Annotated in this window: 54 protein-coding genes and 2 rRNA genes (2 of these 56 cut by a window edge); 4 read left to right on the top strand and 52 right to left on the bottom strand. The window is 36.5% G+C overall.

Going from position 1 to position 57,671, the window contains the following annotated elements; all coding sequences use genetic code 11:
- From MKY04_RS00730 to MKY04_RS00705, 6 genes are all read right to left on the bottom strand, one after another.
- Positions 1-190 carry the 5' end (the start) of an aminotransferase class IV gene (locus MKY04_RS00730; protein WP_126296333.1) on the bottom strand. The gene continues 659 nt to the left of window position 1, outside the view, so only the first 190 of its 849 coding nucleotides appear in the window; its start codon is at positions 188-190; the stop codon falls past the left edge of the window.
- 239 nt (positions 191-429) lie between these two features.
- Positions 430-1,788, bottom strand: a complete 1,359-nt coding sequence (locus tag MKY04_RS00725; protein WP_346235861.1) for an IS1182 family transposase — start codon at positions 1,786-1,788, stop codon at positions 430-432.
- A gap of 288 nt (positions 1,789-2,076) precedes the next feature.
- Positions 2,077-3,006 (bottom strand): cysteine synthase A, encoded by a 930-nt coding sequence (gene cysK / locus MKY04_RS00720; protein ID WP_126295350.1) that lies wholly within the window; start codon positions 3,004-3,006, stop codon positions 2,077-2,079.
- A gap of 125 nt (positions 3,007-3,131) precedes the next feature.
- Positions 3,132-4,091 (bottom strand): peptidyl-prolyl cis-trans isomerase, encoded by a 960-nt coding sequence (locus MKY04_RS00715; protein ID WP_126295351.1) that lies wholly within the window; start codon positions 4,089-4,091, stop codon positions 3,132-3,134.
- Complete coding sequence (hslO, locus tag MKY04_RS00710; RefSeq protein WP_126295352.1) at positions 4,072-4,956, bottom strand: Hsp33 family molecular chaperone HslO; 885 nt, start codon at positions 4,954-4,956, stop codon at positions 4,072-4,074. The genes MKY04_RS00715 and hslO overlap by 20 nt, the downstream gene beginning before the upstream one ends.
- Before the next feature lie 17 nt (positions 4,957-4,973).
- On the bottom strand, positions 4,974-5,741 hold the full coding sequence (locus MKY04_RS00705) for a type III pantothenate kinase (RefSeq protein ID WP_126295353.1): 768 nt from the start codon (positions 5,739-5,741) through the stop codon (positions 4,974-4,976).
- 229 nt (positions 5,742-5,970) lie between these two features.
- Between MKY04_RS00705 and MKY04_RS00700 the strand changes: the two genes are divergently transcribed.
- The 3 genes from MKY04_RS00700 (at position 5,971) to MKY04_RS00690 (ending at position 9,364) form a co-directional block, all read left to right on the top strand.
- Positions 5,971-6,618 carry a cache domain-containing protein gene (locus tag MKY04_RS00700; protein WP_346235174.1) on the top strand — a complete coding sequence of 216 codons (648 nt, stop codon included), beginning with the start codon at positions 5,971-5,973 and terminating at the stop codon, positions 6,616-6,618.
- A gap of 123 nt (positions 6,619-6,741) precedes the next feature.
- A complete protein-coding gene (locus MKY04_RS00695) occupies positions 6,742-7,857 on the top strand; it encodes an IS4 family transposase (RefSeq protein ID WP_126296411.1) in 1,116 nt (371 codons plus the stop codon).
- A gap of 421 nt (positions 7,858-8,278) precedes the next feature.
- On the top strand, positions 8,279-9,364 hold the full coding sequence (locus tag MKY04_RS00690) for a HAMP domain-containing methyl-accepting chemotaxis protein (protein ID WP_346235173.1): 1,086 nt from the start codon (positions 8,279-8,281) through the stop codon (positions 9,362-9,364).
- A 261-nt stretch (positions 9,365-9,625) separates the two neighbouring features.
- On the opposite strand, the gene ftsH is transcribed toward MKY04_RS00690, so the two are convergent.
- From ftsH to metG, 33 genes are all read right to left on the bottom strand, one after another.
- The gene (ftsH, locus tag MKY04_RS00685; RefSeq protein ID WP_126295355.1) at positions 9,626-11,692 is read right to left on the bottom strand and encodes an ATP-dependent zinc metalloprotease FtsH; all 2,067 of its coding nucleotides are present in this window, start codon (positions 11,690-11,692) and stop codon (positions 9,626-9,628) included.
- A 131-nt stretch (positions 11,693-11,823) separates the two neighbouring features.
- The gene (gene hpt / locus MKY04_RS00680) at positions 11,824-12,366 is read right to left on the bottom strand and encodes a hypoxanthine phosphoribosyltransferase (protein WP_126295356.1); all 543 of its coding nucleotides are present in this window, start codon (positions 12,364-12,366) and stop codon (positions 11,824-11,826) included.
- Between the two features lie 178 nt (positions 12,367-12,544).
- The gene (gene tilS / locus MKY04_RS00675; protein ID WP_126295357.1) at positions 12,545-13,954 is read right to left on the bottom strand and encodes a tRNA lysidine(34) synthetase TilS; all 1,410 of its coding nucleotides are present in this window, start codon (positions 13,952-13,954) and stop codon (positions 12,545-12,547) included.
- A 34-nt stretch (positions 13,955-13,988) separates the two neighbouring features.
- The gene (locus MKY04_RS00670) at positions 13,989-16,385 is read right to left on the bottom strand and encodes a SpoIIE family protein phosphatase (protein ID WP_126295358.1); all 2,397 of its coding nucleotides are present in this window, start codon (positions 16,383-16,385) and stop codon (positions 13,989-13,991) included.
- A gap of 490 nt (positions 16,386-16,875) precedes the next feature.
- Complete coding sequence (locus MKY04_RS00665) at positions 16,876-17,181, bottom strand: hypothetical protein (RefSeq protein ID WP_126295359.1); 306 nt, start codon at positions 17,179-17,181, stop codon at positions 16,876-16,878.
- Positions 17,182-17,354: 173 nt separating this feature from the next.
- Positions 17,355-17,891 carry a hypothetical protein gene (locus tag MKY04_RS00660; protein WP_126295360.1) on the bottom strand — a complete coding sequence of 179 codons (537 nt, stop codon included), beginning with the start codon at positions 17,889-17,891 and terminating at the stop codon, positions 17,355-17,357.
- 3 nt (positions 17,892-17,894) lie between these two features.
- Positions 17,895-18,023, bottom strand: coding sequence for a hypothetical protein (locus MKY04_RS00655; RefSeq protein WP_281274627.1), 129 nt, complete (start codon positions 18,021-18,023; stop codon positions 17,895-17,897).
- 525 nt (positions 18,024-18,548) lie between these two features.
- Complete coding sequence (locus tag MKY04_RS00650; protein WP_126295361.1) at positions 18,549-18,971, bottom strand: S1 domain-containing RNA-binding protein; 423 nt, start codon at positions 18,969-18,971, stop codon at positions 18,549-18,551.
- Between the two features lie 202 nt (positions 18,972-19,173).
- Complete coding sequence (locus MKY04_RS00645) at positions 19,174-19,584, bottom strand: FtsB family cell division protein (protein WP_126295362.1); 411 nt, start codon at positions 19,582-19,584, stop codon at positions 19,174-19,176.
- Positions 19,585-19,629: 45 nt separating this feature from the next.
- Entirely contained in the window at positions 19,630-20,127 is a 498-nt protein-coding gene (yabQ, locus tag MKY04_RS00640) for a spore cortex biosynthesis protein YabQ (RefSeq protein WP_126295363.1), read from the bottom strand.
- Entirely contained in the window at positions 20,124-20,423 is a 300-nt protein-coding gene (yabP, locus tag MKY04_RS00635) for a sporulation protein YabP (protein ID WP_126295364.1), read from the bottom strand. Before yabP ends, yabQ begins: the two co-directional genes overlap by 4 nt.
- 144 nt (positions 20,424-20,567) lie before the next feature.
- Positions 20,568-20,858 carry an RNA-binding S4 domain-containing protein gene (locus tag MKY04_RS00630; protein ID WP_126295365.1) on the bottom strand — a complete coding sequence of 97 codons (291 nt, stop codon included), beginning with the start codon at positions 20,856-20,858 and terminating at the stop codon, positions 20,568-20,570.
- A 3-nt stretch (positions 20,859-20,861) separates the two neighbouring features.
- Positions 20,862-22,328, bottom strand: a complete 1,467-nt coding sequence (gene mazG / locus MKY04_RS00625; RefSeq protein WP_346235860.1) for a nucleoside triphosphate pyrophosphohydrolase — start codon at positions 22,326-22,328, stop codon at positions 20,862-20,864.
- Positions 22,329-22,337: 9 nt separating this feature from the next.
- A complete protein-coding gene (locus MKY04_RS00620; RefSeq protein WP_126295367.1) occupies positions 22,338-23,942 on the bottom strand; it encodes a putative polysaccharide biosynthesis protein in 1,605 nt (534 codons plus the stop codon).
- Positions 23,943-24,328: 386 nt separating this feature from the next.
- Positions 24,329-24,865 carry a stage V sporulation protein T gene (spoVT, locus tag MKY04_RS00615; RefSeq protein WP_126295368.1) on the bottom strand — a complete coding sequence of 179 codons (537 nt, stop codon included), beginning with the start codon at positions 24,863-24,865 and terminating at the stop codon, positions 24,329-24,331.
- Positions 24,866-25,075: 210 nt separating this feature from the next.
- Positions 25,076-28,588: a transcription-repair coupling factor gene (mfd, locus tag MKY04_RS00610; protein ID WP_126295369.1), complete on the bottom strand. Its 3,513-nt coding sequence runs from the start codon at positions 28,586-28,588 to the stop codon at positions 25,076-25,078.
- A gap of 158 nt (positions 28,589-28,746) precedes the next feature.
- On the bottom strand, positions 28,747-28,974 hold the full coding sequence (locus tag MKY04_RS00605) for an anti-sigma-F factor Fin (protein ID WP_126295370.1): 228 nt from the start codon (positions 28,972-28,974) through the stop codon (positions 28,747-28,749).
- A gap of 174 nt (positions 28,975-29,148) precedes the next feature.
- A complete protein-coding gene (gene pth, locus MKY04_RS00600; protein WP_346235172.1) occupies positions 29,149-29,715 on the bottom strand; it encodes an aminoacyl-tRNA hydrolase in 567 nt (188 codons plus the stop codon).
- A 297-nt stretch (positions 29,716-30,012) separates the two neighbouring features.
- Positions 30,013-30,642 (bottom strand): 50S ribosomal protein L25/general stress protein Ctc, encoded by a 630-nt coding sequence (locus tag MKY04_RS00595; RefSeq protein ID WP_346235171.1) that lies wholly within the window; start codon positions 30,640-30,642, stop codon positions 30,013-30,015.
- 136 nt (positions 30,643-30,778) lie between these two features.
- Positions 30,779-31,735 (bottom strand): ribose-phosphate diphosphokinase, encoded by a 957-nt coding sequence (locus tag MKY04_RS00590; protein WP_126295474.1) that lies wholly within the window; start codon positions 31,733-31,735, stop codon positions 30,779-30,781.
- 26 nt (positions 31,736-31,761) lie between these two features.
- Positions 31,762-33,132 carry a bifunctional UDP-N-acetylglucosamine diphosphorylase/glucosamine-1-phosphate N-acetyltransferase GlmU gene (glmU, locus tag MKY04_RS00585; protein WP_346235170.1) on the bottom strand — a complete coding sequence of 457 codons (1,371 nt, stop codon included), beginning with the start codon at positions 33,130-33,132 and terminating at the stop codon, positions 31,762-31,764.
- Between the two features lie 414 nt (positions 33,133-33,546).
- Positions 33,547-33,837 carry a septation regulator SpoVG gene (gene spoVG, locus MKY04_RS00580; RefSeq protein ID WP_126295476.1) on the bottom strand — a complete coding sequence of 97 codons (291 nt, stop codon included), beginning with the start codon at positions 33,835-33,837 and terminating at the stop codon, positions 33,547-33,549.
- 168 nt (positions 33,838-34,005) lie between these two features.
- Positions 34,006-34,380: a RidA family protein gene (locus tag MKY04_RS00575; protein WP_126295477.1), complete on the bottom strand. Its 375-nt coding sequence runs from the start codon at positions 34,378-34,380 to the stop codon at positions 34,006-34,008.
- Between the two features lie 383 nt (positions 34,381-34,763).
- Positions 34,764-36,041, bottom strand: a complete 1,278-nt coding sequence (locus tag MKY04_RS00570; protein ID WP_126296408.1) for an IS110 family transposase — start codon at positions 36,039-36,041, stop codon at positions 34,764-34,766.
- Positions 36,042-36,137: 96 nt separating this feature from the next.
- Positions 36,138-36,968, bottom strand: coding sequence for a pur operon repressor (gene purR, locus MKY04_RS00565; protein ID WP_346235169.1), 831 nt, complete (start codon positions 36,966-36,968; stop codon positions 36,138-36,140).
- A 354-nt stretch (positions 36,969-37,322) separates the two neighbouring features.
- The gene (gene ispE / locus MKY04_RS00560) at positions 37,323-38,189 is read right to left on the bottom strand and encodes a 4-(cytidine 5'-diphospho)-2-C-methyl-D-erythritol kinase (RefSeq protein WP_126295479.1); all 867 of its coding nucleotides are present in this window, start codon (positions 38,187-38,189) and stop codon (positions 37,323-37,325) included.
- 282 nt (positions 38,190-38,471) lie between these two features.
- Complete coding sequence (locus MKY04_RS00555; RefSeq protein WP_126295480.1) at positions 38,472-38,669, bottom strand: small, acid-soluble spore protein, alpha/beta type; 198 nt, start codon at positions 38,667-38,669, stop codon at positions 38,472-38,474.
- Positions 38,670-38,782: 113 nt separating this feature from the next.
- Positions 38,783-39,043, bottom strand: a complete 261-nt coding sequence (gene veg, locus MKY04_RS00550) for a biofilm formation stimulator Veg (protein ID WP_126295481.1) — start codon at positions 39,041-39,043, stop codon at positions 38,783-38,785.
- A 150-nt stretch (positions 39,044-39,193) separates the two neighbouring features.
- Positions 39,194-40,081, bottom strand: a complete 888-nt coding sequence (gene rsmA, locus MKY04_RS00545; RefSeq protein ID WP_346235168.1) for a 16S rRNA (adenine(1518)-N(6)/adenine(1519)-N(6))-dimethyltransferase RsmA — start codon at positions 40,079-40,081, stop codon at positions 39,194-39,196.
- Positions 40,074-40,640, bottom strand: coding sequence for a ribonuclease M5 (gene rnmV / locus MKY04_RS00540; RefSeq protein ID WP_346235167.1), 567 nt, complete (start codon positions 40,638-40,640; stop codon positions 40,074-40,076). The genes rsmA and rnmV overlap by 8 nt, the downstream gene beginning before the upstream one ends.
- A gap of 309 nt (positions 40,641-40,949) precedes the next feature.
- The gene (locus tag MKY04_RS00535; protein ID WP_126295484.1) at positions 40,950-42,152 is read right to left on the bottom strand and encodes a G5 and 3D domain-containing protein; all 1,203 of its coding nucleotides are present in this window, start codon (positions 42,150-42,152) and stop codon (positions 40,950-40,952) included.
- A 133-nt stretch (positions 42,153-42,285) separates the two neighbouring features.
- The gene (locus MKY04_RS00530) at positions 42,286-43,056 is read right to left on the bottom strand and encodes a TatD family hydrolase (protein ID WP_126295485.1); all 771 of its coding nucleotides are present in this window, start codon (positions 43,054-43,056) and stop codon (positions 42,286-42,288) included.
- 249 nt (positions 43,057-43,305) lie between these two features.
- Positions 43,306-45,267, bottom strand: a complete 1,962-nt coding sequence (metG, locus tag MKY04_RS00525; RefSeq protein WP_126295486.1) for a methionine--tRNA ligase — start codon at positions 45,265-45,267, stop codon at positions 43,306-43,308.
- A 344-nt stretch (positions 45,268-45,611) separates the two neighbouring features.
- Between metG and MKY04_RS00520 the strand changes: the two genes are divergently transcribed.
- A complete protein-coding gene (locus tag MKY04_RS00520; protein ID WP_126295487.1) occupies positions 45,612-45,890 on the top strand; it encodes an AbrB/MazE/SpoVT family DNA-binding domain-containing protein in 279 nt (92 codons plus the stop codon).
- 71 nt (positions 45,891-45,961) lie between these two features.
- On the opposite strand, the gene rsmI is transcribed toward MKY04_RS00520, so the two are convergent.
- The 13 genes from rsmI to MKY04_RS00455 form a co-directional block, all read right to left on the bottom strand.
- Complete coding sequence (rsmI, locus tag MKY04_RS00515) at positions 45,962-46,834, bottom strand: 16S rRNA (cytidine(1402)-2'-O)-methyltransferase (RefSeq protein ID WP_126295488.1); 873 nt, start codon at positions 46,832-46,834, stop codon at positions 45,962-45,964.
- A complete protein-coding gene (locus MKY04_RS00510) occupies positions 46,834-47,094 on the bottom strand; it encodes a GIY-YIG nuclease family protein (RefSeq protein WP_126295489.1) in 261 nt (86 codons plus the stop codon). The genes rsmI and MKY04_RS00510 overlap by 1 nt, the downstream gene beginning before the upstream one ends.
- On the bottom strand, positions 47,078-47,827 hold the full coding sequence (locus MKY04_RS00505) for a tRNA1(Val) (adenine(37)-N6)-methyltransferase (protein ID WP_346235166.1): 750 nt from the start codon (positions 47,825-47,827) through the stop codon (positions 47,078-47,080). The genes MKY04_RS00510 and MKY04_RS00505 overlap by 17 nt, the downstream gene beginning before the upstream one ends.
- A 217-nt stretch (positions 47,828-48,044) precedes the next feature.
- Positions 48,045-48,407, bottom strand: a complete 363-nt coding sequence (yabA, locus tag MKY04_RS00500; RefSeq protein WP_126295491.1) for a DNA replication initiation control protein YabA — start codon at positions 48,405-48,407, stop codon at positions 48,045-48,047.
- Positions 48,408-48,430: 23 nt separating this feature from the next.
- The gene (locus tag MKY04_RS00495; RefSeq protein ID WP_126295492.1) at positions 48,431-49,246 is read right to left on the bottom strand and encodes a PSP1 domain-containing protein; all 816 of its coding nucleotides are present in this window, start codon (positions 49,244-49,246) and stop codon (positions 48,431-48,433) included.
- On the bottom strand, positions 49,239-50,243 hold the full coding sequence (holB, locus tag MKY04_RS00490) for a DNA polymerase III subunit delta' (RefSeq protein WP_126295493.1): 1,005 nt from the start codon (positions 50,241-50,243) through the stop codon (positions 49,239-49,241). Before holB ends, MKY04_RS00495 begins: the two co-directional genes overlap by 8 nt.
- Before the next feature lie 83 nt (positions 50,244-50,326).
- Positions 50,327-50,767, bottom strand: a complete 441-nt coding sequence (locus tag MKY04_RS00485) for a YaaR family protein (RefSeq protein ID WP_126295494.1) — start codon at positions 50,765-50,767, stop codon at positions 50,327-50,329.
- Between the two features lie 176 nt (positions 50,768-50,943).
- Positions 50,944-51,273 (bottom strand): cyclic-di-AMP receptor, encoded by a 330-nt coding sequence (locus tag MKY04_RS00480; RefSeq protein ID WP_126295495.1) that lies wholly within the window; start codon positions 51,271-51,273, stop codon positions 50,944-50,946.
- A 188-nt stretch (positions 51,274-51,461) separates the two neighbouring features.
- Complete coding sequence (gene tmk, locus MKY04_RS00475; protein WP_126295496.1) at positions 51,462-52,097, bottom strand: dTMP kinase; 636 nt, start codon at positions 52,095-52,097, stop codon at positions 51,462-51,464.
- A gap of 19 nt (positions 52,098-52,116) precedes the next feature.
- Entirely contained in the window at positions 52,117-53,538 is a 1,422-nt protein-coding gene (locus MKY04_RS00470) for an aminotransferase class I/II-fold pyridoxal phosphate-dependent enzyme (RefSeq protein ID WP_126295497.1), read from the bottom strand.
- A gap of 153 nt (positions 53,539-53,691) precedes the next feature.
- Positions 53,692-54,501, bottom strand: a complete 810-nt coding sequence (locus MKY04_RS00465) for an undecaprenyl-diphosphate phosphatase (RefSeq protein ID WP_126295498.1) — start codon at positions 54,499-54,501, stop codon at positions 53,692-53,694.
- Between the two features lie 249 nt (positions 54,502-54,750).
- Positions 54,751-54,866 (bottom strand): 5S ribosomal RNA (gene rrf, locus MKY04_RS00460).
- Positions 54,867-54,965: 99 nt separating this feature from the next.
- A 23S ribosomal RNA gene (locus MKY04_RS00455) occupies positions 54,966-57,671 on the bottom strand (it continues 215 nt past the right edge of the window).

The raw sequence follows: 57,671 nt of genomic DNA, 5'->3' as shown, positions 1-57,671 counted from the left end.
AAGGAATATTGATTCTGTAAAGATTAAGTGCTGAACATAAACGATTAAAATGCTCTTCAAGCAGTACTACTTTACCGCTGTACGTTCGAAATGTTTCATAAAACCCTAGACCGTATAAAAAACCGTGGTCAAATGGTGATATCATAATTTCCGTATCATCAACATATTGTCCATTTATCCAACAAAGCATTTACAGAGCCCCCTCGTAACGAAATTCAATTTTAATTGAAAGATAGCATAAATTTCCTAATACGAATAGGAGGCCTTTATAATAAAAAATCGACATTACCTAAAAAGGAAATGTCGATCCAGGTTGTTGACAAAAGACCTTCAGAATGGGCTTATTCTGAAGGTCTTTTGTAATTTTAATAGATTATTGGGTATTTAACCGACTTATTTGGGGTAAAAACACTCTTCGAGTATTATATTTTAGGCCATTTCTGAAGCTTGCCACGTCCAATTAGCAAGCTTTTTTAAATTCATGGCAGCAAAAGTAAGCATCGCCTGCATAGACAATTTTTTAATTCCACGTAGGGTTGTCCATCGCATACCATGCTTTTCTTTTGCATCTGCAAAGACACGTTCAATCGTTTCTTTACGTCTAGCATATATTTGTTTGATATCACTTTGATGACGAAGATGATCCGCTTCCTCTACATGATGTGCCCAAATATGACGTTCAATGATTTTTCTGTGATCCTTACTACTTGTACATTGAGTAAGTAAAGGACAGTTTACACACTGAGTAGGGTTTGATTTATATTGGCGTTTCCCATCTTTAGTCGTTGTCGCATATTTAAGGACTTGCCCTTCCGGGCAAAGATAGCAATCATAATACTCATCATAGACATATTCATGTTTGCGTAAAAATCCATCCTTTGTTTTTGGTCGTGTATAAGGAAGTGCTGGTTGAATATCATGTTCAAATAAGAATTTAGTAATCGCAGGTGTTTTATAAGCAGCATCGGCAGCAACAGCAAGTGGCTTTTTCACTTTTTCCATTACCTTTTCAACAAGTGGTTGAAGCATATGACTATCATGAACATTACCAGGTGTCACAATTGATCCGAGTATAAATCCATAGCGGTCAGCTGCCGCATGAAATGAGTAAGCAAACTGCTTAGTTCGTTCATCTTTTACATAGTAGCCACTTTCAGGGTCTGTCGTACTTTCTTTAATTTCCTTTATCTCTTCTTTTTCAAATTTATCTGGTGGGAATGGTTTCTTCCCATGGTCAATCCGATCTTGATTCAATTCTTCTTGAAGTTTAGCTTCATATGCCCGAGTCTCTTTACGTACCATCTTCTTCTCGAATTTACGTTTATTCGCACTCGCTTTAACATGCGTTGAATCGATGAAAACATGGTCAGCACTTAGTAATCCTTTATCAGCAATTTCTTTAAGTATTCGATAGAAAATCTGTTCAAAGATATCTGTGTCTTGAAAACGACGTTCATAGTTTTTACCGAAGGTTGAAAAGTGTGGTACTTCTGAATGGAAGCCAAATCCTAAAAACCATCGATACGCCATATTCGTTTCGATTTCTTTTATTGTTTGACGCATTGAACGGATTCCAAATACATATTGAACAAATGTCATTTTGATTAATACGACTGGGTCAACACTCGGGCGACCTAATTTAGAATACAGCGGTTCTACTAGTGGATAGATGAAAGAAAAATCAATGGCTGATTCAAGCTTTCTAACAAGATGGTCTTTTGGTACAAGTTCTTCAATCGTAATCATCTCAATTTGATCGCGTTCATTTATTTGATTTTTCGACATCATTTCCATTCACCTCAACGTATATTTAGAAGTAGTTGATTGTAGTGTAGGCGGCGACTCCTGCGGGAAAAGCGTGACGGCCGATACCCCGCAGGAGCGTAGCGACGAGGAGGATTGGCCCACGCCCGCGGAAAGCGTCCGCCGAAACGGAAATCAACTAACTTATTCAAAAAGGGTTATTAATTTTATTTTAAAAGAAAAAAGACTGTAGGCAAACTCGAATTTTCGAGTTTGTCTACAGTCTGAATCGACATTACCTAAAAAGGAAATGTCGATCTTGTTATTTTTAAATTAGTCTTCAAAATCGTATAAAGGTGTTGATAAGTAGCGTTCACCGTTTGATGGAACAATAGCTAATACGTTTGAACCTTTGCCAAGACGTTTTGCAGTTTCAATTGCTGCATGGATTGCTGCACCTGAAGAAATACCACATAAGATTCCTTCTTCACGTCCTACTTTACGAGCAACTTCAAAAGCTGTTTCATTTTCTACTGGGAAGATTGAAGTATAAACTTCAGTATTTAAAACGCTTGGTACGAAGCCTGCACCAATCCCTTGAATTTTATGTGATCCCGGGTTGCCTCCAGATAATACTGGAGAATCCTTAGGCTCGACAGCGATAATTTCAATTTCTGGATATTTCCCTTTTAATACTTCACCTGCACCAGTAATCGTACCACCAGTACCTACACCTGCAACAAATGCATCTAATTTTAAGCCGTCAAATGCTTCAACAATTTCAGGACCTGTTGTTAAACGGTGAACTTCAGCATTTGCTGGGTTGTCGAATTGTTGAGGTAAGAAGTAGCCGTTTTCTTTAGCAAGACTTTCTGCTTTTGCAATTGCACCTTTCATACCCTCTGGCCCAGGAGTTAACACTAATTCTGCACCATAAGCACGTAGTAATTTGCGGCGTTCAATACTCATTGTCTCAGGCATTACTAAGATAGCACGATATCCTTTTGCAGCTGCAACCATTGCTAAACCAATACCTGTGTTACCTGAAGTTGGTTCAATAATTGTACCACCTGGTTTTAAAGTGCCATTTTTTTCTGCTGCTTCTATCATAGCAAGTGCAATACGATCTTTTACTGAACTTCCTGGATTAAAGTATTCTAATTTTACCCAAACTGTACCTTCGTTTTCACTTGTTGCATGGTTTAATTTTACGATTGGTGTACGACCTACTAAATCCGCTACAGAATTTGCCAACTTACTCATAATTGTCATCCCTCTCCTCAATACCTACTAATTTTATAGGTTTTACCTACTTAGTATATTACCAATTTATATTCTAACATGTCAACGGTTACAGATTAAAATATTGAGAATATTTAACATATTTATTAATTGGAAGATTCACCATAGAACCACGTAGCATTAAATTCTTTCCAAAACGCTTCCGGTGTGATGGTTGCTGGCAGCTGCTCCATTGCCAATACACGTTTAATATGTTCTTTTACATCTTCATATGTAAAGGATTTACCTTCATTTATTTCACTAACATGTACAATTCCATAGCGCCCATCGCTCATAACAAATGGTTCACTCGTTTCATTTGCTTTTAATTGTTCAACAGCATCTTGAATACTTCCATCAATATTAGACTGAGTAGTAGTAATAAAACCAATATCTCCTCCTAAGCTTGCCGAAGTAGTATCAAGTGAACGTTCCCGTGCAAGCACTGAGAAATCGGAACCATTTTTTATTTCTTCTTTAACACTGTTTGCGTCTTCTTGTGATTCAACAATAATGATGCTTGTTCGATATGTAGTCGGGATATTATAAAGAGATTGATTTTCTTCATAGTATTTTGCAATCTCTTCTGCATCAGTAATAATATCTTTCGTCAACACTTTTTCTAAGATAAGTTGTGCCCGTACTTTTTTACGGAGCTGTTCATCAGTTAATTGCTGGATGGCTGTATCAGTTGTGTCTTGTGCAGACCGCATAAGTGCAATTTCTAAGTCAATTTCTTCATCAGAAACTTTAATATCATATTCTTTTGCTGCTCTTTCCATAACAGCTTCATTTACTAATGTTTGTAATGTTTCCTTCCCGTACCGAGTTTCCATCGCAGCCATCCATTGTTGGCGAGTGATTTCTTCGCCATCAACGGTAGCGACAGTTTCGTCGCCACCTGCTTGTTGGCCGCCATTTGGCCATAACCAAAGAATGAACCAAAAAATATTTCCTAAAAATAATATTGCTAGCAATGTTAAAACAGGCTTCGTTTTTAAACGTCGTTGTGAAAGAGGCGTTTTGTTTGTCGTTTGGCTAGTAAAATTATTGCGTTTTGATTTCATCGATGAAACCTTCAAGCTCTTGTTTATCGAAATAATACTTTTCTAGGCAGAAATGACATTGAGCTTCTGCTCCACCCTCTTCATCAATCATTTCTTGAATTTCTTGGATGCCTAAACTCATAATTGCTGATCCAAAACGCTCTTTAGAACATTGACATTTAAATTCAACAGGAAGCGAGTCTAATATTTTCACATTGCCTTCTCCTAATACTGCGTCTAATATTTCCTCTGGGGAATACCCTTTTTCAATCATTTTAGAAACAGGTTCGATTGTTGTTAAACGTTGCTCGATTTGTGAAACGACTTCTTCATCACAGCCAGGCATTAACTGTATAATAAATCCACCTGATGCTAGTACTGTATTATCTGGATTTACTAAAACTCCTAAGCCTACCGATGAAGGTACTTGCTCTGATACCGCAAAGTAATATGTGAAGTCTTCAGCTATTTCCCCGGAAACAATTGGTGTTTGTCCAGAGAACATATCACGCAATCCCAGATCCTTAACAACTGTAATCGTACCCTCTTCTCCAACTGCACGACGAACATCCAATTTTCCAATAGAGTTTAGTTCAAAATGTACTTGAGGATTTGTAACATATCCTCGAACTTCCCCTTTAGCATTTGAATCGATAATCATCGGCCCAATTGGACCCTTTCCTTCTATTTTTATTGTTAACTTGTCTTCACCTTTTAACATGGCACCCATTATAACTCCTGCAGTCATTGAACGACCAAGTGCAGCAGTTGTTGTCGGCCATGTATTATGACGGCGTTGTGCTTCGCCTACTGTATCTGTTGTTCGCGCAGCAAATGCACGTACATTTCCATTAAATCCTAATGCTCTTACTAAGTAATCACTCATGTTGTTGTCCTCTTTTCTTATTGATTTCTTTTATAAATGACATATAACCCTTTTAAAGTTAAAAACGGGTCTACAACGTCGATTATAGTTGTTTCACTTGAGATTAATTTAGCTAGACTTCCTGTTGCAATAACGAGTGGTTCTTCTTTAGCCTGCTCCTTCATGCGACCTACAATTCCTTCTACTTGACCAACGAAACCGTAAATCACACCCGATTGCATCGCAGAAATTGTATTCTTTCCAATAATATTTGAAGGGCGAGATATTTCAATTCGCGGCAACTTTGATGCTTTAGAAAAAAGCGCCTCAGTAGAAATTGCAATGCCAGGAGCAATAGCACCTCCCATATAGTCACCTTTTTCATTGATGTAACAATATGTAATGGCAGTGCCGAAATCGATAACAATTAACGGTTGTCCACCGTACCCCTCTAATGCAGCTACCGCATTAACGATACGGTCCGCTCCAACCTCTTTTGGATTGTCATATTTGATATTTAACCCAGTTTTTACTCCTGGACCAACGACATGTGGCCTTACATGAAAATATTTTCGGCACATTTCTTCTAGTACATACATAATAGGCGGCACAACAGAGGATATAATAATCCCTTTTATTTGTTCAAATGTTATGCCTGTATGCATGAAAAATGATTTAATTTGCATCGCATATTCATCTTCAGTTTTATGTCGGTCTGTCTCCATTCGCCAATGATGAGTTAGTTTATCCTTGGTATAAATGCCCAAAGCAATATTAGAATTCCCAACATTTAGCACTAGAATCATTTTTTCACACCCAATTCAAGTCCATTTGAAGAAATCATATCACATTATTGGCTATATAAAACAGCGATAGGAATTATATCTATTCTAATAAAAATCTAATCCATATTAAAATCCCAACTAATTTATAATTTCACCATAATAAAAAAATTAGTAAATCAAGAAATACACAATATCTTAAAAAATTTGTGTTACTATCTATTGGAATAATAAATTTGGAAAAGGAGTTTCTATGCGTAGGAAGTTACAATTACATAGTTTAAAGAGTAAATTAATTACGATTTTCTTAATGTTATCAGTTATTCCTTTAATCGTTGCAACAGCTGCAATCTTCTCAACAACGAATAAAGGGTTTACTAATATTACAGAAAATCAACAAGAAAAAATGATACATATTGTCCAATCAGAGTTATCGAATGTTTCAGAAGACTTATTAAAGGTTACAGAGCTGTATGCTCAAAACGAAAACATCATATCAAGTTTCGAAAGCGGAAAACGTGAGCAATTATTGAATTCAGTCGAAGAGGTATACTCACGTCTATCAAAGGAGCATCAATTATCTGTTTTTGAATTTGGAGATAGCTCAGGTACAGTCGTATTACGCGGTCATAACCCTGACAAGTATGGTGATTATAAAAGTGATTTACAAGCCATTCAGTATGCTTTAGATGGTAAATCTGCCGCAGGTTTTGAATTTGGCAGCAGCGGTTTATCCGTACGAGCTTTTACTCCCATCATTTCAAACAATAAAGTAATTGGAACCTTACAAACAGGAGTAGACGGTCAATTTATTAATGAATTAAGTGATATGCTGCAAGGGATTACAATCAGCTTATATGATATGGAAGGTTTAGTTGTTCAATCACTAGTGTTGCATTAATTTAAATTCACTATTAAAAATACTCAAAATGTTCAATATTATTATTTTATGCAAAGAAAAAGTCCTTTATAATGGATTAGTCAGGTGGTAACCCGTCCAAATCCACTAAAAAAGGACCATCACATGGACAAGATTACACGAAAAACTTCATTTGGACAATGGTTTTCACCTATAAATCTTCAATTATTTGAAGAAAACGTGAAAACGATGAAATTAGATTACTATACGAAAAAATTAACGACAGAGTCATTTCTAAAATTACTACTTTTTGCGCAGCTACAAGAAATTGAAAGTCTGCATGCGCTGGGTGATTGTCTTTTCGATGACCAGCTTCAAAAAGGGATAGACCTTGATTCTATTAGTATTTCTCAGTTGTCACGGCGGTTAAACGGCATAAACCCTGATCTATTTCAAAGGCTTTTCCTTGATTTAGTGTCACAAATTCATGCCAAAACGCATTACACGAAACTCGTGATGCCGTTAAAAATCATTGATTCAAGCACATTGCCACTTAATTTGACCAATCATAAATGGGCTAAATTCCGCAAAACAAAAGCAGGTGTAAAGTTACATTTGCGCCTTGTGTTTATGGAAAAGGGTATATCCTATCCTGAAAAGGCCGTTATGACAACGGCAAAAGAACATGACCGTGGTCAGCTTGAAATCATGGTGGATGACAAGGAATGCATGTATGTGTTTGACCGTGGTTATCTAGACTACGAGCGCTTTGATCGCATGACTGATGATGGCTACTTCTTTCTTTCACGGCTACGCAAAAATGCAGTCATACGGAACGTTTACGATTTTAAGCTACCCAAGGATACAGCTGTTTTATCAGACCAAATGGTGTTGATAGGTACGACTCAAAACCGTGCTGAAAATTACTTTCGGCTTCTAAAAGTGATTGACTCAAAAGGAAATGAACTTCATTTAATTACAAATCGTTTTGATTTAAGCGCCGAAGAAATTTCAGAAATGTATAAATCACGGTGGGCAATTGAGCTGTTTTTTAAATGGATCAAACAACATCTCAGCATCAAAAAGTTCTACGGTCAAAGCGAATGGGCGATTCAAAATCAAGTATTTATCGCACTAATTGTTTTTTGCCTACATGTTCTCGTACAAATCGAGACCAGAAGCAAGCGAAAAACCTTACAGATTAGCCGTTATCTAAGGGCTGCATTGTGGAAACCAGCGAATGTTTGGCTTCGAAAGATTGAAGGAAAAGCCATCCCTTAAATATGCAAATTGTCGTCGTTGCAAAAGTCTAATTGTAAATAAATTTCCAAATGGATGGGGACACCTTTGATTGGGTATTTACTTTTTTGCCTCTAAACAGGGAAGGTGAGTAAACTGAAAATTATGACACTATTTATGCAACACTAGTGTTGTTCAATCTTCCTCTGAATCAAAACTTAATACCTATCTCGAACAAAGTCTGCTTTCAAAAGTTAAAGATGGCAAAGTCTCAGCTTATAAAAATGAGGAAGTCTTAGGATCGATTTTACCAATTTATGATCCAACCGGAAATAAAATTATTGCAGCGATAGGTATACAGCAAGATATTTCGATTCTACAGCAATCAAAACAAGAAATCTTTTTATTAACAACCATTTTAATCGTACTTACAATAATTATTGTTTCCATCATTTCTTTCTTTATGAGCAGAAGAATTTCAAAGCCGATTGTTCAAGTTGCAAATGTTATGAATGAACTTTCTAAAGGAAACTTGCAGCTAAACATTAATGAAAGCACAAATAAAGATGAAATTGGTCAGCTAACAAATGCCACTAGGGTTATGCAGAAGAACTTGCATGAAGCTATTGTAAAAGTATCAAAAGCAGCTGCAAGTGTTAATCAAAAGAGCGATTCATTAAAAGAATTATCTAATTCTATTCAACTTGGTTCCGAACAAATATCTTCAACTATGCAAGAATTGGCGTATGGAACTGAAAGTGAAGCACAAAACATTTCAGATTTAGCATCGAACATTAGTAATTTCAAAGAAAGTATTGAAAAAACGAATCAAAAAGGTGTCCAAGTCCATAAAGATTCATTCGAAGTTCTTACGTTAACTAGTGAAGGTACAAAATTAATGCAATCATCAAATGAACAGATGAATAAAATCAACTTAATTATGCAAGAAGCTGTTGGAAAAATGGGGCATTTAGATAATCAAACAAAACAAATTGAGAAATTAGTATTAATAATCGAGGAAATTGCAAATCAAACAAATCTTCTTGCTTTAAATGCCGCTATTGAAGCTGCAAGAGCAGGTGAACATGGAAAAGGGTTTGCCGTTGTTGCTGATGAAGTAAAAAAACTTGCGGAACAAGTTTCCTTATCCGTAACGGATATTACTCAAATTGTTTCCAATATCCAAAATGAAACAACTATAGTTGAAGCATCTTTGAAAAAAGGTTATTCAGAAGTACAACAAGGAACAAATCAAATTCATGCAACAAACGAAACGTTTACGCAAATTAGTTCATCTGTTACTAATATGGTAAATAACATAGAGGAAATTATTGCTCAGCTTTCTGAAAATGTCTCACATATAAAATATATGAATGAATCGACTGAAGAAGTAGCAGCCATTTCTGAGGAATCAGCAGCAGCTATAGAAGAAACTGCAGCTACTGCTAATGAATTTAATCTTTCAATTGAAGAGGTATCTAAAAAAACTGCGGAATTAGATGAGCTGGCAATTCTATTAAAAGAATTAGTTGATCGTTTTAAATTATAAAAGTGTGTTAAAGATCTTATAACAGGACATTAAATTAGAAGTAACAGTTTGGTTTGAAAGGGGCTAAGAACCTTTTTAGGAACGACTCTTAGAAGTGATACTCGACCATCATTTAGAGATTTATATTTACTAAACAGGAAATATGACTATCGAAAAAAGTGCAATTCAGTAATACTGAGTTGCACTTTTTTCATTTTAAATTTGTTCCCATAAAAAAAATGAATGGGCTTGCATTTACAAGCCCATCCATTTTTTAAAATTCTATTTATTTCGATCCTCTTGAATTCCATTAGTTGAATCGGAAGATAGATCTTTTTCTTTTGGTAAATCAGCCGTTGTTGGATCAGTACCTTGACCAACGATATCCTTCTCTAATGTTGTAGTTCCTGAAGTTTCTACTGCTACATCATTTGATTCAGAAGTTTTATCTTTTGATTCGTTCACAGTTTCAATCGTAATGCTCTCTGAATCTTCTTGTTGAGAGTAGTCTTTACGTTCTGGAAGTGTACCGTGATCTCTCAAATGTTCAATTTGCTGAGCATCTAATGTTTCTACTTCAAGTAAAGTTTCTGCAATTAATGTTAATAAATCGCGTTTTTCCGTTAGAATTTGTTTAGTTCGTTCATATTGTTCTACAATGATAGATTGCATTTCTTTATCAATTTCATATGCAATCGAATCAGAGTAGTTTTGGTCTGAATTAAAATCACGACCTAAAAATACATTGCCGCCTTGACTTGAGCCAAATTGCATTGGTCCAAGTTTGTCACTCATACCATATTCAGTAACCATTGAACGTGCAATACCAGTTGCTCTTTGGAAGTCATTATGTGCGCCCGTTGATACTTCACCAAATGTAATATCCTCGGCAACACGCCCACCAAGAAGTCCAGCTATTTTATCTAATAACTCTGGTTTTGTCATGAAGTAACGATCTTCTTTTGGAAGCATTACTGCATAACCACCCGCTTGACCACGAGGGACAATTGTTACTTTGTGTACTTTTTCAGCTTGATCAAGTGTTAACCCAACCACTACGTGACCAGCTTCGTGGAACGCAACGATTTTACGTTCTTTTTCTGAAATTACTCGGCTAGATTTTGCAGGACCTGCAATTACTCGGTCTGTAGCTTCATCAATATCAGACATGTCAATTTTCTTTTTATTGCGGCGTGTTGCAACAAGCGCTGCTTCGTTTAATAAGTTTTCTAAATCCGCACCAGAGAAACCAGGTGTGCGCTGTGCAATCGCTTTAAGGTCTACATCATCACGCAACGGTTTGTTGCGGGCATGTACTTTTAAGATTGCTTCACGTCCTTTAACATCTGGACGACCAACAGTAATTTGACGGTCAAAGCGTCCTGGACGAAGTAACGCTGGGTCTAAAATATCAGGTCGGTTTGTTGCGGCGATAATGATTATACCTTCATTTACACCAAAACCATCCATTTCAACAAGCAATTGGTTTAATGTTTGCTCACGTTCATCGTGACCGCCGCCTAAACCAGCACCACGTTGACGACCAACAGCATCAATTTCATCGATAAAGATGATACATGGGGCATTTTTCTTCGCATTTTCAAATAAGTCACGTACACGACTTGCACCGACACCGACGAACATTTCCACGAAATCAGAACCTGAAATCGAGAAGAACGGAACGCCAGCCTCACCTGCAACAGCGCGAGCAAGTAATGTTTTACCTGTACCAGGAGGTCCAACTAGTAATATCCCTTTTGGAATACGTGCACCCATATCTGTAAATTTGCGATGATCTTTTAGGAAGTCTACAACTTCAACAAGTTCAGCCTTCTCTTCATCTGCACCAGCTACATCATTAAAGCGAACTTTTTTCTTTTCAGAATCATAAAGCTTCGCCTTACTTTTACCGAAATTCATCACTTTATTGCCGCCGCCTTGAGATTGGCTCAATAGGAAGAAGAATAAAATGATAATAATAATGAATGGAATAATCCCTGTAAAGAACTGAACCCATCCACTAGTTTCAGGTGTTTTTAAAATCTTAATTTTAGGATTATTTTCAGACACCTCTGTTAATTTAGCCATTAATGCTTGGTTATTATCTAGGAGGTTGGCTGTAAAGGTTTTGCCTTCTTCATAGCCTTTCAAAGCCCCTTCGACAACAAGCACTCCTGCGTCAGGTTGAATATTTGCATATTCAATTTGTCCTGTATTTAATGCTTCTAAAAACTGATCATAGGTTAATTCCTCGGAAGGTGTATTGCCACCATTAAATGTTCCGAAGATACCGATAATCACGAGAAAAATTAATAAATAAAATATGGTGTATCGAAATATTCGATTCATCCCCAGCCTCCTCACAACATAACAGAAAAACTATAAGTAAAATCTTAACATACCCTTATTTCATCATACAACGAAAAGCACCGGTAAAATGTGTTTATTGGTTTTTTTGTCAAAATGTTTACACAATTCTTTTAGAATGAATATACTTCTTTTTTAAGTATACCAATATACGGTAAATTACGGTATTTTTCTGCATAATCCAACCCATATCCAACTACAAATCCATCTGGTACTTCAAACCCAACCATGTCAGCTTTTAAATCTACTTTACGTCCAGATGGCTTATCTAAAAGTGTTACAATTTTAATTGACTTAGCCTTACGATATTTGAATAAATCTACTAAATAACTTAATGTTAACCCGCTATCAATAATGTCCTCGATTATGATGACATCACGTCCTTCGACGCTTGTGTTTAAATCTTTAAGGATTTTTACTTCACCTGAAGACACAGTAGCATTGCCATAGCTTGATACATCCATGAAATCAATTTCAATATATGATTCAAAACGCTTCATTAAATCTGTCATAAACGGTGTTGCACCTTTTAAAACACCGATTGCTAATGGGAATTTCTCTTTATACTCTTCTGTTAACTGTGCACCCAGTTCAACGATTCTTTCTTGGATTTGTTCCTCCGAAATTATAATTTTTTCAATATCATTTTGAATCATAGTGGTTCCTCCTTGAATTGTTCAAAACATCCGATCACAATATTTAAATTGTAATTTTGTGTATTCCTTTATAAAATCTGTTCATCTGCTCGGAACTTTAATCTTGTTTGAACAACTTTATAACTAAAAATACATCAGTCTTATTATGACTTATTTTTTTATAATACGTAATATACATTTAATTTTCTCGTTCAATAATCATGATTAAATCGTCGGCTGAACGTTTTGTCTTAGAAAGATTTTTATTAACACGCACACCTAACACTGCCATTACTTCATCGTTGGCATCTACAAGTATTGGCCAAGTATCACGTTCGATTAAAGGAATCTTTTCATCGATAAAAAGTCGAGATAACCGTTTCTGCTCAGTCATCCCTTTTAACCAAATTCGGTCACCGTCTTTTCTTGTCCTAACAAAAAACGGTTTAGTAAAAATTTTCGAACTTAAATAATACTTTTTGGAAAAAATTTGTTGTTGTGTGTTCACTACATTAGAGGCTTCTCCTATGTATAATCGAATGCCATTTTGCAGCGGCGTCCATTGATTAATGGAAACTTTATGGGTTAAAAGTGTGTCTTCACGATCTTCACTTTGCTTTTCAAACACAATTTTTCCATAACTTCTATTTGCGATAAATTGTTCTGGTAGATGAATCGTTGCACTGCCTTCAATCGATTTACACAAATCCATAATAGAGGAGGTAAGTGCGCTACCTTGGGCAATAGTTGAATTATTATAAAGATAGTTTAATAGTATTAAAATGATTCTTCTTTGTAAAGCAACTGGTTCTTTTTCAAATAAGGTTATTTCAAGTGTATAGGAATCTTTATAATTTTTCTTTACTACATAAGGAAAGCGCTTCAATGCAAGTACATTTAAAAATTCATCATCTTGCTGTAAAGCCTCGGTAAATTGAACCGCGTGCGAGGAGACGTTTGGGTTCTCTTTTTTTAGCAATGGGACAATATGGTGTCTAAAGCGATTTCGGGTATAATCATCCTTGGCATTACTCGCATCTTCTCTATACTCCCCTCCGTTCTCTTCTATATATTCCCTAATTTCCTGTTTTGTAACCATTAAAAATGGCCGAATTAACTTTCCAAAAGGAAATTCTCGTATAGAGGAAATTCCTTTCATTCCGCTTATAGTTCCCGCTCTTGCTAAAGCCATTAAAATTGATTCTAACTGATCATCTGCATGATGTGCTGTAACTAGCTTGTTAATATGATGTTTTTGCATTATTTCTGCAAAAAATGCATATCGTTCCCTTCTACAAAGTGCTTGTGAATTCCCCCCCTCTTGTTCAAGCAGTTGAGGTATTGGAATTGCAGTACTAAAAATAGGAACGCCATGTTTTTCACAAAAATTTTCAACAAAACGTCTGTCCTCTGCGGAAGTTTCTCCTCTAAGCATATGGTCAACATGTGCAACAAATAATTTAATTTTTAAAATATGTCTATGCTTAATAAAAAAGTGCACTAACCCCATTGAGTCAATGCCACCGGAACAAGCAATGAGAAGACGGTCTCCTTTTTCCACAAGTTGTTGTTCAGTTATAAATTTCAGGACTTTCATCTCTAGTGACACATCTTCTCACCTCTAATAAGTAGTACTATATCTCCTATGATATTTCTTTACTTAACGGACTAAAAACAGCCCATTTTGGCACAACATGAGCGACTGTAAAAAGAATGACTGTACAATCATCCTCTACTGTATATCTTTGACCAAATTGCTCCATGACATCATATAAAATCACTTCAATTGGCATCTCGTTTTTAATACGGGATTTTATCAAGCTTATAAAGTATTTCTCCTGCTCCTCCCATTCAAACTCACTTGAGAATACACCATCTGATACCATGACAACAAAATCGTCTGCTAATAGATTTACCTTTTCTGTTTCAATTGAGAAAACTGGCATAAAGCCAACTGGCGCTGCAGCACCATCTACTTTTAATAATCTTTCCCCACGTAAAATGTAGGTAGACATGCTTCCTGCTTTCCATGACCAAAGTGCACCTTTTTGTAAATCAACTAGTGCAAAATCAATCGTTGCATACATATCCACTTCCCTGTTTAAAGAAATTACATAATGTAATGTATGCATTGCGGTCTCTGGATTCATATTATAGCTTAAACATTCCCGCATTAAACGTACTAATCGACGACTCTCTCTTTGTGCTTCTCTACTCTGTCCCATCCCATCTGATAGCATGACAGCAACAAGTCCAGGATGAATGTGGAATATCGCATGTGTATCACCAGATACCCAAGCTGAGTTTTTCGCTCTACTGTATATATCATACTCTATTTCATAACGAACTGCTGAACGAAAACGAATTTGCACATGAGCAAACGGTGTTTTTTGCTCTGTAATTTTTTCAACTTGGAATGGTTCTGAAAAAACATCATATAAGATTGGCAATATAATCCTTTCACAAAGCAAATGTTGATCCTCATATGATTTGTTTTTTTTGGCGAATGAACAAATAATTGCTCTTTCCCCCATTGTATTATTTAGTACATCAATTTGAAAACATTGTACATGGGCACGTTTAAATTGGTATTCTAGTTCCTCCTCAATCGTTTTAAATGATAATGTTTCGTCTTTCATATCTTCCATTAATTTATTTAGATGATTACTTAAATCTTTCAATTGAAGTGCAATCATTTTTTTGCCGTGATAAAATTGCCCATTCATTTTATCGTTATATAGCTGATAGTCCAGCTCCTCTAATAGTTTTGTTGATTTTACACATTTTTGTTTAATTCTTTCTTCAGCTAAAATTTGCTCGGATTCTTTAATGCCTGATTTGGCAATAAACCAATCTTGAATTAAATTATCCATATGATTGTTTTTTTCACCCCAACATCTGTCGTATCTAAAGCAGCTCATACAAGTTGCACACGGCTCAATCTTTCTTACTTGATTTACCGTTTCTGTGGAAGTGAATCTATCGAACACCAATTCTTTCATAAATAATACAAAATTTTGGAATGTCTCCAATTTCTCTGTTGTATGCTCTGTTAACCATTGTTGACGCTGTAATAATACTTCATCTCGTTTTGGATGAATGACATCATGTAGAAATGTAAATAGTTTTTGAGGTAATGCAAAGAAAATGATACCTGCGATTGAAATTGATACAAAATAAACTGTATCAAGAGGTAATGTCGCGTCATAAAAGAAAAAGAAGATGCTTGGTAGTATACTTCCAATGACTACACTAATTCGTCCCAAACCACTGAACAAGCCCGCAACAACGCCTGTCATTGCGTAAACGGAAATCATTCCAGTAAATGATAGTTTGGCAACACCTACTAAAGCACCTACTATCGTTGCTACCATTGCTGCAATTGGTACACCACCAGTAAATGCTGCGATGCAGATTGCTAGATGCAGCATGAATGGAAACAATCCAAAATAAGAAACTACAACGGATTGAACGCCAGTTAAGACCATTGCTAAAATGACAAGCCCCGCCCCTACTCTCTCATAGCTCCAGCCAATCGTCCAAAAACGATGGGGCTGTACAAAAAATAGACGCATAAAAATCGTCATAAAGAATGCCAAAACTACTTCATAATAAATATAGAGCTGAACAATTAATGGCGGAATTCCAACATTAGCTATAACTTGCCAAATAAATTGGCCAAAAAAGATAGAGAGGGCAACTGCGACTCCTACTGGCAATTTCCAAAATCGAAATCGAGTAATTAACTCGTATAAAATAATTTGCAGCCCTAAAATCAAGGCTTGTCCAACACCTAAAGTTAGGGCGCCAATAAGTCCCCCGATAAGTACGAACGATTTTTCATTTTCATATCTTTGTTTGACAATTGCCCAGAACGGTAATAAAAACGGAACGGCCGCTTCAAACATTACCGCTCTTGATAGAAACAACGCCAATAGAAGAAAGAAAAGGTGTATGAAAAAACTGATTTTTTTAATAGAGAAACGCTCAGTAAAACTCTGCCATGATGTTTTTTCATTTATCATTTCAATATTTGCCATTTTTTACATCCCCTTTACATAATGCGTTTCGCCCTATTATATAAAAGATAATCTGTAAAATTTGTCTAGTAGTGAAATAATAGAATTAAAATCGTTCGACTTAATTTTTGGAAACATTACATAAAGAAAATAACTGTCGGATTATTGAATTATGTTGTGAACTCTACTTCCTTTCAAGTTTGAAGAAATATAAACTAAACACTGGAAGATATGTTAGCGATATTGAGAGGCATTTTGATGTTTAATAATTTATGGTCACTTGCACTATTATGTTCCACTGGATCGATTTTAGTCGTTTTGGGCATTATTTTAAAAGTCCCCCTGGCGATCCAACTACTCATGCTACTAAGCGGCATTATCATCTGCGGCATTGGGGTATTTAAACTAGCAAAATATATTTTGGGGGATAGGTAGTAGGAAATATCAATTGAAAAAGCCCATACAAAGGGGTTATCGTATTTGGTTAGAAAAAATGGTAAAAAACTTATAATTAACGATGAAAATAGCATTGCAAAAAGCAATGAATTTTCAATGGCACTAAATCATGGGTTAACATTAAATCAAATGCAACTACTTGCATTTGCCATTTACTGTACGCAAAAAAATGGGAGAAACGAATTTCATAAAGCTGATTTTGAAAAGAATTTGGAATTGGTGAATATCGTAAAGAAGATATTAGTCTGTCACTACGATATAAAAATGAGTAGTGCCCATCAAGTAAAAGTGCATATTTCTTTAATGTTTCTGTTCTGATTTTTAAAAAATTCGCTGCTTCACTTGGTGTATATACTTCCATCCCCATTCACCCCTAACCAGTCAATAAATTCATAATTCTAGTTTCTCTCATAGATTCCCTTTAGTTATAAAAAATAAAACGCTTTGTTCTCGTAAAAGTACGAAATAAAGCGTTTAAATTAAATGTGTTAAATAAATATATCACTTGAATTTTTGTTATCTTCAATAAAATAATTATTCGAATGTAATAGGGTACAATTTAGTCCAACTTAAATCTTTAAAAAGTTTCTTTTCATAGTAAGAAAAGACGATATAACCTGTATCGTGATTATTATTATTATCGAATTCACGATAATAGTAATAATCAAATATTACAGGGTAATTTTCCCCATTGTAATAGAAGCCATCTGCCGAATTGTATTTATTAATATTTATATTTTCATTATTCATGGAATTTTTCGCCACATTGTACGTTCGTGTATCCATTCCTATATGATACTCTTCATCTTGATAATTCGGATAATCTATTATTGGGGATATTATATAATTAGGTGAAAAAAAATATATATGGTAAAAATTACTTTCACTAAAATTAATTTCTTTATTACTATTATTTAATTTCAATTGGAGATAATTTTGATTATCTATATTTGTTTTAAATTCATAATCTATACTAATATCATCGGGATTTAATTCGGGCTTAAAGAAAAAAAGATTAACTATTACAATTAAAATTAGTGATAGCACAATTACAAAAATTTTTTTCTTCAAACATTATTCCTCCCTCGGAAAATATTGGAAAAGGGTGGGGTCCAATTCAATTGACCATCGTCTCAAAGTTGATGTTGTAACTTCTAATTGCTCTGCTACATCTTTCGAAAAATATCCTAACTTAAGTTCCATGCGTTCACCCCCGTTTATTTATTCTATTTCGATTCTAACTTATAGAATCCTTTAAAAGTATAACGTGCAGGATAAAGAGTGTACTACCATACACTCAAAAAGCGCTTCGCACTTGACGGTCAGGACTAAAGAAATGCCATAATTTATGATGTAGATTTTATATTCTACTTCGTGTTTAGTTGTCCCAGTAGATTAAACTTTGTACAGAATACGTAGCCTTCCATGTACGCTGCGAAATATATTAGAACCATTAGAAGTACATTCTAACTGTTAGCAGGCCTTGCACAAAGCAGGTGACAATAACGCCACATCGTGTGGCATTGTCACCATGACCAACATCGTGTTGGCCCCTTAGCCTGCTCACACCACTCAACTATTTAAAAATTCTTGTAAGTACTAAGTTTTCACAAGTGTTAAATTTTAAATTATCCATAAAACAAAGAAGCCCTAAAAGTTCAACAATCTAACTTTTAGGACTTCTTAAATCTATTTTACACTTTTTCTACAATTAAAACAGACAGCAAACTACCCTCTTCTAGCTCCACGGCCACCTCGTTTTGATTCAGTTGCACGTTTTAAAGTTGCAAGACGTTCGTCACTATCTTTTAAGAATCGTGCCATTTTTTGCTCAAAGCTTTCTTTTGATGGACCTTGACGATCGTTTGAGCGATTATCGCGACGTGGACGATTTGGTCGTTCAGTTTTTTCAGCTTGAGGCTTTGCTTTTCGGATTGATAAACCAATTTTACCATCCGCTTCAACATTCATCACTTTTACTTCAACAACATCTCCTACTTTGAGATGTTCGTTGATGTCTTTCACATAGTTGTCTGCAACTTCACTAATGTGAACCAGGCCTGTTTTACCATCTGGCAGCTCAACGAATGCTCCAAAATTTGTGATTCCTGTTACTTTACCTTGTACTTTGCTGCCTACTTCAATTGACATAAAAAAAATGCTCCTCCTTAAAATTTAAGCGGCTACTTTAGCCAGTAATCAAATTTAGTGTGACGCACAAAAAATCTTGCACGTTTCTCTTTTATTATAGCCAACAAAAAAAGAGTGTCAACAAGACAACTCTTTTTCATATCGCCCCTTAAACCCTTTTCTTAATTGCAAGCAAGTGATTTTTTTATAGCATTGTCAGCATTTATTTGCTATTTTGATCTTCATTCTCCTCATCAGAAGGAATGGTAAAAATGATTTCACCTTCGTCTGATAGGAAATATTCTTTACGTGCTAACTTTGCAATATACTCATCATCTTCAAGCTTTGCAATTTGTAAATTTAACATCTCTTGCTGTTCTTTAACCTCTTGAAGTTCAGCAAGCACCGCTTCTTTTTGTTGTTGTTTTTCTTGTAGACGTTCGTTTTGGGAAAGGTAAGTACTCACTAAAAATACAAGTACAGCAGATGCACCTAAGAAAAATACTACCATTCTTCTACGAAAACGAACCTTTTGTTTCATAGAATACTTTGCTTTGTTATCAGATGATCGGACATAGTCATTTTGAAGCGTTCGAACATTATTTTGTTGTCTTATATTCTGACGCTTGACCATTTCCGCCACCTCCATTTCAGTTTGTAAAGCTATTATACTTATATTTCAACTTTTTTTAAAGATGCTCCTTCTAATTCTTGTAAAAAACTTTTGAAGGACATTTCTTTTAATTTTAATATATATTTTATAAAAAGGCATTAATATAAACGAAAAAATACGAATAAATAGTCTAATAATACCAGAAATAATTGAAATTATGAGTTTAACAATTAAGTAAATAGGTTTAATAAATAGTAAAACAGATACTCGTCCAACGAAACGGAAATATGGTTGAAAAATTGATTCATATAAAAAAATACCAAGGATTTGCGCTAGCGGGTCGACTAAACGCCATTCTCCACCCTTTACTAAAAATAAAATATAGTACGTTAGGGCACCTAAAATGCCCCAAACAATTAGCTCGACTCCATATCCCATTTTACGTAAAAAAAACTTAGGGCTTAAGGCGCTAAGTAGATAGCGTGTTCCATCTACTACAGCGCCTACAAATAAGCCGCTTATGGTCATAATGAGAATACTTACAACTTGTTCATTAATGGTCATCCAAATAATTTATGGAGGAAGCCTTTTGTTAACCCATTTTCTTCATCATCGTATTGCAAAGCCTTTACATTTCCTTCTAACGTTAGTAAGCCTTTATCGACATCTAAATGGACAATGCGCAACTCCTCTCCACGAATAAGTAAGTGGCCTTGAGAAGTTCTTACATAAAACTCTTCCTGGTCAAAACGCTCGATTTCCTTAACAGAAGTCATGTCCATTCTTTTTCGATTTCGCACTGTCACAAGATGGTCCCCAGATGTAATTGTGTAACGATTACTTTCCTGATGTAGTGTCATATCGTTCCTCCTTAATTGTTATTGTGATTGTTCTGTTCACTTTATGCTCAAAATAAAAGAAGCATGACAACAAATTTGCTGTCATGCTTTAGAAATTTAATATTTTTCTTTCTCACACATTGTTTTACTAAATATGATATATTTCTATTCTTCATCATCAATAAATTGAGGTTCGATTTTATCAAGCTTTTCCTCTTTAAGTATAGTAAACATTTTCATTGCGTCTTCTTTACGAACATTTTCTCGCAAATCTTCCACTCTTGCTGTAACAACTTTTTGACCAAAGCGAATTGCCAGTTCATCTCCTACCTTTAAAGCACTTCCAGCTTTGGCAACCTTGCCGTTAATGGTAATTCTTCCTTGATCTGCGACTTCTTTTGCCAATGTACGTCGTTTTATTAAACGTGATACTTTTAAAAATTTATCTAAACGCATTTTTCATTTCCCCTTCTTTTCTAATGCTTTTGCTTCATTCCAAAATGAATCTAATTGTTCTAATGTAAAGTCATTGAAAGCTTTACCACTTTCAATAACTTTTTGTTCTACGAAGTTAAATCTTCGGGCAAATTTTTCATTTGCATGCACCATTGCTTCTTCTGGTGAGATTTTATAAAAACGTGCAAGATTTACAAGAGTGAACAATACGTCTCCAAACTCATCTAAACGGCTTTTAGAAGTTCCTTTTGCAACCTCTTCTTTAAATTCCTGGCACTCTTCAATGAATTTTTCCCACGCTCCATCAGCATTTGGCCAATCAAACCCAACTGAAGCTGCCTTTTTTTGATAATTATAAGATGTTTGTAAAGAAGAGCTTGCTCGGAATTCACCTTTTAGCAATGATCCTTGTTGCTCTCCTTTTTCCTCTTGTTTAATTGTTTCCCAATTTGCTACAACCTCATCTGCATCTTCAACATTCTTATTCCCGAAAACATGCGGGTGTCTGCGAATCATTTTTTCACTTACTACAGCGAGTACTTCTTCCAAATTAAAATAACCATTATCTTCCCCAATTTGAGCATGTAAAAATACTTGAAGAAGTACATCTCCTAATTCTTCAACCAATCCAAAGTCATCCTCTGCATCGATTGCTGCCAATACCTCATGAGCTTCTTCAATCAAATACTTTTTCAAACTTTCATGGGTTTGCTTTTGATCCCAAGGGCACCCGTTAGGCCCCCGCAACATCGCAATAATTCTTCTAAATGTTGTCCAATCCCGAAGTGCATCTAAATCATTGTCTACTGGTGGTACATAAATTGTTGTTAAATTGTTAATTTCCACAGCTTGATCAAGCTCATACAAAGGAACTTCTTGTAGATTTTCTAAAGAAGATCCTGCAGCAGTAACAATTGTTACTGGGTAATCATCCCGGTATTTTTCCATTAATGTTAACTTAACTTCTGAAGCACTAAAAGAATCGTAAACTTGAGCAATTAGAACGTGACCTCGCATATTCACGTCCTGAATCGAAAAATTAGTGCCATCTAGTAATTGAAATCCATCAATTGGGTCAATTTTTAATGCACCGAAAATAGGATCTAAAAAGCTTTGCCCACCTTCTATTTTCAAATTTAAATTCCCTTGTCTTTCCGCTTCGATCAGCAACTGCACTGTTTGTTCCGCAACTAGCGGGTGACCTGGCACTGCGTACATAATTGAACTGTCTTTTACAGCCTCTATAAGACGATTGGCAATTTCCTCGTATACCGGCTGAAATGTGTCGTGCTTTTCATAAATTTCGTCAAAACTTTCAAAATCGATGCCCTCTTCTTGTAATTCTTTTATAACAGGATGGTCCATTGTACGGACATAAATTTTATTGGCTGATTTTAACTTTTTGTAGACCCCCATTTGCAGCTGGCTTAAGTCTGCTGCACCAAGCCCAATAACTGTTAATTGATTCATCATTTTCACCTACTTCTTTTTATTCAACAAAAGCTGGTACGCTGCCATTTTTCGTCCAAAAGGCAATAAAAACCACTCTTTTTCTGCAATAATTTTTGACTTTGCGACAATCGTTAGGAAGATAAATGCACCGATAACGATTAAACATCCTCCGAAAACAACTGACTCGATTCTGCCAGTTAAAAAACCAATCGAAACTTGCAATACTTTATCCATAATACTTACCGCTAAAGACATACCAACACTTGCAATCGCTAACTTTATGTAAAATTCTCCTTTAGCTAATTGAATACCTAATAATTTTTTTAAATAAAGCATTAGTAATCCTGCACTTAAAAACAAGCCAATATTGCTTGCAATTGAAGCTCCCACTACATTTAATTTTGGAATAAGTATACTGTTTCCTGCAAACTTCAAAATAATGGCTCCTGTTAAAATAAGTGCGGGTATTTTTAACTTATTCATCCCCTGTAAAATGGCTGTAAATGTTAGAATAACCGATAATGGAACGATTTGCACAACATATACTGCCAGCACACTAGACAACACATTTGTTTCAAATAACATTTCATTGGCATAAGGCATAACAATGATTAACCCAAGTGATGCCGCTACCCCAAGCATGACAGAAGTTCTATAAGTTAGTTGAATAAATGGAATTGCCCCTCTACCGCTTTTTTTATTGGATTGATAAGCAACTAAAGGAACAATGGCAAGTGATAGTGATGAAGCAATAATGACCCCCATCTGCACTAGAGGCTGGCCTCTATCATAAATACCTTTCATTTCCATCGCACTTTGCTCATGTACTCCATTTTCTACCAAAGTCGAAAAAACCGTAAATGAGTCAATTAATTGGAAACAGAGCAAAAGTAAACTACTCATACTGATACTTAAGCTTAAAATCGTTACTTCTTTAAGAATAGGCCACTTTCGTTCTTTTCTTGGCTTTACTTTTGGAAATGCATATAACTTTTTTGTGTAGTAAAAGAGCAAAATTACTCCCGCAATTTCACCTATTACTGTACCGAAAATTGCAACATTCCCGGCTGCATATAACGACTTAGAAGTAGTCATAATGAAAATGGCCCCAGCTAAAATGACAACTACACGGATTAATTGTTCAAAAACCTGCGCATAGGCAACAGGCGACATTTCTCCTCGAGATTGGAAGCTGCCCTTCATAAGAGCTAATACTGGCATAAAGAGAGTAATAAATGAACCAGTTCTAAGAAGCGGTGCTAATTGTTGATCTCCCATTAATTTCGCTAATTGGTTTGAACCAAAAAATAGAATGCAAAAAAAGATAAGTGATAACAATGTTAAATAATAAAAAACTGTTCGAATAATTAAACTCTCTTTCTCAATACCGTTAACACCGACTTTTGCATCAGCCAGCATTTTAGAAATAGCTACTGCAAAGCCGCCAGATGTCCACACGACAAAAAACGAAATAAAAGGATACACTTGTTGATATATATAGAATCCTTGATCTCCTACTAAATTTTGAAAAGGTACACGATAAACAGCACTTAACACTTTAACAACAAGCGCTGCGATGGTTAAAAGCAATGCCCCTTTCATGTATCCCTTCATTCCAAAATGCTCTGACATAGACGTTCCTCTTTCTATCTAAAACATAAAATCAGTATATCACAGGAAAAGGGTAGAGCGTTTAGCCTATCTTTTTGACTCATCGCTGCCCCTAAGTAATTACCGTTCTTATATAAAAAACGCCTCTTAATGCAGAGACGTTTCATACTTGATAAAAAGAATACATAAAAAAACATATTAAGAAGTCTGCTGTTTAAAACTAAGTAAATACATCATTTACTTCTCCTATGCAGCTGGGCGCAAAGCGTGAAAACAAGAAGCAGCACCATCAGATAGTTTTGCTGTTACGATGGCTGCAGCTAGCGCGGATGATTATAAGTACATAAGTAGGACCCTTTACTTGTTTACATTCAAAAACGCCCCTACAAAGAGGCGTTTTATTTTTATTAGTTTTCCATTTGTTTAGCTAAAAAGTTTGCTGCTGTTTCTGCAGCTTTTTGCTCTACATCTGTAATAAAATGAACCTTTGAAATTAAATATACCGCACCAATCGCATCACCGTTTGAAATAATTGGTGCCACACAATATGACTTTACTTGTTCATACTGTCCTGGAACAAGCTCAATTGTTGTTTCCGTTTTTTCAACTACAATTGAACGTTGTTTCATAAAATCTTCTGCAAATACAGATAGACGACGGTTTGTATAATCCTTTTTCGATAAACCGGCAACTGCAATCATCTCATCCCTATCGCTTATTAGCGCTGGGGTACCAACCGTCTCATACAATGATTCAACATATTCTTTTGCAAATTCGCTTAGATCATTTATAGGGGAATATTTTTTCAGGATAACTTCCCCTTCTCTATCAGTATAAATTTCTAATGGGTCACCTTCACGAATACGCATTGTTCTGCGGATTTCTTTAGGTATAACTACACGTCCTAAATCGTCAATACGTCGGACTATCCCTGTTGCTTTCATCTTTGCTGCCTCACTTTCAAAATCAATTTTTCATTTACATTGATAGTATGGTTATTAATTGGTCAATGTATGCAAAAAGTGTATGAAGAGGATTAAATTCTAAAGTCGGGCAGTAAGAGTAAAAAACTATTTTAATAATACTTTTTTGACCCCAATAACTAAATAAATGTTGAAAGCTAGTGATACCTGCAGCTCACCTTTAAATTTTTATTATTCCTTTTTCGCCTTTGCAACGATTTCTACTAACTGTTCCAAAACATCAAAAGGCTGATTTTTACCGCATTTTTTTTCATCAATAGTTAATGTAAGCTTTGACCCATCCATTACAAAGCCAACAGCACGATCAAATTTCATTGATTCCGATACTATATAGCTTCCATCCACTTTCGTCGTGCCTTCTTCTGATAAATATATAGAAATAATTTTTTGCTTCTCCTTTATTGCTGTTATGCCGGCTTCGATAGCCCACACCTTAATACGGGCAATACGTAAAAGCTTTTCAGTTTCTACTGGCAAATCGCCAAAGCGATCGTGTAATTCATCAATTATTTCTGTGTAATCTTCAACACGTTCCATTGATTTAATTCGCTTATACATTTGAATTTTTTGATAGCCATCTGGAATATATTCATCAGGAATATAAGCATCAGTATGCAAAATAATTTCAACATCAGGCTTTTCTTCTTGTTTTACTCCTGTTCGTCGTTCAGCAATTGCTTCTTCTAACATTTGCGAATATAAGTCAAAGCCGACTGAGTCAATAAAGCCGTGTTGCTGTGCTCCTAGAAGGTTTCCTGCACCTCGAATAGACAAATCTCGCATAGCAATTTTGAATCCTGAACCAAGTTCAGTAAACTCTTTAATTGCCTGGAGTCTTTGTTCAGCAACATCTGTTAGTACTTTATCGCGTTGATACATGAAATAAGCGTAAGCTATTCGATTTGAACGTCCGACTCGTCCGCGCAATTGATAAAGTTGGGATAGCCCCATTCGATCTGCATCATGAACGATTAATGTATTTACATTTGGCATATCGACGCCTGTTTCAATAATCGTAGTTGTTACGAGCACGTCATATTCTCCGTCTAAGAAATTCAGGATAACGGATTCTAATTCAGATTCTGACATTTTACCATGTGCATAGCCAACACGAGCATCCGGAACAAGCATTTGAATTTCTTCAACTTTACGCGTCATATCTTCAACACGGTTATATAAGTAAAATGTTTGACCCCCGCGAGCCATTTCTCGTTCAATTGCTTCTCGAACAAGAGCACCACTGTATTCCATTACATACGTCTGAACTGGAAAACGATTTTGAGGAGGCGTTTCAATAACAGATAAATCACGAACGCCCACCATCGACATATGCAATGTACGCGGGATTGGTGTTGCTGTTAATGTTAAAACGTCGACATTTGTTTTCAATTGTTTAATCTTTTCCTTATGTGTAACCCCAAATCGTTGTTCCTCATCCACAATTAATAAGCCTAAATCACGGAATACAACATCCTTGGATAAAATTCGATGAGTACCAATTACAATATCAACGGTACCTTCCTTTAAGCCTTTAATTGTATCTGTTTGCTGTTTTTTTGTACGGAAACGGCTTAGTAAGCCAACATTAATAGCATAATCTTCAAAGCGCTCCTGCATCGTTTCATAATGCTGCTGAGCTAAAATTGTTGTTGGCACTAGAAATGCGACCTGTTTTCCATCCATTATTGCTTTAAATGCAGCTCGTATTGCTACTTCAGTTTTCCCATAACCAACATCTCCACATACAAGACGGTCCATTGGACGTTCTCTTTCCATATCTCTCTTTACTTCTAAAATAGAACGCAGTTGATCCTCTGTTTCCTCGTATGGGAATGCGTTTTCAAATGAGCGCTGTTCGTCTGTATCGGGTGAAAAGGCATACCCTTTTTCAGCCTCTCGCTTTGCATAAAGTTTAATTAAATCATCTGCAATATCCTTAACAGCCGATGATACTTTCGCTTTTGCTTTTTTCCACTCAGCGCCTCCAAGCTTATGAAGCTTTGGCTCTTTTCCTTCAGATGCAACATATTTCTGGATTAAATCTATTTGATCTACAGGTACATATAATTTATCATCTGCTCGGTAGCGGATATGAAGATAGTCTTTATGTGTACCATTTACTTCAAGTGTTTCGATGCCTATATATTTCCCAATTCCGTGGTGTACATGTACAACATGATCACCAGGTTTAATTTCTGTATAACTTTTAATGCGCTCAGCATTTGACATTTTTTGTGGTCGACGTGGTTTTCTTTTTGGCTGTTGCTTAAATAACTCATCATCTGTTACCACGACTATTTTTTGCAATGGCAGCTCAAATCCAGAGGTTAACACACCGTCAACTAAATAAATACCTGGATCTTGAGGTGTACCTAGCAGGCTATGAATATTGTATTCTTCTAGCAGCCCCTGTAGTTTTTTCAATCTTTCATTGCCATCCGCCACGAAAAGAACAGTAAATTTCTCCTGACTCCATCGTTCAATTTCATTTTGCAAAAGTGAAATTTGCCCGTGAAATTGCTGCATAGGCTTACAAGAGAAGTTTGTCGTTTTATTAAATGTGATACCAGAGAACGTTCTAGTAAATAGTGCAAAATAGAGCTTTTGCTGGTTAATCATTGAGATTATCTCTTTAAATGCAAAAGAAGGTTTTACATCATGTACTATTTTCCCTTCCTCAACTAATGAAATAAACCATTCTTCCTCTTCGCGTTCCCATGCATCCATTACTTCTTGAATTCTTCCTAGTTCATCAAAAATGACAATACCGTCTTCAGCAAAATAATCTCCAAGATAGGTTAGTTCCTCATATAAAAGCGAACCATATTTCATCACATGATTTGGTATGTTTTTTTGCTTTAACATTTCTATATCATATTGAATATTTTGATAAAGCATTTCCTGAACTTCTTTTTTCTTAACTTTCTTTAAGCTCTTTCCTAGAGAATCTTCTAGTCTCTCCGCTAATTCTATTCGTTGTTTTTCCGTTAGGATTAATTCCGTAGCAGGTAAAATTTGAACAGATTCTAATTTATCAATTGAGCGTTGATCATCAGCAGAAAACGTACGGATTGAATCTACTTCCGTATCAAATAGTTCAATACGAATAGGTGACTCTGCATATGGAGGGTAAATATCTAATATTCCCCCACGTAATGCAAACTCACCTGGTGTTGTAACCATCTGGCTTCGTGTATAACCCATTGTTACTAGATGCAAAAGCCATTCATCAATCTCAATATCTTTTCCAATTGCGGCCTCTAAAAAATAATTCTTCCACTGTTCAACAGGTGTCATAATTTTACGCATACCAGCAATTGGTATTACATAAATGCCAATTTCTTTTTTTGCTAAGCGATCCAAAGTTGCAATTCGTCCAGCCTTTAATTCAGGAGAGGCGATCGTCATATCTGCTGCAATAAACTCATCAGCAGGATAATAGTGAACGAACTCCTCGCCTACTAAAGAAGAAAGATCATCCACCAATTTTTGAGCCTGCAAAAGATTTGGCGATAAAATATAAAGTGGTTTTTTTAGCTGATTAAATATTGTATTTATTAAAACCGGCCTCGCACTGCCTGTTAAACCTGTAATAAGCTGCGAATTGTAACTTTTTTCGCTAATTTGTTTTATAAACGTATTTATATGTTTATCTTGAGAGAATAATTGAGTAAAAACGTTCATTCCAGTACCCCCTTCCACAATCCAAAAACGTTCAGTAAATATGTAACCATTAATTTATTACATATGAATATGAACGGCTGTTTATAATATATTTAAATGAAAATATAAAAACGGAAAAAGCCTTGGTCTCTAATAAATTGAGAACCAAAGCACTTCCTCTATTGCAGCCAGTTTTTCAGTGCATAATAGTCAGGAAATTGTCTTAAAGAGTCTTCACAATGTTCACAAATACAATGCACTGTTGTATCTCCATGCTCATTTTTTTCGATATAATCGTCAACTTCCCCTACTTCAAACAAATGCAATTTTCGTATAGTTTCGTCTGCGTCAAATGGCAACGTTCCAATCTCTGTTTCGCAATGGCGACAACGATAACGAACAGGCATAGTATCGTCCTCCTTTAAGTACATAAGCATACTGCTTTTATACTCAAAGTATTGACCTATTTATCTTTTTTATGCACATAATCATTTTGCTTTTTAAGTAATAGTTCACTAAAAGTTCTATTAAATAAAGCTTTTGTTGGTTGGCTTGCAGATTTTTTTAAGATTGTTATTGCTCTATTTAGCAGTATTAAATTCAGACATTACATCTAAAAATTTTTTTGATAAAGATGATTCAACAGCAGCAGCCGTTTTTGCTATAGCATCTTCTATTATAGGATCATCTTCTTTAGAGAACTTAGATAATACGTAATCAGCTACTTTCATTCCGGCAGGAGGGCGGCTAATTCCGACACGGATTCTGTTGAATTCTTGTGTACCAAGATGTTGAATTAAAGACTTAATTCCATTATGTCCACCCGCACTGCCTTTTTGACGTAATCGAAGTTTTCCTGTTTCTAAATCTAAATCGTCATATATTACAATAATATCTTCAACATCTATATCAAAATAATCCATCAGTGGACGTACACATTCACCTGATAGATTCATGTATGTTAAAGGTTTTAACAATATTACTTTTCCTTCTGGGCGATGTACACTAGTAAACATGCCATTAAATTTCATCTGATTTAAAGGTGCATCCCATTTTTTTGATAATGCATCGATGCATTCAAATCCAATATTATGACGTGTATGTTCATATTGTTTCCCTGGATTCCCTAATCCAATTATTAATTTCATGATTAACTCATCCTTTTTTCACTAATCGTAGCTTATTTTAACATATGGCTTGTTGAAAAAGAAAAAACTAAACTCTAAATCTTTTGGTAAAACAAAATGTATGTAGCTTGTTTTCGATAAGTTTATGATTGTCTTCGCATAAGATTAAGCTTGGGTTCGAAACTATATTAAGTATACACTTAAAAGATTACTTCTTTAATCGTTGGACTACCTTTACTCAGTAAAGGTCCTTCTGTAATAGTCATACTATTGTAACAAAGAAGCCGTCCAAAGAGATTTGGACGGCTTCTTTGCTTATTAATTTTCCGATTCTGGTGCTTCTGTTGCTTTTATATCTTGATTTCCATCATCACCTTGTCCGGCTGTTTCATCATCTACGACAACCGGTGGTGTAATGGTTACTAATACCTCTTCATCTGCATTAAGTATATTAAAGTTAATACGACTACGTACATCTGCTATTGATAATGAATCGCCCATTGCTAAATCTGAAACATCTATTTCAATTGATTCAGGTATGTCAGTCGGTTTTACTTTAATGGTTAACTCACGAATTGGCTGAGTTAATACACCACCTTCACTTACACCAACTGAATTTCCAACAATGTTAACAGGTACATCTACCTCTAGTTCTTCAGCCATATTTATTGATAGGAAGTCGACATGTTTAACAAGTCCTTTTATTGGATCTCTTTGTACTTCATGCAATACTGCATTTACCTGTTTACCTTCAATATCTAATTTAAAGACACTTGTATACCCATATTTTTGAACTACTTTTGCTGTTTCTTTATAGTCTAAAGCAACAGGTGTTACCTCTACATTGTATCCATAAATAACAGCAGGTAATTGACCTTGATTTCTAAGTTTTGATAATGTCGAACGAGCACCAGTTTCCCTTCTTGTTGCTTGTAGTACGATATCCATATATTAACTCCTCCCAGAAAATATTAACATCTATTAGTATGTCTTTATTTCTGGAATGCTAAACTGGTGAACGAGTATATAAGATATATAAAAAAGACAAAGCCAATAGAATCGGCTCTGTCTTTTTAAAGATTTATTAGTCAAATAATGTACTTACTGATTTATTTTCATAAACTCGAGAAATAGCTTCTGCCATCAAGTTTGCAACAGAAAGTTGTTTTATTTTTGGTGACATCTTTTCTTCAGATAGTTGAATTGTATTTGTTACAACTAATTCTTTAATCGCTGAATTCTCAATTCTTTCAATTGCTGGTCCAGATAATACAGGATGAGAACAGCAAGCATAAACTTCTTTTGCACCAGATTCAATTAATGCATTTGCACCAATCGTAATTGTACCTGCAGTATCAATAATATCATCAATTAAGATACAAACTTTCCCTTCAACGTTACCAACAATATTCATTACTTCTGCAACATTTGGTTTTGGTCTACGCTTATCGATAATTGCAATCGGAGCTTTTAGACGTTCAGCCATTTTACGTGCACGAGTAACACCACCATGGTCCGGAGAAACAATGACAACATCTTCCCCTGAAAGTTTTTCTTTAAAGTATTGAGACAATAATGGAACTGCCATCAAGTGATCAATTAAAATATCAAAGAAACCTTGAATTTGTGGAGCGTGTAAATCTAAAACGATAACACGAGTAGCACCTGCAGTTTCTAATAAATTTGCTACTAATTTTGCTGTAATCGGCTCACGTGCCTTAGCTTTACGGTCTTGACGTGCATAACCATAATAAGGAATAACGACATTTACTGTACGAGCAGATGCACGTTTAACAGCGTCAACCATAATTAATAATTCCATTAAGTGCTCATTAACAGGAGCAGACGTAGATTGTACGATAAATACATCACAACCACGAATACTTTCTTCAATACTAATTTGAATTTCTCCATCACTGAAATGTTTTACAGAAGATTTACCAAGTTCTACACCCATTAATTCAGCAATTTCTTGTGCTAATGGATAGTTAGAATTTAAAGAGAAGATTTTTAATTTTGAATCAGCATATTGATACGGCATGATGGCCTCCTAATAGTTTTACAAATTTATTTAGAATTAAGCTTCTTTGCATAGTCTAATTTATTTTCTTGTCTAGCACGTGCAATCGCAAGTGCATCCTCTGGAACTTCTTTTGTAATTGTCGAACCAGCTGCAATAAATGACCCTGCACCTAGTTTAACTGGTGCTACTAAATTTGAATTGCATCCTACAAATACATTATCTTCTATAATAGTTTTATGTTTATTTTTACCGTCATAATTTACTGTAATTGACCCACAGCCGATATTTACATTGCTACCTACCTCAGCGTCACCAATATAACTTAAGTGGGAAACTTTAGAATTATCGCCTAAAGTACTTTTCTTAACTTCCACAAAATTCCCGATCTTAACATGGTTACCCAATTCTGAGTCAGGGCGTAAATGTGCAAACGGTCCTACAGAAGTATCTTCTCCTACTATACTATTAGTAACTACAGAATTTTGAACAGTTGTTCTGTCACCTATTCTACTACTAACAATATTACTGTTTGGCCCGATAATGCAATCTTCGCCGATAACAGTGTTGCCCTCGATTATTACACCAGGTTTAATGATTGTGTCACGGCCAATAACTGCATCTGCGCTTATATGTGTTGTAAGGGGGTTAATAATTGTTACCCCGTTTCGCATATGCATCTCGTTAATACGCGCGCGCATAATCTCCTCAGCCTGCGATAAAGCTACACGATCATTAACTCCAAGCGTTTCATCAAAATTATCGCATGAAAAAGCTGATACAATTTCACCTTGTTGTTGTAATATTTCAATAACATCAGGCAAATAATATTCACTTTGAGCGTTTTCATTTTTTACAAGCTTTAATGCTTCAAATAATGCTTTGTTATCAAAACAGTATGTCCCCGTATTAATTTCTTTAACTAATAACTGATCAGGTGAAGCATCTTTTTGTTCAACAATTTGAGCTACTTGCCCGTTTGCATCCCGGATCACTCGGCCATAACCAGTCGGATTCTCAGCGATAGCTGTCAAAATTGTTGCTTTAGCATTTTGCTTTTGATGATGTTCAAATAATGATTCAAGCGTTTCTGGGCGAATTAATGGTGTATCACCACACACAACTAACGTTGTTCCTTCTAATGAACCTAAAATCGCCTCAGCTTGCCTTACAGCATGTGCCGTTCCAAGTTGTTCTGCTTGGAGTACATATTCACTTTTATCGCCAAGCTGCTCTTTTACTTTTTCAGCTCCATGCCCAACAATTGTAACAATACGGCTGACATTCAGGCTTTGAATATTATCAACAACGTGTTCAACCATTGGCTTACCACAAACAGGATGAAGCACTTTATATAATTTGGACTTCATGCGAGTTCCTTGACCTGCAGCCAAAATGACTGCAAAAATGTTAGTCATTCTAAGTCCTCCAATTTTACTCATATTCTCTTATGACTATATAGTAAATTCACTTGATTTTCAAGGTATTCAGACTTGACAAATCATTGACACCCCCCTTAGGAATTATTCACTGAACTACATATTATTGTTATTTATTAATGGATCTAAAAAAGTCCACCCGGAAATTATTTCAGGACTGATCTTTTTTATCGAGTATGCAATATCGGTATTGTTTATGTAATAGAGTTGATCAATAAAATACTAAAGGGGGTGTCCAGAAAATTTTCTTCTGGACAACCCCTTCTTAAAACGCAAAAAAGCTTTCGCTTAAATGCAGCAAGTCTTTTAAAGACATTTTGAAAATAAGGAACAGTGTCCCAAAAGTCTATAGTTGTAAACTTTTGGGGACATCTTTCTCTTATTTTTTAATAATCATGCATTCGCTTCTTCTAGTTGCATAGCTTCTTCTTCACTAGAAGCATGATATGCAGCTAATACAACTTCTTGAAGCTTGTTTCTTGTTTCTGAATTGATTGGATGCGCTATATCGCGGAATTCCCCATCAGGTGTACGCTTGCTTGGCATAGCCACGAATAACCCATTATTTCCATCAATCACTCTAATATCATGAACGACGAATTCATCGTCTAGTGTGATGGAAGCAATCGCACGCATGCGTCCATCAGTTTGCACACGGCGTAATCTAACGTCAGTAACTTCCATACTTTCACTCCTCTCTTCTAGGATGCCTTTTAAATTTATGATTCTACAAAAATTTCTATTTCCCTTCTTATTTTATATAATTTTCTAAAAAATTTGAAGATTTAATTTAAAAAAATAGCGAATTCCTGTGAAAGAATTCGCATTTGTGATTCTATTAATTTTAATTATTTATTCAACTACTGCAATAACTTCAATTTCTACTTTTACATCTTTCGGTAATCTAGCAACTTCTACAGCAGAACGTGCAGGCTTATGATCGCCAAAATGACTCGCATATGTTTCATTCATTGCCGCAAAGTTATTCATATCACTTAAAAATACTGTAGTTTTCACAACTTTGTCTAATGAGCTTCCAGCTGCAGAAAGAACTGCTTTCAAGTTTTCAAATACTTGATTTGTTTGTGCAACAATGTCTCCCTCTACTAATTCTCCATCAGCTGTAAGTGGAATCTGACCTGAACTATAGAACATTCCGTTTACAATAATCCCCTGTGCATAAGGTCCAATTGCTGCAGGTGCATTTGTAGTTGATACTGTTTTCATATGTTTTATCTCTCCCTCTATAAATGTTGATATATCAACGGTTTGACCCGTTTTATCTAATAGAAAAAATATTTTTTAAAGAATAATATTTTAGTATTTTACAATACTTCAATTCATTTACAGTTTGAGGATACGCTTCGCTAAAGTTAATTGGTAGTAATTAACTTTCCGTTCCAATATGTGATGCACAATTGGATCTCTGCAATGCTTATGATGACGTACCCTCCCATGTCTCTTGGCGTCTAGCGCATACATTCCTTCGTTCGGTCTATTCATAAGGCAGAGGCTGGCGATGCTCCTTTAGGGACTCGTAGTCGGATGGAATAAATAATGCCGGCTTCTCCGTGTCATCCTTTTGTAATTTAATCGAGCTAAGGTGTAGCTTAGGCTGCCTCTACGAGACAATAAAGGTCTTTCATCATAAGTTGTTCATCAAACTGTACTTTCTTCTTGCATAGAGCGTGTAAAATCTTCAGTAACTTACCACAAAGGACAACCATCGATTGCTTCTTTCGAAGTGGATTAACTGTGCGTGTGGTGTAATATTCATGTAATTGCTTAAAGGCTTCATTATGGCGAATCAACGGTATCATAACTCGGAATAAGAGAGAACGAAGCTTTCTTCTTCCTCGCTTTGAAATGCGTTTCTGACCTTTGTGTTGCCCAGATGAGTTTTCACGTAATGTGAGTCCCGCTAGTTTGATTAATTGGCGTGGATGCTCATATTGAGTGAAGGAACCAATCTCTGAAAGAAGATCGACGATTGTTACATCGCCAATACCAGGCACAGTGGCTAGATACTCATAATCCGTCATTTGTTTCGTTAATTCAATTAATTGTTCTGTTAGACTATCGAGCTGTTGTTGCATCAATTTGCGTTGACTAAGGAGTGTGGCAATTTCTATTCGTGCCATCGTAAGACCTTCTGTCAACCCGATTGAAGATTGAGCAGCCTCGACTAATTGTTTTGCCTTCGGCAATTGAGGTGATTTTAATCCCTCTACCTGACGGTATAAAAACAATAATTCTTCGGGAGATTTACCGAGAATATCAGCGGGTAGAGGTGTCTTTTCAAGAACCGCATACGCCATCTTTCCGAAACTTTTAAAAACAGACATAAATTCTGGGAAAAAGCGATCCAACCATCGAATGAGACGATTTTGTAATGCATTGAGATCTTCTTGTATCTTTGAACGTAACGTGGCACCGTTTCGTAATTCCGCTTCCACGCCTTCTAGAATACGTGGATAGCTAAAACGTCCATCACGTATTAGACGCGCAATTACAAGTGCATCCTTTTGATCGTTCTTCGTTTGGAGATTATCGTCCAATTCTTTGGATTTGTTCACATGGCTCGGATTCACCATGATAAACGGAATCCCATGTTCAAAAAGATAGACAGCGAGATTCATCCAGTAGTGGCCTGTAGGCTCAAAACCAACTAATATTTCGCTTTTATCATGCGTAGTAAGTAAAGTTAATAACTTTTCATAAAATGCATCAAACCCATTTCTTGATTGCGTGAAAGGGAATGACTTTTGAAGCACACGGCCTCGTTCATCAATTGCGCAAGCATAATGTTTGTGCTTAGCGATATCGATACCTACGACGAGTGTATTTTCAGTGACTTGATTAATTTTCTGGTTCGTATTAAAATTCATAGACGGAGTCCTCCTGTGTGATGATGGGTCAATGGCTGTTGACACTCATGCATCATACTAGAGGGCTTTTTTTATTTCAAGACCCTGAAAATCCTTCTAACAGGAATGCTCCTTTAAAAAGTAATTCCCTTCGCTTAAAGCAATAGTACGGTCTTTTTCATTTACTGCATGAAGTTTTACTAAGGAATAATAATCATCAACAAGCGTTTCATCGGCGTGTTCTGCTTCAACTAATACGGCAATTCCAGCTAGTTCACAATCAAACTCCTCAAGTAAATTTTTCATTCCGTTCATTGTACCTCCAACTTTCATAAAGTCGTCTGTAATTAGAACTCGTTGACCACTCTTCATACTGCGTTTAGACAATACCATTGTCTGGATGCGACGAGAAGATCCAGAAACATAATTAATACTTACAGTGGAGCCTTCTGTTACTTTGCTGTCCCGACGAACGACTACAACTGGTACATTTAGATGTCGCGCAATAGAATGGGCAATAGATATTCCTTTCGTTGCAACAGTCATAATAACATCAATTTTCTGGTCAGCAAATGCAGATGCAAATACCTTTCCAACTCTATTCATTAATTCTGGATTTCCAAGTAAATCTGTCATAAACAAATATCCACCAGGCAGCAAACGATCCGACTGACTTAGTTCAGATATTAATATTTGTATTACTTCCCGAACTTCTTCATCAGACATTTTCGGAATATATTTTACCCCACCCGCTGCGCCAGGTACTGTCATCAACAACCCGATTCCTTTTTCTTCAAATGTTTCCTTCACAATTGTTAAATCTTCACTTATGGATGATTTGGCAGATTGATAAGTTTCAGAAAAAAAGGTGAGCGGGATCAGCTGATGTGGATGCTCTAGTAAATAATAAGTCATATCAACAAGGCGTTCACTTCGCTTCCATTTCATGCGATCCTCTCCTTAAGAAAAGCGTAAGCGCCCTTTAGCTGCGCGTCGACAAAAAAGCCCCATCGCAAGTCCTGCCGACAATTTATCTGCATCGAAAGAGAAGCATCCGATACATGTCTCACTTCGATGTGAGCCCCAAACTGTTTGCGCCCCTTGTAAGAAGGAACCTTCACCTTCATAAGAAGCAGACCGCGACTCAAAGGACGAGCACTTGCGCTAAAACTCTTCAAAAAATTTTAATACTTTTATTAAAACTTGCATTATTACTTCAATTGAATTTGTATTTTATAAACTTGTACTGATTAAAGTTTAAACACGAATATTTTATAGAAAAAGTAACATAAATGTGCGCATCTAAGCAAGTGGATTTCTTTCGCCTAACATTCGAACTGCAAAAACTTCATCACAAAAACCTCTTAAACCATTATAAATTCTACTTAATCTTGATTCGTTATCAACAAGTCCAAACACAGTAGGACCACTGCCGCTCATTAATACTGCATCTGCACCAAAGCGCTTCATTTGTTCTTTAATCATGATGACCTCTGGATGTAATTTAAATGTTACAGTTTCAAGAACGTTGCCTATTGAATTACACATCAATGAATAATCTTCTTTTTCTATAGCCTCAATCATTTTTTTAGTGTTAGGATGCTCAATTTCATCAATATTAAGTCCACCATAAACTTGTGCTGTTGATACGCCAATTTTAGGCTTGGCTAGTACAACCCAACACGTCGGTGGTGCAGGTAACTTTTGAATTTTTTCACCACGCCCTGTTGCTAATGCTGTACCTCCATAAACACAAAATGACACATCAGAACCAATCTTCGCTCCGAGCTCTGCTAATGTATCAAGAGATAAGCCTAGGTTCCAAAGCTCATTTAATCCTTTTAAAGTAGCAGCAGCATCACTACTACCTCCTGCAAGGCCAGCAGCAACCGGGATTTCCTTTTCTATTGTAATGGACACGCCTTTCTTAATACCATATGTATCTTTTATAAGCTGTGCTGCTTGGTAAGCAAGGTTTCTATTATCGTCAGGGATAAAACCATTAGTTGAATTAATTTTAATTATGCCATCATGTCGAGATTCTAATCCGATTCGATCCGCTAAATCAACTGTTGTCATAATCATCTCTACTTCATGGTAATTATCTGGACGTTTATACAAAACATCTAAAGTTAAATTTATTTTTGCTGGTGCTTTCACATAAAGCATTCCGCATCCTCCTCTAAACCGGGCATATCTATGAAGAATCGGTTATTACTGCATTTTATTTTATCATATAAAGTTTTTTTCGATTGTATTGAAGCAATAAAATCTTTACAAATTCATAAAATAAATTAAAACCAATAGATTATACAGATAGTATAGTTGTTTGCTTCCATCCGGCAATCGTTTGTTTATAAGTATTTATCCTAAGTTGACTGCCTATTCACATCACAAAGGGGACGGCCCAAAATTAACTTTTAGGACGCCCCCTTCTTTAAGTGTCAATTACTACTTATTCAAATTATTTTGGTTTGCTTGCTCTGCTAGACCTTGTTCGGCCATTTCAATTGCTCGCTTTACCATGTTCCCTGCATCACGTGCTTTAATTCCGCCCCAGCCTTCACGTTCGACTACATCATAAAATCCGAGTTCCTTGGCAATCTCTTCTTTTAGACGACTCGACATGATACCTCTTCTTCTGGCCATGCAGTTTTGCCTCCTTCGAAATAAGTAGATTGACATTCGTAGTATGTGCAGGGAAAAACAAAAAACACTCATTAATAATGAGTGTTTTAAAAAATATAGATAAGTACTAGAAACTATTTGACAATTGCAACCTGCACATCATCTAAAAAAGTAATCTCTACTGCTTCTGTTAAAATATCTGTGTAGCTATAAGAAACGCGTTTACAAGCGTTATCTTCTTGATCGAGCTCAACAACAAATACTGCGTGATATGTTTCACTTAGTACACCATCACACTCGACCGTTTTCTTGCGACCTCCGTTTGCTCTTAATCGCAAACGTTTACCCAAATGACAATCTAGAGACTTTTTAATGTCAGCTAACGTTTTTGGCATTTTCGCATACACCTCACTATACATAGTATAGTCCATATCGATTCATTTGTCAACAAATTATAATATTTTATCAGCAGACAAATATTTTTGTCAACTTATTTTATACAAAAAAATTATATATTTTCTTTGTTAAACCGACATGTGTTCAAATTATTGACCATTGCAAAAATGCGGGTAAAGTGCATCGGCTAATTTACCGAACTCTTGTATAGATAAAGTTTCCCCTCTTCTTGAAGGTTCGATACCACTTTTCTCAAGAGCTTCTACTATTAATTGTTTATTCTCTTTACCTAACGTAAGACCAGCTTGTAAATTGTTTAAAATTGTTTTGCGGCGTTGAGCGAATGATGCACGTGTTACTTCAAATAGGAAATCTTCACTTATTACTTTAACTGGCGGCTCATCATGCTTAATCAAACGTATAACTGCGGAATCAACATTCGGTTGTGGCATAAACACTGTTTTAGGGACAACCATAGCAACCTCTGCCTCTACATAATATTGTATCGCTATAGACAATGACCCATATTCTTTTGTTCCCGGTTTTGCAGTAATGCGATCTGCAACTTCTTTTTGCATCATTACAACAAATCCACGGATTGGCAACCGGTCATTTAATAGCTTCATTAAGATTGGCGTTGTGACATAATAAGGTAAGTTTGCAACAACCATAATATCATCTATGCCAGGCATTTCCTCCTCTATTACTTGTGCAACATTTGCTTTTAAAATATCTGAATGCACGATTTTTACATTGTCATAAGGACTTAGTGTATCTTCTAATACAGGCAATAAACGTTGGTCTATTTCAAAAGAAACGACTTTTTTTGCTGCACGTGCAAGATGCTCCGTAAGTGCACCTATCCCAGGTCCCACCTCAATTGCTCCACTGTTTTTTGTTAAATTTGCATGACTAACAATATTACGTAAAATATTTGGGTCAATTAAAAAATTTTGACCTAAACTTTTTTTAAACGAAAAACCATATTTATTTAAAATTTCTTTCGTACGAATAGGTGTTGCGATATCTTTATCCATTTTGTTCCTCCTGATCTAATTGCGACACTGCTTTACCGAATTGCTCGACAGTAATTTGGAACATTGTAAGGCGTTTATGCAATTGCTTGCCATTTGTCATTCCAATATTCAATAGTTTACCTAATCGCATACGGCGATTCTTTGCTGAAGGATGGCCAATCAGTCGTGCTATTAATAAATCTTCCATTGTAATTTCCGGCTCAATGCTAGTATTTACGGTTGGAGTATATACATTTTTTAGCGCCTCTCGAATATCTTCATCTTTTGCGTGTTCAATTCCAAGACCTTTTCCATTCTTAGCTATTGTTTTTTCTTTTGCTAAAAATGCATGCTTTACACCAGGTATTCTTTCTTCAATAATTGCCCGAATACGTCGTCCTGGGTAATCCGGGTCTGTAAATACTATCACACCTCTTTTTTCGTAAGCATGCTCAATTCGACGAAGTGTTTCTTCTGAAATTGCTGACCCATTTGTTTCAATCGTATCTGCATTCACTGCACGTTTAATAGCAGTTGTGTCATCTTTACCTTCTACTACGATGATTTCTCGTATATTCAAAAATATACCTCTCTTCTAGAACAATCTTAGATTATTTTACAGAACCTCAATATTTTTAACAAGGAATGTTAAAATTTATGCATCTTGTGTGCTATATTCCCAAAAAAAGACTGTCCAGAAAATTAATTTCTGAACAGCCCTCTATTTCATTATTAAGTGCTTAAAACCTTAGTTTATAATGCGGGTGGTTACATCAAAGCTTTACCATCCCCATTGAAAATGGTATAGCAGAAAACAAATTTCTTAGTGTAACCTTTTACACTACTTATTGTTTTAAATATCAATTTAACTCATTAAAACTTAATAGAGTTAGTCTAAAATTTTAATACGAACCTTTTTTCGTCCCCATTTATTTGCTTGCTGTTTCGATTGCATTAATACATCGATTTTATTGCCTTTAATTGCACCGCCAGTATCACCAGCAATCGCGTTGCCATAGCCTTCAACCCAAACCTTCGTACCTAATGGAATAACATTTGGATCTACCGCTATTACTTTTAAATTTGAGTTAGATTTAAGGTTAATTCCTGAAGCAGAAATTCCTGTACACCCTTCACAGTTTGGCGTATAGGCTGTAGCAGTTACATAAAACTCTTTTCCGTTTCCAGAAGAACTGTTGCTACGAGATACCTTTGCAGTTACAACCTTAGAACCAACTGCAACTACTTCTGTTTTAGGCTTCTGAATAACCTCTTCAGATTTTAATACTTTTTTTACTACCTTACCATTCTCTTTAGTAACTTCGTAGGTACGAGAAGCTTTACCTTCCTCACCTTTTGTAATTACCTTTTCTTTGCCTTTAAGCAACGAAGAGTCTGATTTCGTTTCGACTGCGAAATCTATAGATTCTTCCACTACATCGGTAACCTTTTCTACACGAACAACTGTGATTTTTTCATTTGGAGTGATAACAGCCTCCAAATCGTTTTCAACACGATCAAACTCATTAAGCTGAATTCCCTGTTGTTTTAAAAAGTTAGCGACCGTAGTCGAAGTGGACCAAACTTGTCTTTTCTCTAAGCCATCGACAAGCGTTAACTGAAACGCCTTTTGAATATCGATTTTGTTATCTGCTCCTACTTCTGCGTCCAAAGCAAGTGATACTTTATCATGCTCTGTTACTTCGATATTTGCTTCTTCCAAAATGTTCTTCACTTTATTTTCAGTTGTCCATAATTTTGACTGATTTCCGTCAACTGAAATTGTTACTTCTTTTGCATGTTCCCAATTTACCGTCATTCCACTGACGATTTTAGTATTCAGTGAGGGTGATACTTTATCATATTTCGAGACTGCGATATCTTTTTCTTCTAAAAGCTCGCCAACCGTATTTGCATGAGTTAATATTTTTTGCTCTTCCCCGTTTGCATTTATCACTATAGAATCTTTAGATCCTTGATATAAAACGAAGGAAATTACCGAAACAAACAGGATAATTGACACAATCCTTACCACTGTTTGCCTACTCCTCAATGATTCTAAGAACATGTTTTTCATGGAATTTTTTGACATGAAAAAACGCCTCCTTAACACTCGTTGGATTATACGGGCTACTTTTCTAGCTGTCAACCAATTTAACTTTTTAAGAAAATGGTCCATTTATGCTAACCCTTCCTAAACGCAGTATTGGAGGCGTTTTGGAATTTTATTCATCGAGATTGAAAAATTTGGTTGCATTTGAAGTTGTTGCCTTTGCAACTTCCTCAACTGTTAACTCTTTTTGACGTGCAATTTCTTCTGCAACTAACGGTACAAAAGAAGGTTCATTACGCTTCCCGCGATATGGATGCGGTGCTAAATATGGTGCATCCGTTTCAATCATTAAATACTCAAGAGGAATTTCTTTTGCTACTTCCTTTGGCATGCGAGCATTTTTAAATGTCACCGGACCACCTAAACTAATCATGAAATTCATATCAATACATTCACGGGCAGTTTCAACACTGCCGCTGAAGCAATGCATTACTCCACCAACAGAAGCAGCATTTTCTTCACGCAAAATTCTCACGACATCCCCAGTTGCTTCCCGATTATGAATGATGATTGGTAATTTTAACTTTTGTGCCAAATGAATCTGCTTACGGAACAACTCTTGCTGTACATTTTTCGGAGACTTGTCCCAATAATAATCCAAACCTGTTTCGCCAATACCAACAACCTTTGGATGGGCGGCAAGTTGTTCAATCCATTGTAAATCCTCTTCGGTACAATCGATTGCATCAACCGGATGCCAGCCAATGACAGCATAAATAAAGTCAAATTCATCTGCTAGCTTAAGTGCTCTTTCGATTGTTTTTCGATCGAACCCTACTACAACCATTTTTTCAACCTTTGCTTCAAGTGCTCTCTCGATTACTTCCTGTAAATCTTCATCGTACTGATCTGCATTTAAATGGACGTGTGTATCTATAAACATTTTCATTCTCCTAACGTATATTCTATTGGATTGAAATATTTCATTGTTGACAAAAAGATTACATATATATTACAAGCAATATATTTTTGTGTCATTTTCCTCATGTCAAAATTTGCAACTTAGTATTTTTTCCCTATTTCGACAGAAAGCGTTCATCATTAAATTTTTATAATATAGTTTTTATAGTATAGAAAATTTGATTGAAAAGCCTGTTGAACATGAAGTGTCCAACAGGCTAACTATAATGTATTATTTAACTTTTGCACCATTTTCAAGCTTTGGATCTACTGTTGCCAATGTTAAAACGCCTTCATGTGATCCAGCCAAAATCATACCTTGTGAAAGTTCACCGCGAAGCTTTACAGGTTTTAGATTTGCTACAACAATTACTTTTTGTCCAACTAACTCTTCTGGTTTATAATATTGCGCAATGCCAGATACAACTTGACGTTGCTCGTACCCAAGGTCTACCTGAAGCTTTAATAATTTATCCGCTTTTGGCACAGGTTCACAAGCAGTAACAGTAGCCACTCTCAAGTCAACTTTCATAAAGTCATCGATTGAAATTTCAGGTACATCTGGTACTTCAACAGATGATTTTTTCTCTTCTTGAGGCGTTTTTACCGATGCTTGCATTTGTTCACGAATATAAGAAACTTCTACTTCAGTCTCTAATCGAGGGAATATTGGTATTCCTTTTTCTACCACTTTTATGTTTTCTGGAATAATATTCCCGAATGTTTCAATTGTTTCCCAAGCTAAATATGATTCATCTAGACCTAATTGTTGAATAATTTGTTTTGGAGTAGAAGTCATAAATGGCTGTAACATAACTGCAATATGACGTAAACTTTCTGCCAGGTTTGCCATTACAGAGGCTAATTTACCTCTATTTTCTTCACCCTTAGCAAGTACCCAAGGCTGTGTTTCATCAATATATTTGTTTGTACGTGAAACTAGAGACCAAATATCTGATAAAACTACGCTAAATTGCATTTTCTCCATATTTTGTTCATATATAAGTCGTGTTTGCTTTGCCTGAACTTTTAATGGAGTATCGAATTCGGTTTCCTCCAGTTCTTTCGTTGGTATAATACCATCGAAATACTTATTCATCATTGAAACTGTTCGATTTAGTAAGTTTCCTAAATCATTAGCTAAATCAAAGTTTGTACGCTCAACGAATGATTCCGGCGAAAACACTCCATCTGAACCAAATGGTAATTCACGAAGCAAGAAATAACGTGTTGCATCTAACCCATAACGTTCGATTAACATCTCAGGATAGACAACATTACCTTTTGACTTCGACATTTTTCCATCCTTCATCATAATGAAGCCATGTGCAAAAACTTTTTTCGGCAATGGCAAGTCTAAAGCCATTAAGAAGATTGGCCAGTAAATTGTATGGAAACGAACGATATCTTTACCAACAACATGAACATCGGCTGGCCAATATTTATTAAATAGTTCTTCATTATCCGAACCATATCCTAAAGCTGTAATATAATTAGTAAGTGCATCTACCCAAACATAGATTACATGTCTTGGATCTCCGGGCACTCTTATTCCCCAGTCAAATGAAGTTCGTGATACAGAAAGATCCTCTAATCCTGGTTTAATAAAGTTGTTAATCATCTCATTTTTACGTGATTCAGGTTCAATAAATTCTACATTTTCTTCATAGTATTGAAGCAAACGATCCGCATATTTTTTCATGTTAAAGAAATATGATTCTTCTTTTACTTTATGAACAGGTCGTCCACAATCTGGGCAATTGCCATCAACTAGCTGTGTTTCTGTATAAAATGATTCACACGGTGTACAGTACCACCCCTCATATTCACCTTTATAGATATCCCCATTATCAAGGAATTTTTGGAATATCTTTTCTACACTTTTCGTGTGGCGTTCTTGAGTTGTTTGAATGAAATCATCGTAAGAAATATCCATCAAAGACCATAACTTTTTTGCTGCATCTGCTATTTCGTTCACATATTCTTGAGGATGTTTGCCTACTTCCGCAGCCTTTTCCTGTATCTTTTGACCGTGCTCGTCCATACCTGTTAAAAAACGTACATCGAAACCTCTTAAACGTTTATAACGCGCCATCGTATCTGATGCCACAGTTGTATAAGCCGTCCCAATATGAAACTTTCCGCTTGGATAATAAATAGGGGTTGTTATATAAAATGTTTTCTTTTCACTCACGTAAAACTGCCTCCATTGTCAACTGTATAGTGTTTATTTTATCGAAGTAAGAAATTTGTTTCAATGAAAGAATATTATTACAGTATTTTGTTAGAAAATACTATCAGTAAAAGTTGTAAAATAATTGGAACTTTTTAGCTAAATAATACGTTTTTTAATAATAATCTCTAGTTTTTAGCACTTTTATAATAAAAATATTGGTTAAATTAAAATAAAATAACTCTCTTAATGCTAAATAATTGACGTTTATGGCATTACTTGGTATGATTCTATTCAGACAAGGCAACGATGTCGAATTTTGACGAATCATTTATATTATACAAATAACAGGAGGAAATATTGTCATGAAATCAACAGGTATCGTTCGTAAAGTCGATGAATTAGGTCGTGTAGTAATCCCTATTGAACTTCGTCGTACACTAGGCATTGCAGAAAAAGATGCATTAGAAATTTACGTTGATGACGATAAGATCATTCTAAAAAAATACATGCCTAACATGACTTGCGCTGTAACTGGTGAAGTTTCAGATGAAAATTTCCGCCTTGCTGGAGGTAAATTAATTTTAAGTCCAGAAGGTGCTGAAATTTTAATGAAAGAAATTCAACAACATATTAAAAGATAAAAATAAAAAGCGATGCTACTTTAAAGAATATTTAAATAGCATTCGCTTTTTTACTTTTAAGATACAAATAATTACTTATGATATTGTTGATATACATCCCGCTTAGCTAAGCCTCTAATCTTTGCCACTTCTTTAATAGCATCTTTTGAATTCAGCTCTTTTTCATTAATTAAATAATCAATATGTTCAACTACAGAAAAGCTCGTCCAGTAGGCGTCCTCTACCTCATCAGCTTGCCCGTTTTGATTTCCTTCAATAATGATGCAAAATTCCCCACGACTCTCATTTTCATCTGCCCACTCGATCGCATCTTTAATTGTACCTCGCAAAAACTCTTCAAACTTTTTCGTAAGTTCTCGTGCTAGTACAATTTTGCGATCCCCTAAAATCAAATCAAGGTCTTTTAACGTCTCTTTTAATCGATGCGGCGCCTCATAAAAGATAATCGTTTCTTCCCGCTTTGAGATTGATTCAAGTTGCTTTCTTCGTTCTTTTTTATTGCGGTTCAAAAACCCATAAAAATAAAATGGTTGAGGAGTTATACCTGATGCAATTAAAGCGGTTAAGGCAGCATTGGCACCTGGAATTGGCACAACAGCGAAATTTTCTTCAATTGCTTTCACCACAATATCCGCCCCTGGATCAGATATGCATGGAAGACCTGCATCACTTACTAATGCAACAGACTTTCCCTCATGTAGTAGTGCTAGAATTTTTTCTCCACCTTGTTCCAAGTTATGCTCGTGGTAGCTTACAAGAGGAGTTTGTATATCAAAATAATTACAAAGTTTTCTCGTATTGCGTGTATCCTCTGCCGCAATAATATCTACTTCTTTTAAAATTCGTAATGCGCGAGCTGTAATATCCTCCAAATTTCCAATAGGAGTTGCTACTAAATAGAGACAACTGCCTTGCTCGTGCTGACTGCTTTTTTGTGATTTCATCAAACGTCTCTCCCAATATATTTCAATTTTTCACTACGTTTTAATTGTTTAAATGCATATTCTGCCCGCATTGCTTCTTGTTTTGTTTCAAATGTTTCAAAATAAACACACTTAACTGGCCGATGTGCCTTTGTATATTTTGCTCCTTTTCCAGCATTATGGGCAAGCACTCTTTTTTGTAAATCGTTCGTATAGCCAGCATAAAGCGATTGATCGGCACACTCTAATACATAAAATATGTGATTATTTTTTATCTCCATATAGTATTTCACTCACTTCGGCTGTATACTGATTATTTTCATCGTATACATATAATGGTGGCAATATTTTCAAATCTGGTTTGCCATCTTTTATTCCTTCAATTAAAAGCGTATTTGCTTCCTTCCCGAATTTTGGATACACGAAACGGATTCTTTTTGGTTCAAGACGATTTTCTCGCATAGCTGTCACAATATCGAGCAGCCTTCCGGGACGATGAACAAATGCAGCCTTTCCACCTTGTTTTAAGAGTCTACTCGCAGATTCTATGGCTTCATTTAATGTTAACAAAATTTCATGTCGTGCGATTGCATAATGTTCACTTATATTTTTATCGCTCATTTCATGTGCTAAAAAATAAGGAGGATTACATGTGACAACATCATATTTTTCTATACCTAATTGAGGCGGAATTTCCTTCACATCTCCGCGAATCATATGAATTTGTTCGTCTAACTTATTATACTTCACGCTCCTAACTGCCATATCATAAAGGCGCTCTTGTAATTCGACACCCATTATTTGTGCTTTCGTCCGTGCACTTAAAAATAAAGGAATAACACCGTTTCCAGAACATAAATCAACAATTTTCCCTTTATTTACTGGAATATTAACAAATTTTGATAACAGTACTGCATCAAGTGAAAATGAAAAAACAGAAGGACTTTGGATAATTCTCAAATCTTCAGCTAATAAATAATCTAGCCTTTCATCATCTTTTAACCATTGTTCCATAAATAACCTCCATAAGAAAAAGAGTAGCCCCCTGATAGCTCTCGGTAACCGTACCATTGCTTGATTGCCGACAATTTATCTGCATAGAATTGTCTGATGCATGCCTTATTTCATATAATCTCTAAGCTCTGGAGCTTATCACTCTCTAACAATTTTATATTTCATCATTGGCAAAAGAAAAGACTGAAAACCACAAATTGTGGCATCAGCCTCTTCCTTAACCATTTTGTTTATTTAAAAACGATAGACAGAACAAGCAATCTTCACCTTTACGAGAGCTTCCAAAATGAACATGACAAACATGGAATCCTTCTTGGTAAAGTCTTGCTAAATTGTCGTACCCTTCTCCAATATCTAACAAGCTAACTTTTTCCTTATTACTACTAACATTAGAGGTATTATTATCATTAGATAAAAGCTCCTCTAAACGTCTACGTAGGTGAAGGTTTTCCGTCTGAATTGCCTGATGTTCTTCCACCATATGCGCAACATATTTTTTTATGTCATTGTATTGTTGCTGTAGCGATTCGAGCTGTAATTCGAATTCCATAACAGTATCTAAGAAATTACGGTCCTTCACTCAAGCCACCCCATTAGTTTTATCTATATCAAATTTTTCTCGTATTCAATAATTTCATCTAACGTATATTCGATAGTTCTTTCCTGCTCTTCTAAAAATACTTGAATTAACCGCTCTAATACATTAATTCCAACAACTTTTCCAATGCCGTCTGGTGTCATTGTTGTATCACCGATATCTGGCATTCCTTCTTTTGCAGTTTCATAATCGTCATTTTCATACTTTAGACAGCACATTAAACGACCACAAAGTCCTGAGATTTTTGTTGGATTTAGTGATAGGTTTTGATCTTTTGCCATTTTAATTGAAACGGGATCAAAATCACCTAAAAATGTTGAACAGCACAACATCCGACCACATGGACCAATTCCACCAAGAAGCTTCGCTTCATCGCGTACTCCGATTTGACGCAACTCAATTCGTGTACGGAAAATAGAAGCCAAGTCTTTTACAAGTTCACGGAAATCAACCCTGCCCTCAGCTGTGAAATAAAAAATAATCTTATTTCGATCAAATGTATATTCAACATCAACAAGCTTCATCTCTAAATTATGCTCACTAATTTTCGAATTAGCTAGTTCAAAAGCTCGTTGTGATTCTTGCAAATTTTCTTCTACTTGGATACGATCTCGTTCATCAGCAGGGCGTAATACTTGCTTTAAAGGTAAAACAACATCATTTTCCCCTACTTGCTTCATCGGAACGACTATCTTTCCATATTCGACGCCTCTAGCTGTTTCTACAATAACATACTGTCCTACTTCAAGTAGAAATTCACCAGGGTCGAAATAATATATTTTACCCGCTTTTTTAAAACGGACTCCGACTACATTATACAAATGTATACCCCTCCTGCAGATTCAGCATTAGCTGCTCCATCATAAGCGTACGATTCATGTTGCGCCCTAAATTTTGTCTTGCTTGTAATATAGCTTGTATTTGATTAGACAAACGATCGTACGTCGTATGCAATGCTTGCTCCTTCCAACTTTGTAACATGTCAGGATATGTACAACTGCTGTTCGGATTAGCCTTTATTGCTACAATATCACGATAAGCAAAAAGTAGTAAATCTAAAGCTCTTTCAAATTCATATTTTTCCTTAAAGGAAGGAAGCCAGTCCTCGTACACGACTAATAATGCTTCATGTACATTTTTTTTGACTGTCTCCACTAATTTTAACACTGTTTTTCTTGCATGTGCAAACTGCTCATCATGAGCTAATGATAATGCTGTTTCTAAATTATTTGTCAGCATACTAACTGTGGAAGCCATGGAAAATGTAACACCTTGATCTTGCAGCTGCCTTAATAAAATTTCTCGAGGAATACTTGAGAATTTAATATGCTGGCAACGGGACTGAATTGTTGGCAAGATGGATTGATAACTTTCGGTAAGCAATATTGCGGTTACATCACCCTCAGGCTCCTCTAAAAATTTAAGTAATGTATTTGCGGAAGATGTATTCAAACGATCTGCATGATGGAGAATGTAAATTTTACGACCTTCTTCGATGCTTGTTCTTGTCATCCCAGAAATGAGGTCTCGAATTTGGTCGATTTTTATAAATTGTCCGTCGGGCTCTAGCTGCTTTACATTCGGGTGATTACCAGTATCAATACGTTTACAGTTTCGACATGTTTCACATGGAACATTTTCCGACGGATTCAGACATAAAAGAAGCTTAATATAAAAATTTGCAATTTGCTTCTTACCTGTTCCTTTTTCACCATCAAAAATATAAGCATGAGCAGTTCTATTTTTTTCAAAAATCGTTTGAAGCTGTTTCATCACCACAGGCTGAAGCACCTTTAGTTCTTCCACATTTTCTACCATGATTCTTCACCTTTTTCTAGACGGGTTTTGATTTATCTACTTAGAAAAAATCCCGTGTCCAATACACGAAGAAGACACGGGTTTCACATATATAAATTAATTAACAATCCTTTTATTTCTCCTATCTTGTCGAGCAAATCGATTGTTTCTTTTTCTTCATTTAAAATATCTTGCGCAAGCTCCACTAAATGTTCATCAATTGTCTCAACAATTTTTAAGCGGCGGCCTTCACCAAAACGATTCCAACTATGGGATTGTTTCATATCAAGACCGTACTCAACAGCTTCTTGTAAAAAGCGTTTAATAAGCATTTTAAACCGGGTAAGTTCACGTAGATTACGTGATTTTGCAACACGGTCTCCAGCAGCCGAAATATCGCCTAGAAGTCTTGTCAATTGCTCTGTCTGAAGCTTTGAACCTTGTTTAACAAGAATTTCACCAAATCTATTTCCTTGTTGGTTCACGTGCTTTAACTCGTTACGACTAGTTTTTAAACCTACACGTAAATCCTGATTTATTTTCAATTACCTTTCTCCTCCGCTCATATCAATTACGGCCTATATTGCTGCTACACACTGATGGACAGTTCATGATTGTCTTTGAATCGAGCTACTAGCTTAACTCATTTCCAAAAACCTGAGTATTTGCAAAGGCCGAACCTTACTATGCTAACTAGCATTTCTTAGGGAGTATAATAAGGTTAGAAATGATGGAACTGTTCAATTGGTAATACAAAAACTGTAGCTCCCCCAACTTCAACTTCAATAGGGTATGGAATGTAAGAATCCGCGTTCCCACCTAATGGTGATATAGGTGATACCAATTGTTCACGTGAACGACAATTATCCCGAATAATATCAAGCAGTTGAGGAATTGATGAATCCTCAGTACCTACAATAAAAGTAGTGTTTCCTGAACGAAGGAATCCGCCGGTACTGGCTAACTTTGTTGCCCGAAAATTATGTTTCGTTAACGCATTAGACAAACGATTGCTATCCTGATCTTGAACGACTGCAACAACTAATTTCATCCGCATCCACTCCCATATTATTAAATTCACCTCATAATTTATATCAAATAAATTCCAAAATTAAGCTTGATGTAGTTCACTTTTTAACGAATTCTAAGACTTTCATTAGAGGCATTTATATTGTGTAATATCACAATATAATGTTGAATTGGTGTTTTTATTATAGCATACATGGTAAACTACTTCATTTAATTTTCTCCTAGTATTCCCTTTAAAATATGCCAAACTTCCTCAACAACTAGGTCAATGGATTGATCTGCATTTACTACCTTAATTCGGTTTGGGTAACGTTTTACTACTTCACGATAGCCTTCTCTTACCTTTTCATGAAATGAGAGGCTCTCTATATCAAGTCTATTCACTTCCCTCTCATTATGTGCATGAATACGAGCTAGTCCAATAGCAGGTTCAATATCAAATAATATCGTAATATCTGGCATACGCTTCCCAATAGCAAATTCATTAATGGCTAATACTTCATCGATGCCAATTCCACGAGCAAAACCCTGGTATGCCAATGACGAATCTATAAAACGATCACATAAAACATGTTTTCCTTGTTTTAAAGCCGGTTCTACCTTTTCAAAGAAGTGCTGACTTCTTGCAGCCGCATATAATAACGCTTCAGTTCTTTCACCCATTGCTGTATGTGCAGGATTTAAAATTACGTCACGAATTTTTTCCGCAATTTCAATACCACCTGGCTCTCTAGTTGCTAATACATCTATTTGATGCTGATGTAAACGTTCAACTATTTTATTTAAAATGGTAGTTTTCCCTGCTCCTTCTGGTCCTTCAAATGTAATAAATAAATTTCTTTTCATTTTTATATTCCTCCAGCTGCTACTTTATTACGCAAATGAGCTTTTCATTTAATCGATGCTGTCCCTGAAATGCTGCACCTGCTGCAAGTAGCTCCTCTAGTTGGCTTAATTTTGAAACTGTAATTTTTTCCCCTGGCAACAACAATGGAATACCAGGTGGATATGGAATGAGCATGCTTGCTGATACCCTTCCTATTGCACGCATATAAGGTATCCACTCTTTTTCGAGTTGTTCAATTTCATCATAAGAATATTCGGGTACTGATACGGTGGATATTTCATATATTGGTTGTACTAACTCATTTATTGCAATTTGTTCTTTTTTTAATTTTGCAATTGCCTCTTTTATGCGAATACGCAATTCGGCAAAAGGAAAAGTTTGTCCATGTTTTAGTAGTGGTAAAATAACAAGAACCTGATATGGGTCCGCAAGTTCCACATAAACTCCTTCTAATTCAAGCGCATTTTTAAGTTGAAATCCTGTATACCCAGGCAAACGTAAAAGTACTTTTAACGGATCATCTACTTCTACCACCTCTAATGGATAAAGAGACTGTAATGCTTCAATCCATTGGCTTCGTTTTTCTTTTAAATATACGCCATCACTTTCTAAATAACTATCTATGTATTCCCTAGCATCATCTAAAGATGCAAGCAATAAATAGGATGGACTGCTTGATTGCAACATTCTCAAATAGTGGTTTACTTTTTCTATATCTATTAAATGTGATTTAACATGCAAGAAGGATGCCATTGTCATAGCAGGCAATGTTTTATGTGCAGATTGTACCACGATGTCTGCCCCTAATCCTATTGAAGTAGGTGGAAATAGTTTACTTGCGATAAAATGCGCCCCGTGTGCTTCATCGACTAATACAGGTATATCGTATTTATGACATAGTTCAATTTGCTGCTCCAGTTCTTTTGTTGCAACACCATAATATGTAGGATAAGTTAAAACAACCGCTTTTGCATCGGGATGAAGATTTAATGCGTCCTGTATTGTTTTTGTCGATACTGCTCCTGCAGTCTTTGAACTCTCATCCCATTCAGGAGCGATAAATATTGCTTTAGCACCAACTAACTCTAACGCGTGAAAGATTGATTTGTGTGCGTTTCTTTGTACAATAATTTTTTCATTTCGTTTACATGTTGCATAAATCATTGCTAAATTCCCAACGGTAGATCCGTTTACTAAGAAAAAGCTCCGATCTGCATTATATGTTTTCGCTAATAGGTTTTCAGCTCTTAATATCGCTTCTTCAGGATGATGAAAATCGTCCAGTCCAGTTAACTCGGTTAAATCATATGTAAGTGCTGCTTTTATTTCCTTGGGCAACTTAGATAGTAACCCATTCTTATGTCCCGGTACATGCATTGATTGCGGGTGCTTTGCTACAAAACTTTGTAGTGCTTCTACTATCGGTCTCTCCCTTTTCATCGTATCACTCCGTTCAATATATCTCTTATATTATAGACCTAGAAAGCAAAGAAATCACATTTCCCTAGTTAAATTAAAAAAGTTATATCACTTTAAAAGCCGATATAACTTTAACTATAAAATATAAATTTTTGGTTATCTTCTTTAAACCCTTTAATAAAAAATTAATAGTAATGTACCTACGATAAAGCAATAGTAGGTGAAATAAATTAGTTTTCCTTTTTTCATAATTCCCATAAACCATTTCATAGCAAAATATGTCATTATAAATGTTGAAATAAAAGTAATCGTATAGGGAATTGCTAATGCTGATTTATTTGGTTCATCTAAAAAATCAGAAAAGCCTAATACTACTCCTCCAAGACTTATTGGAATATAAAGCATGAATGAATAGCGAAGTGCTGTTTCTCGAGTCATTCCTACAGCTATCGAAGAAATAATTGTTGCACCTGAGCGGCTTATTCCTGGCGTTAAAGCAACTGCTTGACCAAGTCCAACTAGCAATGCATCTTTAACCCTTAAATCCTTGTCTTTTTTATTTCCATTTATATGACGTATTACCCATAGCGCAATCCCTGTGACAAACAGCATGATTGCAATGGTCGTCATCGTTACATTTTCTGCAATTATATCATTTAAGAGCACTCCTAATACCCCTGCAGGAATAGTACCAATGATGATTAGAAATACATAACGAAAATCAGTTATATATTTTTCATTTTTCGTCTGCAAATATTTTATAGAATTTGTAACTAATCGCATGAGATCTTTTCGGTAAATTATTAAAATAGCAAATAATGAAGCCGTATTAGTTAAAATTGCAAACGTAAATCCTTGCTCTCCAAGACCTAACAACTCGCTGACAATCATTACATGACCGCTTGATGAAACTGGTATTGGCTCAGTAAACCCTTGAACAATACCAATAATGAGGTACTTTATATAAGATATTAAATTTTCCATTGATCCCTTCCTTATAATTTTATTAAAGTCTGAGGGGCTTTTTAAATCAAGGTAAAAGAGTTCCATTCGTTATCGTCAGAACTTCATCACTTTAAAAATATAGATATTCTACCAATTCTATGCCACCCTTCTTAACTTTGACGAACTTCCAATTTATTTGTTTCATTTAAGTCTTGAATTATCTATCTCTTTATAAGAAGGATCTTAATTTCCACATAAAAAAACCGCTGAATCTCAGCGGTTTCATTTGCGAAGCGACGTCCTACTCTCACAGGGGGAAGCCCCCAACTACCATCGGCGCTAAAGAGCTTAACTTCCGTGTTCGGTATGGGAACGGGTGTGACCTCTTTGCCATCATCACTTCACTTTTTGGCTTCCAAGAATTATTTTCTTGAAATCCTCTTTATTAAATTGAGAGTTCGTTCTCTCAAAACTGGATAAAGACATTGAATGCGTTCAAAATTTTGGTTAAGTCCTCGATCGATTAGTATTCGTCAGCTCCATGTGTCGCCACACTTCCACCTCGAACCTATCTACCTCATCGTCTTTGAGGGATCTTACTTACTTGCGTAATGGGAAATCTCATCTTGAGGGGGGCTTCATGCTTAGATGCTTTCAGCACTTATCCCGTCCACACATAGCTACCCAGCGATGCCTTTGGCAAGACAACTGGTACACCAGCGGTGTGTCCATCCCGGTCCTCTCGTACTAAGGACAGCTCCTCTCAAATTTCCTACGCCCACGACGGATAGGGACCGAACTGTCTCACGACGTTCTGAACCCAGCTCGCGTACCGCTTTAATGGGCGAACAGCCCAACCCTTGGGACCGACTACAGCCCCAGGATGCGATGAGCCGACATCGAGGTGCCAAACCTCCCCGTCGATGTGGACTCTTGGGGGAGATAAGCCTGTTATCCCCGGGGTAGCTTTTATCCGTTGAGCGATGGCCCTTCCATGCGGAACCACCGGATCACTAAGCCCGTCTTTCGACCCTGCTCGACTTGTAGGTCTCGCAGTCAAGCTCCCTTGTGCCTTTACACTCTACGAATGATTTCCAACCATTCTGAGGGAACCTTTGGGCGCCTCCGTTACCTTTTAGGAGGCGACCGCCCCAGTCAAACTGTCCACCTGACACTGTCTCCTACCCCGCTAAGGGGTATGGGTTAGAATTTCAACACAACCAGGGTAGTATCCCACCGACGCCTCCCTCGAAGCTGGCGCTCCGAGTTCTCTGGCTCCTACCTATCCTGTACAAGTTGTGCCAAAATTCAATATCAAGCTACAGTAAAGCTCCACGGGGTCTTTCCGTCCTGTCGCGGGTAACCTGCATCTTCACAGGTACTATAATTTCACCGAGTCTCTCGTTGAGACAGTGCCCAGATCGTTACGCCTTTCGTGCGGGTCGGAACTTACCCGACAAGGAATTTCGCTACCTTAGGACCGTTATAGTTACGGCCGCCGTTTACTGGGGCTTCAATTCAGAGCTTCGTGATGCCACTAACCCCTCCTCTTAACCTTCCAGCACCGGGCAGGCGTCAGCCCCTATACGTCACCTTACGGTTTTGCAGAGACCTGTGTTTTTGCTAAACAGTCGCCTGGGCCTATTCACTGCGGCTCTCTCACGAGAGCACCCCTTCTCCCGAAGTTACGGGGTCATTTTGCCGAGTTCCTTAACGAGAGTTCTCTCGCACACCTTAGGATTCTCTCCTCGACTACCTGTGTCGGTTTGCGGTACGGGCACCTCCCGCCTCGCTAGAGGCTTTTCTTGGCAGCGTGAAATCAGGTACTTCGCTCATACGAACTCCCCATCACAGCTCAACGTTATAGGAAGCGGATTTGCCTACTTCCACGCCTTACTGCTTGGGCGCGCATAACCAACAGCGCGCTTACCCTATCCTACTGCGTCCCCCCATTACTCAAACGGCGGGGAGGTGGTACAGGAATATCAACCTGTTGTCCATCGTCTACGCCTGTCGGCCTCGACTTAGGTCCCGACTAACCCTGAGCGGACGAGCCTTCCTCAGGAAACCTTAGTCATACGGTGGATGGGATTCTCACCCATCTTTCGCTACTCATACCGGCATTCTCACTTCTAAGCGCTCCACCAGTCCTTCCGGTCTGACTTCAACGCACTTAGAACGCTCTCCTACCACGGACATCTAAGATGTCCATCCACAGCTTCGGTGAATCGTTTAGCCCCGATACATTTTCGGCGCAGCGTCACTCGACCAGTGAGCTATTACGCACTCTTTAAATGATGGCTGCTTCTAAGCCAACATCCTGGTTGTCTAAGCAACGCCACATCCTTTTCCACTTAACGATTACTTTGGGACCTTAGCTGGTGGTCTGGGCTGTTTCCCTTTTGACTACGGATCTTATCACTCGCAGTCTGACTCCCGTGTATAAATATCTGGCATTCGGAGTTTGTCTGAATTCGGTAAAGCGAGATGCCCCCCTAGTCCAAACAGTGCTCTACCTCCAGTATTCTTAATCACGAGGCTAGCCCTAAAGCTATTTCGGAGAGAACCAGCTATCTCCAAGTTCGATTGGAATTTCTCCGCTACCCACACCTCATCCCCGCACTTTTCAACGTGCGTGGGTTCGGGCCTCCAGTGAGTGTTACCTCACCTTCACCCTGGACATGGGTAGATCACCTGGTTTCGGGTCTACGACCACGTACTCATTCGCCCTATTCAGACTCGCTTTCGCTGCGGCTCCGTCTTCTACAACTTAACCTTGCACGTAATCGTAACTCGCCGGTTCATTCTACAAAAGGCACGCTATCACCCATTAACGGGCTCTAACTACTTGTAGGCACACGGTTTCAGGTTCTATTTCACTCCCCTCCCGGGGTGCTTTTCACCTTTCCCTCACGGTACTGGTTCACTATCGGTCACTAGGGAGTATTTAGCCTTGGGAGATGGTCCTCCCGGATTCCGACGGAATTTCACGTGTTCCGCCGTACTCAGGATACACTCAAGAGGGAATGAACTTTCGACTACAGGGCTTTTACCTGCTCTGGCGGACCTTTCCAGATCGCTTCGCCTAATTCATTCTTTTGTAACTCCGTATAGAGTGTCCTACAACCCCAAGAGGCAAGCCTCTTGGTTTGGGCTCTTCCCGTTTCGCTCGCCGCTACTTAGGGAATCGAATAATTTCTTTCTCTTCC

It is taken from the genome of Lysinibacillus telephonicus, assembly GCF_039654155.1.
Classification (GTDB): Bacteria; Bacillota; Bacilli; order Bacillales_A; family Planococcaceae; genus Ureibacillus; species Ureibacillus telephonicus.
This window is presented reverse-complemented; position numbering and strand designations above follow the sequence as displayed.

Coding starts and splice junctions, on each gene's coding strand:
- MKY04_RS00530 (WP_126295485.1), bottom strand. CDS start 43,056: ATGTTTATAGATACACACGTCCATTTAAATGCAGATCAGTACGATGAA.
- ispE (WP_126295479.1), bottom strand. CDS start 38,189: ATGCTTTATGTGAAAGCACCAGCAAAAATAAATTTAACTTTAGATGTT.
- MKY04_RS00605 (WP_126295370.1), bottom strand. CDS start 28,974: ATGCCTGTTCGTTATCGTTGTCGCCATTGCGAAACAGAGATTGGAACG.
- MKY04_RS00590 (WP_126295474.1), bottom strand. CDS start 31,735: ATGCCGTATCAATATGCTGATTCAAAATTAAAAATCTTCTCTTTAAAT.
- MKY04_RS00705 (WP_126295353.1), bottom strand. CDS start 5,741: ATGATTCTAGTGCTAAATGTTGGGAATTCTAATATTGCTTTGGGCATT.
- MKY04_RS00575 (WP_126295477.1), bottom strand. CDS start 34,380: ATGAAAACAGTATCAACTACAAATGCACCTGCAGCAATTGGACCTTAT.
- holB (WP_126295493.1), bottom strand. CDS start 50,243: ATGGTAGAAAATGTGGAAGAACTAAAGGTGCTTCAGCCTGTGGTGATG.
- hpt (WP_126295356.1), bottom strand. CDS start 12,366: ATGATTCAAAATGATATTGAAAAAATTATAATTTCGGAGGAACAAATC.
- MKY04_RS00465 (WP_126295498.1), bottom strand. CDS start 54,501: ATGGAAAATTTAATATCTTATATAAAGTACCTCATTATTGGTATTGTT.
- MKY04_RS00555 (WP_126295480.1), bottom strand. CDS start 38,669: ATGGCCAGAAGAAGAGGTATCATGTCGAGTCGTCTAAAAGAAGAGATT.
- spoVG (WP_126295476.1), bottom strand. CDS start 33,837: ATGGAAGTTACTGACGTTAGATTACGCCGTGTGCAAACTGATGGACGC.
- MKY04_RS00510 (WP_126295489.1), bottom strand. CDS start 47,094: ATGGAGATAAAAAATAATCACATATTTTATGTATTAGAGTGTGCCGAT.
- MKY04_RS00670 (WP_126295358.1), bottom strand. CDS start 16,385: ATGGCAAATATTGAAATGATAAATGAAAAAACATCATGGCAGAGTTTT.
- MKY04_RS00535 (WP_126295484.1), bottom strand. CDS start 42,152: ATGTCAAAAAATTCCATGAAAAACATGTTCTTAGAATCATTGAGGAGT.
- MKY04_RS00650 (WP_126295361.1), bottom strand. CDS start 18,971: ATGTCAATTGAAGTAGGCAGCAAAGTACAAGGTAAAGTAACAGGAATC.
- MKY04_RS00480 (WP_126295495.1), bottom strand. CDS start 51,273: ATGAAATTAGTTGTTGCAGTCGTTCAAGATCAGGATAGCAATCGTTTG.
- purR (WP_346235169.1), bottom strand. CDS start 36,968: ATGAAATGGAAGCGAAGTGAACGCCTTGTTGATATGACTTATTATTTA.
- yabQ (WP_126295363.1), bottom strand. CDS start 20,127: ATGACCATTAATGAACAAGTTGTAAGTATTCTCATTATGACCATAAGC.
- mazG (WP_346235860.1), bottom strand. CDS start 22,328: ATGAATCAATTAACAGTTATTGGGCTTGGTGCAGCAGACTTAAGCCAG.
- pth (WP_346235172.1), bottom strand. CDS start 29,715: ATGAAATTAATAATTGGATTAGGGAATCCAGGGAAACAATATGAACAT.
- hslO (WP_126295352.1), bottom strand. CDS start 4,956: ATGAGTGATTACTTAGTAAGAGCATTAGGATTTAATGGAAATGTACGT.
- MKY04_RS00715 (WP_126295351.1), bottom strand. CDS start 4,091: ATGAAATCAAAACGCAATAATTTTACTAGCCAAACGACAAACAAAACG.
- MKY04_RS00695 (WP_126296411.1), top strand. CDS start 6,742: ATGGACAAGATTACACGAAAAACTTCATTTGGACAATGGTTTTCACCT.
- veg (WP_126295481.1), bottom strand. CDS start 39,043: ATGCCAAAAACGTTAGCTGACATTAAAAAGTCTCTAGATTGTCATTTG.
- MKY04_RS00630 (WP_126295365.1), bottom strand. CDS start 20,858: ATGCGTTTAGATAAATTTTTAAAAGTATCACGTTTAATAAAACGACGT.
- MKY04_RS00665 (WP_126295359.1), bottom strand. CDS start 17,181: ATGGAAGTATATACACCAAGTGAAGCAGCGAATTTTTTAAAAATCAGA.
- MKY04_RS00470 (WP_126295497.1), bottom strand. CDS start 53,538: ATGAAAAGGGAGAGACCGATAGTAGAAGCACTACAAAGTTTTGTAGCA.
- cysK (WP_126295350.1), bottom strand. CDS start 3,006: ATGAGTAAGTTGGCAAATTCTGTAGCGGATTTAGTAGGTCGTACACCA.
- spoVT (WP_126295368.1), bottom strand. CDS start 24,865: ATGAAAGCAACAGGGATAGTCCGACGTATTGACGATTTAGGACGTGTA.
- tmk (WP_126295496.1), bottom strand. CDS start 52,097: ATGAAAAGAAATTTATTTATTACATTTGAAGGACCAGAAGGAGCAGGG.
- MKY04_RS00520 (WP_126295487.1), top strand. CDS start 45,612: ATGAAATCAACAGGTATCGTTCGTAAAGTCGATGAATTAGGTCGTGTA.
- MKY04_RS00595 (WP_346235171.1), bottom strand. CDS start 30,642: ATGGATATCGTACTACAAGCAACAAGAAGGGAAACTGGTGCTCGTTCG.
- MKY04_RS00725 (WP_346235861.1), bottom strand. CDS start 1,788: ATGATGTCGAAAAATCAAATAAATGAACGCGATCAAATTGAGATGATT.
- MKY04_RS00620 (WP_126295367.1), bottom strand. CDS start 23,942: ATGTCAGAGCATTTTGGAATGAAGGGATACATGAAAGGGGCATTGCTT.
- MKY04_RS00700 (WP_346235174.1), top strand. CDS start 5,971: ATGCGTAGGAAGTTACAATTACATAGTTTAAAGAGTAAATTAATTACG.
- MKY04_RS00655 (WP_281274627.1), bottom strand. CDS start 18,023: ATGGAACTTAAGTTAGGATATTTTTCGAAAGATGTAGCAGAGCAATTA.
- MKY04_RS00570 (WP_126296408.1), bottom strand. CDS start 36,041: ATGAATTTTAATACGAACCAGAAAATTAATCAAGTCACTGAAAATACA.
- ftsH (WP_126295355.1), bottom strand. CDS start 11,692: ATGAATCGAATATTTCGATACACCATATTTTATTTATTAATTTTTCTC.
- MKY04_RS00505 (WP_346235166.1), bottom strand. CDS start 47,827: ATGGAACAATGGTTAAAAGATGATGAAAGGCTAGATTATTTATTAGCT.
- rsmA (WP_346235168.1), bottom strand. CDS start 40,081: ATGGATAAAGATATCGCAACACCTATTCGTACGAAAGAAATTTTAAAT.
- MKY04_RS00690 (WP_346235173.1), top strand. CDS start 8,279: ATGAGCAGAAGAATTTCAAAGCCGATTGTTCAAGTTGCAAATGTTATG.
- yabP (WP_126295364.1), bottom strand. CDS start 20,423: ATGACACTACATCAGGAAAGTAATCGTTACACAATTACATCTGGGGAC.
- rsmI (WP_126295488.1), bottom strand. CDS start 46,834: ATGAAATCACAAAAAAGCAGTCAGCACGAGCAAGGCAGTTGTCTCTAT.
- glmU (WP_346235170.1), bottom strand. CDS start 33,132: ATGACTAACATTTTTGCAGTCATTTTGGCTGCAGGTCAAGGAACTCGC.
- mfd (WP_126295369.1), bottom strand. CDS start 28,588: ATGAACGTTTTTACTCAATTATTCTCTCAAGATAAACATATAAATACG.
- MKY04_RS00645 (WP_126295362.1), bottom strand. CDS start 19,584: ATGGTCAAGCGTCAGAATATAAGACAACAAAATAATGTTCGAACGCTT.